47 protein-coding genes, 1 tRNA gene, 1 pseudogene and 1 riboswitch are annotated in these 50,739 nt (G+C 69.1%); of the genes and pseudogenes, 25 read left to right on the top strand and 24 right to left on the bottom strand.

What is annotated here, in order from left to right:
- The 3 genes from H613_RS30350 to H613_RS0119620 all read left to right on the top strand — a co-directional run.
- Positions 1-282 (top strand): integrase core domain-containing protein (locus H613_RS30350; RefSeq protein WP_211234726.1); only part of this gene is annotated, 282 nt, incomplete at its 5' end.
- Positions 283-429: 147 nt separating this feature from the next.
- On the top strand, positions 430-1,221 hold the full coding sequence (locus tag H613_RS0119625; protein ID WP_026925129.1) for a hypothetical protein: 792 nt from the start codon (positions 430-432) through the stop codon (positions 1,219-1,221).
- Positions 1,218-1,691, top strand: a complete 474-nt coding sequence (locus tag H613_RS0119620; RefSeq protein ID WP_026925128.1) for a hypothetical protein — start codon at positions 1,218-1,220, stop codon at positions 1,689-1,691. Before H613_RS0119625 ends, H613_RS0119620 begins: the two co-directional genes overlap by 4 nt.
- Positions 1,692-1,826: 135 nt before the next feature.
- Here the strand turns inward: H613_RS0119620 and H613_RS29520 are convergent, their stop codons facing one another.
- Positions 1,827-2,462 (bottom strand): A24 family peptidase, encoded by a 636-nt coding sequence (locus tag H613_RS29520; RefSeq protein ID WP_156926147.1) that lies wholly within the window; start codon positions 2,460-2,462, stop codon positions 1,827-1,829.
- Positions 2,463-2,593: 131 nt separating this feature from the next.
- Between H613_RS29520 and H613_RS31510 the strand changes: the two genes are divergently transcribed.
- The 4 genes from H613_RS31510 to H613_RS0119595 are packed head-to-tail and all read left to right on the top strand — an operon-like array spanning position 2,594 to position 5,905.
- Positions 2,594-3,262, top strand: a complete 669-nt coding sequence (locus tag H613_RS31510) for a hypothetical protein (protein WP_169732029.1) — start codon at positions 2,594-2,596, stop codon at positions 3,260-3,262.
- Positions 3,259-4,125 (top strand): TRM11 family SAM-dependent methyltransferase, encoded by an 867-nt coding sequence (locus tag H613_RS0119605; protein WP_026925126.1) that lies wholly within the window; start codon positions 3,259-3,261, stop codon positions 4,123-4,125. Before H613_RS31510 ends, H613_RS0119605 begins: the two co-directional genes overlap by 4 nt.
- Positions 4,122-4,529 (top strand): helix-turn-helix transcriptional regulator, encoded by a 408-nt coding sequence (locus H613_RS32230; RefSeq protein WP_245598612.1) that lies wholly within the window; start codon positions 4,122-4,124, stop codon positions 4,527-4,529. Before H613_RS0119605 ends, H613_RS32230 begins: the two co-directional genes overlap by 4 nt.
- Positions 4,526-5,905, top strand: coding sequence for a tyrosine-type recombinase/integrase (locus tag H613_RS0119595; RefSeq protein ID WP_026925124.1), 1,380 nt, complete (start codon positions 4,526-4,528; stop codon positions 5,903-5,905). The genes H613_RS32230 and H613_RS0119595 overlap by 4 nt, the downstream gene beginning before the upstream one ends.
- A 128-nt stretch (positions 5,906-6,033) precedes the next feature.
- Here the strand turns inward: H613_RS0119595 and H613_RS0119590 are convergent.
- Positions 6,034-6,107, bottom strand: a tRNA-Phe gene (locus H613_RS0119590).
- Between the two features lie 180 nt (positions 6,108-6,287).
- On the opposite strand from H613_RS0119590, the gene H613_RS0119585 reads away from it, so the two are divergent.
- Positions 6,288-7,535 carry a glycoside hydrolase family 27 protein gene (locus H613_RS0119585; protein WP_211234892.1) on the top strand — a complete coding sequence of 416 codons (1,248 nt, stop codon included), beginning with the start codon at positions 6,288-6,290 and terminating at the stop codon, positions 7,533-7,535.
- Here the strand turns inward: H613_RS0119585 and H613_RS0119580 are convergent.
- Complete coding sequence (locus H613_RS0119580; RefSeq protein WP_026925122.1) at positions 7,532-7,927, bottom strand: VOC family protein; 396 nt, start codon at positions 7,925-7,927, stop codon at positions 7,532-7,534. The two genes, H613_RS0119585 and H613_RS0119580, sit on opposite strands and share 4 nt — an antisense overlap.
- Before the next feature lie 84 nt (positions 7,928-8,011).
- Between H613_RS0119580 and H613_RS0119575 the strand changes: the two genes are divergently transcribed.
- Positions 8,012-8,767, top strand: a complete 756-nt coding sequence (locus tag H613_RS0119575; RefSeq protein WP_026925121.1) for a TetR/AcrR family transcriptional regulator — start codon at positions 8,012-8,014, stop codon at positions 8,765-8,767.
- A 120-nt stretch (positions 8,768-8,887) separates the two neighbouring features.
- On the opposite strand, the gene H613_RS0119570 is transcribed toward H613_RS0119575, so the two are convergent.
- A complete protein-coding gene (locus H613_RS0119570; RefSeq protein ID WP_026925120.1) occupies positions 8,888-10,693 on the bottom strand; it encodes a YhgE/Pip family protein in 1,806 nt (601 codons plus the stop codon).
- Positions 10,690-11,463, bottom strand: a complete 774-nt coding sequence (locus tag H613_RS31505) for an ATP-binding cassette domain-containing protein (protein ID WP_026925119.1) — start codon at positions 11,461-11,463, stop codon at positions 10,690-10,692. The genes H613_RS0119570 and H613_RS31505 overlap by 4 nt, the downstream gene beginning before the upstream one ends.
- A 146-nt stretch (positions 11,464-11,609) precedes the next feature.
- On the opposite strand from H613_RS31505, the gene H613_RS0119560 reads away from it, so the two are divergent.
- Positions 11,610-13,730, top strand: a complete 2,121-nt coding sequence (locus H613_RS0119560) for a S9 family peptidase (RefSeq protein WP_026925118.1) — start codon at positions 11,610-11,612, stop codon at positions 13,728-13,730.
- Between the two features lie 123 nt (positions 13,731-13,853).
- Here the strand turns inward: H613_RS0119560 and H613_RS0119555 are convergent, their stop codons facing one another.
- Positions 13,854-14,066 (bottom strand): hypothetical protein, encoded by a 213-nt coding sequence (locus H613_RS0119555; RefSeq protein ID WP_026925117.1) that lies wholly within the window; start codon positions 14,064-14,066, stop codon positions 13,854-13,856.
- Between the two features lie 188 nt (positions 14,067-14,254).
- Here H613_RS0119555 and fbaA point away from each other — a divergent pair, with 188 nt between their 5' ends.
- On the top strand, positions 14,255-15,277 hold the full coding sequence (fbaA, locus tag H613_RS0119550) for a class II fructose-bisphosphate aldolase (protein WP_026925116.1): 1,023 nt from the start codon (positions 14,255-14,257) through the stop codon (positions 15,275-15,277).
- 103 nt (positions 15,278-15,380) lie between these two features.
- Positions 15,381-15,944 (top strand): Uma2 family endonuclease, encoded by a 564-nt coding sequence (locus H613_RS27825; protein WP_051393587.1) that lies wholly within the window; start codon positions 15,381-15,383, stop codon positions 15,942-15,944.
- Positions 15,945-16,012: 68 nt separating this feature from the next.
- Here the strand turns inward: H613_RS27825 and H613_RS0119540 are convergent, their stop codons facing one another.
- The 5 genes from H613_RS0119540 to H613_RS0119520 all read right to left on the bottom strand — a co-directional run bounded on the left by H613_RS0119540 (position 16,013) and on the right by H613_RS0119520 (position 19,688).
- On the bottom strand, positions 16,013-16,444 hold the full coding sequence (locus H613_RS0119540; RefSeq protein WP_026925115.1) for a type II toxin-antitoxin system VapC family toxin: 432 nt from the start codon (positions 16,442-16,444) through the stop codon (positions 16,013-16,015).
- Positions 16,444-16,713: a FitA-like ribbon-helix-helix domain-containing protein gene (locus H613_RS0119535; RefSeq protein ID WP_026925114.1), complete on the bottom strand. Its 270-nt coding sequence runs from the start codon at positions 16,711-16,713 to the stop codon at positions 16,444-16,446. The genes H613_RS0119540 and H613_RS0119535 overlap by 1 nt, the downstream gene beginning before the upstream one ends.
- Before the next feature lie 34 nt (positions 16,714-16,747).
- Positions 16,748-17,017: a hypothetical protein gene (locus tag H613_RS0119530; RefSeq protein WP_026925113.1), complete on the bottom strand. Its 270-nt coding sequence runs from the start codon at positions 17,015-17,017 to the stop codon at positions 16,748-16,750.
- Between the two features lie 106 nt (positions 17,018-17,123).
- Positions 17,124-18,677: a glycoside hydrolase family 13 protein gene (locus tag H613_RS27820; protein ID WP_051393586.1), complete on the bottom strand. Its 1,554-nt coding sequence runs from the start codon at positions 18,675-18,677 to the stop codon at positions 17,124-17,126.
- A gap of 12 nt (positions 18,678-18,689) precedes the next feature.
- Positions 18,690-19,688 (bottom strand): LacI family DNA-binding transcriptional regulator, encoded by a 999-nt coding sequence (locus H613_RS0119520; RefSeq protein WP_026925112.1) that lies wholly within the window; start codon positions 19,686-19,688, stop codon positions 18,690-18,692.
- 161 nt (positions 19,689-19,849) lie between these two features.
- Here H613_RS0119520 and H613_RS0119515 point away from each other — a divergent pair, with 161 nt between their 5' ends.
- The 6 genes from H613_RS0119515 to H613_RS0119490 all read left to right on the top strand — a co-directional run bounded on the left by H613_RS0119515 (position 19,850) and on the right by H613_RS0119490 (position 25,750).
- Positions 19,850-21,091, top strand: a complete 1,242-nt coding sequence (locus H613_RS0119515; protein WP_026925111.1) for a sugar ABC transporter substrate-binding protein — start codon at positions 19,850-19,852, stop codon at positions 21,089-21,091.
- Between the two features lie 32 nt (positions 21,092-21,123).
- A complete protein-coding gene (locus tag H613_RS27815) occupies positions 21,124-22,671 on the top strand; it encodes an ABC transporter permease subunit (protein WP_035738657.1) in 1,548 nt (515 codons plus the stop codon).
- Entirely contained in the window at positions 22,668-23,579 is a 912-nt protein-coding gene (locus tag H613_RS0119505) for a sugar ABC transporter permease (protein WP_051393585.1), read from the top strand. The genes H613_RS27815 and H613_RS0119505 overlap by 4 nt, the downstream gene beginning before the upstream one ends.
- 557 nt (positions 23,580-24,136) lie before the next feature.
- Positions 24,137-24,838, top strand: coding sequence for a hypothetical protein (locus H613_RS0119500; protein WP_026925109.1), 702 nt, complete (start codon positions 24,137-24,139; stop codon positions 24,836-24,838).
- Positions 24,835-25,209, top strand: a complete 375-nt coding sequence (locus H613_RS0119495; RefSeq protein WP_026925108.1) for a hypothetical protein — start codon at positions 24,835-24,837, stop codon at positions 25,207-25,209. Before H613_RS0119500 ends, H613_RS0119495 begins: the two co-directional genes overlap by 4 nt.
- Complete coding sequence (locus tag H613_RS0119490; RefSeq protein ID WP_026925107.1) at positions 25,202-25,750, top strand: hypothetical protein; 549 nt, start codon at positions 25,202-25,204, stop codon at positions 25,748-25,750. Before H613_RS0119495 ends, H613_RS0119490 begins: the two co-directional genes overlap by 8 nt.
- A 49-nt stretch (positions 25,751-25,799) precedes the next feature.
- Here H613_RS0119490 and H613_RS0119485 read toward each other — a convergent pair whose 3' ends face one another.
- From H613_RS0119485 to H613_RS32455, 3 genes are all read right to left on the bottom strand, one after another.
- Entirely contained in the window at positions 25,800-25,988 is a 189-nt protein-coding gene (locus H613_RS0119485) for a hypothetical protein (protein WP_026925106.1), read from the bottom strand.
- Positions 25,989-26,073: 85 nt separating this feature from the next.
- Positions 26,074-26,319 carry a heavy-metal-associated domain-containing protein gene (locus H613_RS27810; protein ID WP_035738655.1) on the bottom strand — a complete coding sequence of 82 codons (246 nt, stop codon included), beginning with the start codon at positions 26,317-26,319 and terminating at the stop codon, positions 26,074-26,076.
- 19 nt (positions 26,320-26,338) lie between these two features.
- A complete protein-coding gene (locus tag H613_RS32455) occupies positions 26,339-26,665 on the bottom strand; it encodes a metal-sensitive transcriptional regulator (RefSeq protein WP_051393584.1) in 327 nt (108 codons plus the stop codon).
- A 231-nt stretch (positions 26,666-26,896) separates the two neighbouring features.
- Positions 26,897-27,064, top strand: a riboswitch (cyclic di-AMP (ydaO/yuaA leader).
- A gap of 9 nt (positions 27,065-27,073) precedes the next feature.
- Between H613_RS32455 and H613_RS29515 the strand changes: the two genes are divergently transcribed.
- On the top strand, positions 27,074-28,012 hold the full coding sequence (locus H613_RS29515) for a C40 family peptidase (RefSeq protein ID WP_026925104.1): 939 nt from the start codon (positions 27,074-27,076) through the stop codon (positions 28,010-28,012).
- Between the two features lie 215 nt (positions 28,013-28,227).
- Here H613_RS29515 and H613_RS27800 read toward each other — a convergent pair whose 3' ends face one another.
- From H613_RS27800 to H613_RS0119425, 9 genes and pseudogenes are all read right to left on the bottom strand, one after another.
- Positions 28,228-29,844 (bottom strand): beta-N-acetylhexosaminidase, encoded by a 1,617-nt coding sequence (locus H613_RS27800; protein ID WP_035738653.1) that lies wholly within the window; start codon positions 29,842-29,844, stop codon positions 28,228-28,230.
- 159 nt (positions 29,845-30,003) lie between these two features.
- Complete coding sequence (locus H613_RS27795; RefSeq protein ID WP_051393583.1) at positions 30,004-31,257, bottom strand: coiled-coil domain-containing protein; 1,254 nt, start codon at positions 31,255-31,257, stop codon at positions 30,004-30,006.
- A gap of 129 nt (positions 31,258-31,386) precedes the next feature.
- Positions 31,387-32,406, bottom strand: a complete 1,020-nt coding sequence (locus H613_RS0119455) for a hemolysin family protein (RefSeq protein ID WP_026925103.1) — start codon at positions 32,404-32,406, stop codon at positions 31,387-31,389.
- On the bottom strand, positions 32,403-33,758 hold the full coding sequence (locus H613_RS0119450; RefSeq protein ID WP_026925102.1) for a hemolysin family protein: 1,356 nt from the start codon (positions 33,756-33,758) through the stop codon (positions 32,403-32,405). The genes H613_RS0119455 and H613_RS0119450 overlap by 4 nt, the downstream gene beginning before the upstream one ends.
- Before the next feature lie 172 nt (positions 33,759-33,930).
- Positions 33,931-34,443: a heat shock protein transcriptional repressor HspR gene (locus H613_RS32450; RefSeq protein ID WP_281171208.1), complete on the bottom strand. Its 513-nt coding sequence runs from the start codon at positions 34,441-34,443 to the stop codon at positions 33,931-33,933.
- 76 nt (positions 34,444-34,519) lie between these two features.
- A complete protein-coding gene (gene dnaJ, locus H613_RS0119440; protein ID WP_026925101.1) occupies positions 34,520-35,656 on the bottom strand; it encodes a molecular chaperone DnaJ in 1,137 nt (378 codons plus the stop codon).
- 322 nt (positions 35,657-35,978) lie between these two features.
- Positions 35,979-36,554 (bottom strand): annotated as a pseudogene (gene grpE, locus H613_RS27785) (nucleotide exchange factor GrpE); the annotation flags it as partial.
- A complete protein-coding gene (dnaK, locus tag H613_RS0119430; protein WP_026925100.1) occupies positions 36,551-38,404 on the bottom strand; it encodes a molecular chaperone DnaK in 1,854 nt (617 codons plus the stop codon). The gene dnaK and the pseudogene grpE, both read right to left, overlap by 4 nt.
- Positions 38,405-39,063: 659 nt before the next feature.
- A complete protein-coding gene (locus H613_RS0119425) occupies positions 39,064-39,495 on the bottom strand; it encodes a hypothetical protein (RefSeq protein ID WP_156926145.1) in 432 nt (143 codons plus the stop codon).
- A gap of 841 nt (positions 39,496-40,336) precedes the next feature.
- Here H613_RS0119425 and H613_RS0119420 point away from each other — a divergent pair.
- The gene (locus H613_RS0119420; protein WP_026925098.1) at positions 40,337-40,828 is read left to right on the top strand and encodes a DUF1349 domain-containing protein; all 492 of its coding nucleotides are present in this window, start codon (positions 40,337-40,339) and stop codon (positions 40,826-40,828) included.
- A 175-nt stretch (positions 40,829-41,003) separates the two neighbouring features.
- Here the strand turns inward: H613_RS0119420 and H613_RS0119415 are convergent, their stop codons facing one another.
- Entirely contained in the window at positions 41,004-43,601 is a 2,598-nt protein-coding gene (locus H613_RS0119415; protein WP_026925097.1) for a glycoside hydrolase family 48 protein, read from the bottom strand.
- A gap of 513 nt (positions 43,602-44,114) precedes the next feature.
- Here H613_RS0119415 and H613_RS0119410 point away from each other — a divergent pair.
- The 5 genes from H613_RS0119410 (at position 44,115) to H613_RS0119390 (ending at position 50,104) form a co-directional block, all read left to right on the top strand.
- Entirely contained in the window at positions 44,115-45,440 is a 1,326-nt protein-coding gene (locus tag H613_RS0119410; protein WP_026925096.1) for an ABC transporter substrate-binding protein, read from the top strand.
- A 225-nt stretch (positions 45,441-45,665) separates the two neighbouring features.
- On the top strand, positions 45,666-46,613 hold the full coding sequence (locus H613_RS0119405) for a carbohydrate ABC transporter permease (protein WP_026925095.1): 948 nt from the start codon (positions 45,666-45,668) through the stop codon (positions 46,611-46,613).
- Positions 46,610-47,533 carry a carbohydrate ABC transporter permease gene (locus tag H613_RS0119400; protein WP_026925094.1) on the top strand — a complete coding sequence of 308 codons (924 nt, stop codon included), beginning with the start codon at positions 46,610-46,612 and terminating at the stop codon, positions 47,531-47,533. The genes H613_RS0119405 and H613_RS0119400 overlap by 4 nt, the downstream gene beginning before the upstream one ends.
- Positions 47,530-48,969, top strand: a complete 1,440-nt coding sequence (locus tag H613_RS0119395; RefSeq protein ID WP_051393582.1) for a GH1 family beta-glucosidase — start codon at positions 47,530-47,532, stop codon at positions 48,967-48,969. The genes H613_RS0119400 and H613_RS0119395 overlap by 4 nt, the downstream gene beginning before the upstream one ends.
- Before the next feature lie 31 nt (positions 48,970-49,000).
- Positions 49,001-50,104: a LacI family DNA-binding transcriptional regulator gene (locus H613_RS0119390; RefSeq protein WP_084546780.1), complete on the top strand. Its 1,104-nt coding sequence runs from the start codon at positions 49,001-49,003 to the stop codon at positions 50,102-50,104.
- Positions 50,105-50,739: the final 635 nt, after the last annotated feature.

The raw sequence follows: 50,739 nt of genomic DNA, 5'->3' as shown, positions 1-50,739 counted from the left end.
GGATCGAATTATATGTCGCAACGGTTCAGCGAGTATTGCGCCTCGCATGGGCTGCTGCGGTCGGTGGGGCGGACTGGTATCTGCTTCGATAACGCGATGGCAGAAAGCTTTTTCGCGGCGCTGAAGAACGAACTCGTATCCCGAGTCACATACACGACCCGTCGCGAAGCCAAGCGTGACATCATGCGATATATTGAATTGTGGTACAACACTCGGCGGCTTCACTCCGCTGTCGACTATCGACCACCAGTCGAAGTCCGGGAAGCCTACGAGCTGACCTGATAGGAAGACATCACCCCAGGAAGTTGTCAGCAACCAACTGTCCGAAAAATGCGGGGCACCTCAGCCACGCTGCGGCGCAGCCAGCACCACGTCTTCCACAACCGGCGCTGGCTGCGCTCGGCATCAACCAAACGAAAGGGAAATGCCTTGTCCAGTCAAGCAAACCCACCGCGCAGCGGCAACACGCCGCCCGTCACGCTCACCGCGCACGGCCTGGTAGTCGATGCGGCCACCACGCTCGCGGCCGTCTACGCCCGCTTCGCCATCGCTGGAGCCTTCGCACTGGCCGACCTGTTCGCCAGCGACCCCGGCGCGAACTGCTACATCGAACCGCCCGCCCCGGCCGACCCCTCACCCGAGGCGCGGGAGGCAGTCATACCGCCGCCGGGGGCGGTGCGCATCGCGAGCCTGGCGGCCAGCGGCATCGCCGCCGCCGCGACCGCGGCCGGATGCGACAGCGCCGTGCACCGGGTCTGGGCCGACCGCATCGGCGCCACCTTCGCCAGCGAGCCGCGCCTGATCGAGGCGCTCCGCATCGGTACCGGCTGGCGCTACCTCCGCATCAACCCGACACGCACCGGCACCGGCGGCCTGATCACCCGCGGCGAAGTCGTCTCGGGCAACTACCTGGTCCTCTCGGCCGGACTCGGCGACCCGCTCGTGCGGTTCGTCGCCCGCATCGAGCAGATTCCCACCAGAGACCTCCTGGCCACGACGCCCGGCTTCGCAGCCGAGACGATCACCGCCACCTGTCCGCGATGCCGGCGGCAATGGACAGCGAGCGGCGGCCGTCCCGTCTTCACACCGTCTAGCCACGACGGCATCGAATGGGGTCTGGACAGCGCGGGCGACCTCGGCCTGGTCACCAACACCGTCGCCTGCCCCGTCGAAGTATGCCCCGGCAGGGTCGGCTTCACCGCTGCAGGAGGCCAGGCATGAGCGATCTGTCGAAGCGCGCATCGATGGTCTGCGGTGTCTGCTCCCAGCCGCTGAACCGGTTCCTGCCCATGGACGCCGACGGTGCCTTCACCGGCGAAGTGGAATACCGGCACCGATCCGAGGCGGCCAACCACCAACCGGCCCCGCAGCCGGTCGCCGAGCACTTCGAAGCCGACCTGGATTGGGTGTGCGACTTCTGCAACGACCGCGAACCGGTCTGGAGCTACCGCGCGCCAGGCGTGGGGAGCATCGTGCTCGATGACGACGATGCGATCGTCCACGAAGACGACTTCGGCGAGGACTGGGCGGCGTGCCGCACCTGCGCCCACCTGATCGAGAAGGACTTGCGCCGCCGACTGCTCGACCGCGCCGTCACAGCGCTCGGCGACCCCACCGTCCGACCTAGTGTGCAAGCACTGCACACCGCGTTCTTCCTCCAGAAACGAGGGAAACGGCGCCGCCTCGGCTGACCAATCGCATCAGCGGTCGAGCTCACATCACGAGCTTGACCGCTTCCGTGACCGATCGCGTCGCTGACCACGGTGGGCCCCGAGACTTCGGGGCCCACCGCAGCAACGGTTGAACAGGCCATTCTTTTTACCTAATTAGTCCACAATGGATATTGTGAGTGCGATCCACCAGCCGATGACCAAGAAGGGACCGAACGGCACCAGGGCCCTCGCGCCCCACCGCATCCGCACCGCTATACCGACCAGTGCCGAGGCGAGCATCGCCACCACGAAACACACCACCACCGGCACCCATCCGGCCCACGCCAGTGTCAGGGCCGCCACGCCCGCGAGTGCCACATCACCGAGCCCGGCCCCCGACCCAGTCGCTAGAGATAGCACCGCGAGGAGACCCGCGACCACTGCGGCAGTGAACAGCCCAGTCCACAGGCGAGATGGGGTGAACGCGAGTCCCGCGACCGCGACCAGGGCGATGGCACCGGAGACGGCGAACGGCAACCGCCGGGCGGCGAGATCGATGACCGCCAGACCTGGGGATGCCACCGCGAACGCCCACACTCCGACCCCGATCTCCCAGGCGGCTATCAGCAGCACCGACACCGCCGCCGCGATCGCGGAGACCGCCGCCAACACCACCATCACCCGCACTCGGGCTGCCCGGCTGCTGCCGCGCCAGTCCGCCAGCGCATCGGAAGGCTCCAAGGCGAACGCCCACCGCCCGAGCGCTGCTCCGGCAACACCGCCGACCAGCCCCACTGCCAACACGACCACGGCCACAACCTAGCCCGATTCAAGCCACACAGCCGCTATTTCTTCCGCTTTATCCGGTTCTTCGGTCTCGGTTGTGCGGGTACCGACCCGCACACCCACCCGCACAACCCCGCACAAGCGGGGGTCTACGGGTGTCTGAGACCGCATGGGGGCCGCGCCGCCACACCATGAACGACTACACACCGAACCCAGATCCGTCCGGCATCGACGTGCCGCTGAGCGTCTGGCCCATCTGGAGCCAGCAGCACCTCATCGAGTGCCTCGTCAAACAGTTCACCACCGAAGGCGACCTCGTCGCCCTCCTCGGCCTGGCGGGCGTGAACGCCATCGTCGAATCAGACCGCGACGGCGTCATCGTCTGCGACCCCGAAACTGCTCTTCGCGAGGAGGAAGCACTCAGACACGTCGCCCAAAGCCGTAGCACCGCCATCATCATGGCCGTCAACGCAATGACAGCCTTCAACCGCATCGAGGCGATCCGGGAGTCGGCTCTGACCATCTGCGCACCCGCACCCGCGCGCTACATCCGAGCGTGGGAAGTAGCCGCCGCGACCGTTCGGCCCTTCGGGCTCCTGGCCGTCATCTGGAAGGGCCCCTTCCCACCGGACGCGGCCGCCTCCTGCGAAGAGGCCGGCCTGTCCTACGTCGGGCACATCGTGGCCGCCGAGGCCGGCGAGTTCGACCGCGCGGCGGCCACCGCCGAGAGCCTGGAGACGGCTTCGCATGGCCGGTCGCGTCGCGCCCACATCAACATCTCGCTGTGGGCCCGCTACCCCGAACAGTCCGGGGGTGGCCTGTGAACGCCACCGACACGATCTCGACCCTGTGGGCGGCAGGCCAACGTCTGCCGCGCCTTCAACGCGGCGAGTGCTACACGAGTGCCTCATCGGCGCACCCGGCGAAGATGTGGCCCGACATCGCCCGCCACGCCATCGCCGCCTACTCCGAACCGGGCGAGGTGGTCGTCGACCCGATGTGCGGCATCGGCACCGTCTGCGTCGAGGCCGTCCGCCTCGGCCGCCGCGCCTGGGGTCTGGACTGCGAACCCGAATGGGTCGCCACCACCGCGGCGAATCTGCACTTGACCCGTCGCCACCATCCAGGCATCGAGGCGCGGGTACGGCGCGGCGATGCCCGCCGCCTCGCCGCGAACCTGCCGCGGGCGCTGCGGGGCAACGTCGACCTGATCGTGACCAGCCCGCCCTACGGGCGAGCGACACACGGACGGGCCTACACCCACCGCGAGACCGGCGGCAAGATCGCCAAGACCGCCTACCGGTACAGCACGGGCAAGCCAGCGCCCGAACAGCTCGCCCGCGCGGGCCTTGAGCGGCTGCTGGACGGCATCGAGCAGATCCTCACCGCCTGCCATGCGGTACTCAAGCCCACCGGCCGCCTCATCGTCACCTGTCGACCGTTCAATGTGGGAGGCCGACTGCTCGACTTCCCCTCCGAGCTGGCCCTGCGAGGCGAGCGGGCCGGATTCCGCTTGGAGGAGCGCTGCGCGGCACTGCTCGCCGAATGGCGCGACGACTTCGGGCTGCGGCCGATCCACTCGTTCTTCGGCCTGCACAACACCCGCACCGCACTCGAGTCCGGCAAACCAGCGTTCCTGCGCTGCCACGAAGACGTCCTCGTCCTGACCAAGGACGGCGCACCATGAGCCCAGGCGAAGGGAAAGGTCTGGCGAACACCGATGATCGCAACCCGGAACGAGCCCGTCACGATCGTCCAAAAAAGACTTTCTGTAAGGCTCGTACCAGCAACGAGTCCGAGATAGCGTCGCCAGCAATGACCGTCCGTCCGCAGATCGCGGACGAAAGCGACCCCGGCCGAAACGATTCCAGTCAACCCGGCCAGGGCCCCGCCTCCACGAAAGGAAGCAGGTCCATCATGACAGTTGACCAGCTGTGCGACTACCTAGGCGTCGCACGCAGCACCCTGTACGACTGGCACGCCAAGGGGCGCGCTCCGCGCAGTATCAAGCTGCCCGGCGGCCAGCGCCGGTACCGCGTCACGGACGTCGAAGCGTTCCTGATCGAGCATGAAGACGGAGGTGCTGCATGAGCACCTCCTTCGATGTGAAGCTCTGGGATCCGACGAAACGGAAGGATCGGAAGAAGCGGCCGTGGCGGCTCCGCTGGTCAGTTGCGGCGGTCGAGCAGAGCGTTCAGTTCGAGACCAAGGCGGCCGCCGACAGCCGAAAGGCCGAGTTCAAGATCGCGCTCAACAGGGGAGAGCCGTTCGATATCGAAACCGGCCTTCCGGTTTCCGAGCTTCGAGAGCTCCAGCGCCAGCGGCGGACGATTTCCTGTCTGGAGCTCATGAAGCGCTTCGCCGATTCCAAATGGGAAAACGCTTCAGCACATCACCGCGCCAACATCGCCGAGGTATGCATGTGGGCGTCGATCGCCCTCCTGCCCGCAGTACCTGACAGCGTAGACGGAGTCGCGGTGCGGCGGTCGCTTCGACGCTGGGCGTTCAACTACAAGCAGCGGCATGACGCCCCTGTCGAGGCCGTCGAAGCCCTCAAGTGGGTCGAGAGCCATATCCCGTCGGCCGCTGTTTTCGAGGACGCCAGGAAGGTCGAGACCACGCTGGCTGCGATGCAGCAGAAGTTCGACGGCAAGACGCGCTCAAGCCACTGCCGCAAACGCGCCCGCACAATTCTCAGCGCAGTATGCGATTTCGCCGTCAAGGAAGGACTGCTCGACGTCAATCATGTGAAGGCGATCAAACCGGAGCGGGTGAAGACGAGCGAATCGGTCGACGTTCGCCGCGTCGCCAACCCGCAGCAGGTCGAACGGTTCCTCGGGAACGTCCGTCGGCGCAAGCCGAACGGGTGGCGATACGTCCCCTACTTCGCTGTCCAAGGATACGGAGCCCTCCGGCCCGAGGAGGCGATCGCACTGCATGCGGAGGACCTCGATCTGCCGAAGAAAGGCGGCTGGGGCAGGCTCCATCTGCATAAGTCCGCCTCGCACGTCGGCAGCGCGTGGACCGACTCTGGGGAGGTTCGCGACGATCGAGGGCTGAAGCAGCGGGATCGGGAGTTCATCCGCACGGCTCCCTGCCCACCGCAGCTCACCGCGATCCTGGCCGACTATCTGAAGGAGTCGGGGTTCAAACCCGGACCCGAGGGGCAGTTGTTCGTCCGCGCCGATGGGGAGCTCTTGGCCGAGTGCACCGTCAGACGCGTCTTCCACGATGCCCGAGGCGAGACCTTCGGCAAGAACGAGCTCAAGACACCGCTGCTGAAGCGGCCGTACGACCTGCGGCACACCTGCGTTTCCACCTGGCTCCATGCAGGGGTGCCGGTCACCCAGGTCGCCGAATGGGCCGGGCACAGCGTGGCCGTCCTGCTCAGGATCTACGCGAAGTGTCTTGACGGCCAGGACGAAGCGGTCCGGATGCGGATCGAAAAGACGCTGACGGGCGGCTGAAAAACGGGCCGCTATCTGCCCGCTGGCAGCCGGATTTCACCGGAATCCGGCGGACTCCACCGGACATGAGAAAGTCCCGTCTATCAGCGTTGCTGCTGGTAAACGGGACTTTTTGCTGCTTATTACGGTGGCCAGGGCCGGGGTCGAACCGGCGACCTTCCGCTTTTCAGGCGGACGCTCGTACCAACTGAGCTACCTGGCCAATGTTGCGAGCCGACGGTCTCGACCGTCGGCCGTAGCTACTTTACATCACGTGCACTCCGCGGATCGACACGGTATTGGGCGGGGAGTGACCTGCGTCGGCAAGCGTTTCCACACCGGCGGTGGTGGGCGTCGGGGCTCCCGAGTACCGTACAGGGACGCCATCAACGAGGAGGCTTCCGTGACCCGACTCGCTGCCACGCCCCCGATGGGCTGGAATTCCTGGGACGTGTTCGGCACCTCGGTCACCGAGGCGGAGACGCGGGCCAACGCGGAGTTCATCGCCGAGCACATGGCCGAGTACGGCTGGGAGTACGTCGTCGTCGACATCCAGTGGTACGAGCCGGGCGCGCGGAGCGGCGGCTACAACTCCGGAGCCAAGCTCTGCCTCGACGAGTACGGGCTGCCGCAGCCGGCCCCCGGGCGGTTCCCCTCGGCGGCGGGCGGCGCGGGCTTCAAGCCGCTGGCCGACTACATCCACGCCCTGGGGTTGAAGTTCGGCGTCCATATTCTGCGCGGCGTCCCCCGCCAGGCCGTCGCGGCCGACACCCCCATCAGGGGCAGCGAGTACTCCGCGGCGCAGATCCCCGACCGGGAGCGCCTCTCCTCGTGGGTCGACGACAACTGGGGCATCGACCACTCCCACCCGGGCGGGCAGGCCTACTACGACTCGCTCGTGCGGCAGTTCGCCGACTGGGGCGTGGACTACATCAAGGCCGACGACATGATCGCCCCCTACTACGCCGACGAGGTCGAGGCGTTCTGGAACGCTGTCCAGAAGAGCGGCCGCGACATCGTCCTGAGCCTCTCCCCCGGCGTGAACCTGTCGGTCGGCCACGCCGAGCACCTCAAGGCGCACGCGCACCAGTGGCGGATCTCGGCGGACCTGTGGGACCGGTGGCGCGACATCGACATGCAGTTCGACCTGCTGCGCGACTGGGCGCCGCACGCCGGGCCCGGGCACTGGCCGGACGCCGACATGCTGCCGCTGGGCCGCATGGGGCTGCGCGCGGAGGTGGGCGAGCCGCGGGACTCGCTGCTGACCCCCGACGAGCAGCGGACCATGCTGACGCTGTGGTGCGTCGCCCGCTCGCCGCTCATGGTCGGCGCCGACCTCCCGGCCTCCAGTGAGGAGACGATCGAGCTGCTCACCAACCCGGAAGTGCTCGCCGCCCAGCGCAGCGGGGCCGATTCGCGGGAGGTGTGGCGCGACGGCAAGCACGTGGCGTGGGCGTCGGTCGACGGCGCCTATGTGGCGGTGTTCAACCGCAGTGGCGAGCTGGCCGAGTTCGGCCTGCCGTGGACCGACCTGGGCGTGCCCGGGCCGCGGGCCGTGCGGGACTGCTGGGCGCGCACGGACGTGGAGGCCGGTGCCGAGCTGCGAGTCAAGCTCCCGGCCCACGGATCTGCCCTGTACCGGCTGGCCTAGCTACCGCTCTCGGGTACGGCGACCCATTGGACGAGTTGGATGACGACGCCGTTCGGATCGGTCGCCTGGAAGTAGCGCTCGCCCCACTCCTCGGTCTCGATCGGCGTGGTGATCGCCACGCCTTCGCCTTGGAGGCGTTCGTATTCGGCGTCGATGTCGTCGACGACGAAGACCACGAGCAGCCCGTCCGCGCCGCCTTTGACGCTCTCGGGCTTGAAGGTCGGCAGTCCGGTGCGCAGGTAGATGACGTTGAAGCCCGCGTCGGGGTGCGAGAGCGAGACGAAGCCGTCGGCGGACATGTCCTCGCTGAAGCCGTAGTGGCGCTCCAGGAACTCGGCCGAGGCGGCGGGGTCGGCGACGTTGAGCGAGATGGCCGATGAGGTGATCTGCATGAGCGGCTCCTTCGTTTTACCGTACGTTGTATATTGTACTAAGTACGTCGTACGGTGTACAAGTTTGTCGGCTAGGATCGTGTGGTGACTTCCGCGACAGCCGACGCGCCGAAACCGAGCCTTCTGGAACTGCTCTGGAGAGAGGCGCCCGCCTCCCCCAGGCGCGGGCCGCGCAAGGGCCTCACCGTCGACGCCGTGGTGGACGCGGCGATCGCGATCGCCGACGCCGAGGGCCTCGAAGCGGTCACCATGCGCCGCATCGCCCAGTCCCTCGGGGTCGCCCCGATGACGCTGTACACCTATGTGCCGGGGAAGGCCGAACTCATCGTGCTCATGCTCGACGCCCTGTACGCAGCTATGCCGCGCACCGAGACCACCGGGCGCCTCTGGCGCGAGCGGCTCGCCGCGGTCGCCCGCGACAACTATGCGATGTACCGGGCCCACCCGTGGGCGGCGGCGGCCTCGCAGACCAGGCCGCCGCTGGGGCCGGGCCAGTGCGCCAAATACGAGCACGAGTTGCGTTCGCTCGACGACACCGGGCTCAGCGACGTCGAGCGGGACGACGCGCTCGCCTATCTGCTGGCCTTCGTGCGGACCGCCGCCGCCGACGCGGCGCGGGCCGAGGCCGAACGCGAGACGACCGCGATGAGCGACCGCGAGTGGTGGGAGTCCAACGGACCACTGTTGGCGAAGGTCTTCGACGCCGAGCGCTACCCGACCGCGGCGCGAGTCGGCCAGGCCGCCGGGGAGGCGCACGGCGCGGCCTTCGAGCCACGGCACGCCTTCGACTTCGGCCTGGAACGCACCCTCGACGGCCTCGCGGCGCTCATCGAGCGGTGAACCGCCGCGAAAGTGTCATTATATTCTATAACTTATAATCTGACGAAGTTTTACCTTGTAGTGAGCATTTGTGTGACATATTATGTTATAGGATATATGTTATAGGCAATGGCCGGTCATTCATAGGCTCAGGGGAGGGTGGAGGCGGCCCGTTGTCCATTTGCGGCGCATTGCCACCGTCGCGGCCGCCACTGCCAGCGATGCCGCCAGGTAGAGCACCAGCACCACGAGGGCCCGCACCAGATGCTCGGTCTGGCCGCCGCTGATCGTCACCCGGAGGGCGTCCACCGCGTACGTCATCGGCAGCCACGGGTGGATCGCCTGGAAGAACGCCGGCGTCGTCTCCACCGGGTAGAGTCCCCCGGCGGCGGCCATCTGGAGCATCAGCAGCACGGCGAGCAGCAGGATCCCCATGGCGCCCAAGGCGAGCCGGAACAGGTGCGCCATGGCCGAGAACGTCAGGACCACCAGGACGCACAATCCGGCCGTCGCCGGGACCTGCCGCGGGTCGAGCCCGAGGCCGACGTCGATCACCAGGTACAGCGCCAGCGCGCTGACGACTCCCAGGGCCGCCCCCGCCAGCCAACCGCCGAGCGCGACGAGCGGCGAGCGCAGCGGCCCGGCCAGAGCGCGCGCGTTCACCGGGCGCAGCAGCAGGTAGGCGACGATCCCGAACCCCCACAGCACCGTCGCGATGACCAGCGGCGCCAGGCCGCGCCCGTAGCTCCCGGCCGGGTTGTGGGTCTCCTCGCTGATCGCCACGGGGCTGCCGTAGCTCTCGGCCTCCGCGGCCTCGTCGGCGGCGCCGTTCGCGGCGGGGACGTCCGCCCGGGCGTCGGTCAGGCCGGAGACGACGGCGTCGGCGCCGTCGTAGAGCTCGCCGAGCCCGCCCGCGAGATCGCCGGCCGTCGTCTCGGCGTCGGCGACGCCGGTGGCCACCTGCCCGGCGGCGTCGGCGACGCCCGCAGCGTCGGTCTGGAGAGTCCCGAGGTCCTCCGCGGCCGTCTCGAGTGCTTCGGCGGGCGTGGCCTGGACGGCGGCGTCGGCGCTCTGGACGTCGGTGCTGACGCTCTCGGCCAGCTGGACGTGCTCCCACAGCGTCTCGCAGGCGAAGCCGTCGGCGCCGCCGCCCCGGCACAGGGCGCTGTAGGCGCCGCTGAGCCGGGCGGCGTCGGCGACGACGTCCGCGCCGGCCGCCGATCCGGTCTGGACCTGCTCCCAGTCCTCGGCGAGGGACTCGACGGCGGGCGCCGACTCGCCGACGGCCTCGTCGAGGCCGGTGGCGACCTGCTCGGCGCCCGCCGCGGCGTCCTCGGCCGCCGCACTGAGCCCCGACAGTCCTGTATGGAGCGTGGCGGCGCCGTCGACGGCCTGGCCGAGGCCGCCGGTGAGACCGCCGAAGAGCGTCCCGGCGAAGGCGTCGTAGACGGCGCTGTCGATCTGGTGCTGGAGCTCGCGCTCCACCGTGGCGGTCATGACGCCGGCGAGGTACCCGTTCGCGTCGTCGCGCTCGAACTCGACGGCGGCCCGCACGGGCTCGCCGACGGCGAGTCCGGCGATGGCGGCGGAGAAGTTCTCGGGGATCGTGACGACCATGGAGTAGTCGCCGTCCGCAAGGCCGGCGCGGGCCTCGTCGGCGTCGGTGACGCGCCAGTCGAAGACCGGCGCCTCACGCAGCCGCTCGACCACCTGCTCGCCGCCGTTGACCTCGACGAACTCGCCGCCGCGGTCCAGCGTGGTCCCGGCGTCCTCGTTGACGAGCGCCACGGGCATCTCGTCGGTCGACCCGTACGGGTCCCAGAAGGACCAGAGGTACAGCCCGGCGCACACGGCCGGAAGGAGCACGATCGCGGCCACCACGGCGGCGCGGACGGGATGTCCGCGGTAGCGGCGCAGTTCCAGCCGGGCGAGTCTGAACGGGCTCACGGCGCGTCTCCGTTCCGGTCGCGGCCCGCGTCGAGGCGCGGCGCGCGGGCCATGGATCTGGTCCTGAGGTCGATGACGAGGTCGGCGGGCGGGTCGTGGCGGACGCACCCGGCCAGGACGAGCTGCCCGGCGTCGGCGACGGCGCGGAGGGTCTCGAGGACGCGTTCGCCGCCGGCGCCGTTGAGTCCGGCGTCGGCATCGTCGACGACGACGGCGGGCGTGCGGGAGGCCGCGGCGCAGGCGATCGCGAAGCGGATCTGCTCGAATCGCGGCAGCAGTGCGACGGTGTCGCCGGTGTCGACGCCGACGGCGAGGCGGTCGAGCCAGGCGTGGATGTTGGCGTCGGTGGCGGCCTTGCCGGAGACCGCGGTCGTCTCCTTGATGCAGTCGCCGACGGTGTGGTGCGCGTCGAACCCGATCGCGGGCGCGGCCTGGGCGACGGTGAAGCGGCGGCGGATCTCGGCGGCCCTGGTCCGGCCCTCGACGATGAGGGTGCCGCCGGAGAGGGCGAAGCGCCCGGCGAGGGCGAGCAGGAGCGCGGTGCGCCCGTCGCCGCCGTCGCCGGAGACGACGACGAGCTGGCCGAGCTCGGCGCCGAGGGAGACGTCGGCGAAGACCGGCCCGCGGCGTCCTTTCGCGGTGAGCCGGTCGGCGGCGAGGAACGGCGGGCCCGCGTGGTGGGGCCGCTCGAAGACGACGGTCCGATCGAAGGCGACGGTGGCGGCCTCGTCGGAGGACACCGGCGCCGCCCCGTCGCACTTGTCGCTCATGCCGACCATCCTCACAGTTCGGCGCGCCGCGGATGGAGGGATTCGGCGACATTCGAACCGTCGGGGCATTACCAGTGAGTAACGTGAGGCCGGGGAAGGGCGCGCGGCGCCCTGCCGCGCGGCCCGAAGGCCTTACAGTTGGACCCATGTCAGATGAGCAAGCTGTACGGCAACCGGTCGCGGCCCGCCGCGACCACCCGCGAACCCACCACGGCGACACCGTCAACGACGCCTACGCCTGGCTCAAGGACCCGGAGGATCCCGAGGTCCTCGACTACCTGCGCGCCGAGAACGCCTACACCGAGTCGCGCACCGCCCACCTCGACGGGCTGCGCAAGTCGATCTTCGGCGAGATCAAGGACCGCACCCAGGAGACCGACCTGTCGGTCCCGGTCCGCAAGCGGGGCTGGTGGTACTACGGCCGCACCGAGGAGGGCAAGCAGTACGGCATCCGGTGTCGCGTCGCGGCCGAGGGCGACACGCCGCCGAGCGTCGAACCGGGCGTGCCGGTCGAAGGCGAGCAGGTCATGATCGACGGCAACGAGCTCGCCGACGGCCACGACTTCTTCGCCCTGGGCGTCGCCGACGTCTCCCCGGACGGCAACCTCCTCGCGTTCGGCGTGAACTACACCGGCGACGAGCGGTTCACCCTCCAGTTCAAGGACCTGCGCACCGGCGAGGTCTTCGCCGACCGGATCGAGGGCGTCTTCTACGGCGGCGCCTGGTCGGCCGACGGCTCGGTGTTCTTCTACACCAAGGTCGACGACGCGTGGCGGCCCCACCAGGTGTGGCGCCACGTCCTCGGCCAAGACGAGGACGTGCTCGTCTACCAGGAGGACGACGAGCGGTTCTGGACCGGAATCGACCTGACCCGCTCCGAGCGGTACCTCATGATCGTGTCCGGCTCGAAGATCACCAGCGAGACCCGCTACCTCGACGCCGCCGACCCGACCGGCGAGTTCACCGTCTTCGGGAACGGCCGCGAGCACGGCGTGGAGATGCAGGTCGACCACCAGGGCGACCGGTTCCTCGTGCTGCACAACCGCGACGCCGAGAACTTCACGCTCGGGTGGGCGCCGGTCGACGACACGACCGCGTTCAACGAGATCCTGCCGCACGACCCGGACGTCCGGCTCGAATCGGTGGACGCCTTCGCGGGCCACGCCGTCGTCTCGACGCGCCGCGACGGGCTCTCGCAGATCGCAATCCTTGAAGGCGGAGCCGGAAAGGATCATGGGCGCAGTTTGAGTGATGAGGGGACGCTCACCGAGATCGCGTTCGACGAGCCGCTCTACTCGGTCGGCCTCGGCGACAACCCCGACTACGACTCCCGGGTCCTGCGCCTGGGCTACACGTCGATGGTCACCCCCTCCTCGGTGTACGACTACGACATCGACGCCGCGCGCCTCCACCTGCGCAAGCGCACCCCGGTGCTCGGCGGCTTCGACCCGGCCGCCTACAAGCAGTACCGCGAGTGGGCCACCGCCGCGGACGGCACCAAGGTGCCGATCTCGATCGTCGCCCGCGCCGACATCGAGCCCGACGGCACCGCGCCGTGCCTGCTGTACGGCTACGGCTCCTACGAGCACTCCATCGACCCGTACTTCTCGATCGCCCGCCTGAGCCTGCTCGACCGGGGCGTGGTCTTCGCGATCGCGCACGTCCGCGGCGGCGGCGAGATGGGCCGCCACTGGTACGAGCAGGGCAAGCTCCTGCACAAGAAGCACACGTTCACCGACTTCGTCGACGCCGCCGAGCATCTGGTGACGGCGGGCTGGGCCGCGCCGGACCGGATCGTCGCGCGCGGCGGGTCGGCGGGCGGCCTGCTCATGGGCGCCGTCGCCAACCTCGCGCCCGAGCGCTTCGCCGGCGTCCTCGCCGACGTGCCGTTCGTCGACGCGCTCAACACGATCCTCGACCCGACGATGCCGCTGACGGTCATCGAGTGGGAGGAGTGGGGCAACCCGCTGGAGTCGGCCGAGGTCTACGAGTACATGAAGTCGTATTCGCCCTACGAGAACGTCACCGCGGTGCGCTACCCGTCGATCCTGGCCGTGACCAGCCTGAACGACACGCGCGTGGGCTTCCACGAGCCCGCCAAGTGGATCGCGCGGCTGCGGCACGAGAGCCCGGAGTCCGACGTGATGCTCAAAACCGAGATGGAGGCCGGGCACGGCGGCCGCTCGGGGCGCTACGACGCGTGGGAGGAAGAGGCGTTCAACCTCGCCTGGGTGCTCGACAGGCTGGGCGCAGCCCAGATTGCGTGAAGCACAGCGGCTGGGCGCAGCCCAGACTGCCTGAGGCACAGCAGCTGGGCGCCCCAGACCGCCTGAAGCATGACGGCGGCCGGGCGCGGCCCGGGCCGCCTTATAGCAGGAGCCTCGCGCGGGTCACCCCGCGTGGGGCTCCTCGTCCTCCTCGCCCGGCACCTCGACGCCTTGCTCGGCCGCGTCGGCGGGGTTCACCTCCTCAAGGGTGGCGCCCTCCTCACCGGCGGCCACGGCCTCCGGGTCCTCCCCCTCGCCGTCGTCATCGGCCGACCCCGCCAGGTCGAACTCCGAGCCCTCGTCGAAATCGTCGACCCATTCCTGCTGATACCCCATGTCTCCACCGTAAGGCCCAGTGCGGCGCCCGGCGGGCGAACGGCCGGGTAGCCTGGTGGGTGCCTTCACATGCTCGTCGGCGATACTTCACCAGGTCGCAACGGCTCGGTGAAGTGCTCAGACAGCGGCGTCTGAATCCCAGCCCCCGGTCGGGGAGTAATCAACGACTCATCTAAGGAGCAGGCAGCATGCCTATCGCAACACCCGAGGTTTACAACGAGATGCTCGACCGGGCGAAGAAGCACTCCTTCGCCTACCCGGCCATCAACGTGACCTCGACCCAGACGCTCAACGCCGCGCTGGCCGCTTTCGCCGAGGCCGAGTCCGACGGCATCGTCCAGATCTCCACCGGCGGCGCCCAGTACGTCTCCGGCCCGACCGTCAAGAACATGGTCTCCGGCGCCGTCGCCCTCGCCGCCGCCGCGCACGAGATCGCCAAGAACTACCCGGTGAACGTCGCCCTGCACACCGACCACTGCCCGAAGGACAACCTCGACAAGTTCGTCCGCCCGCTGCTGGCGGTCTCGGAGGAGCGCGTCGCGCGCGGCGAGCACCCGCTGTTCCAGTCGCACATGTGGGACGGCTCGGCGGTGCCGCTGAAGGAGAACCTGGACATCGCCCAGGAGCTGTTGGAGCGCACCTCCAAGGCCAACATCGTCCTCGAGGTCGAGATCGGCGTCGTCGGCGGCGAGGAGGACGGCGTCGAAGCCGAGATCAACGACAAGCTGTACACGACCGTCGACGACGCGCGCGCCACCGTCGAGGCCCTCGGCTCCGGTGAGCGGGGCCGCTACATGACGGCCCTGACCTTCGGCAACGTCCACGGCGTCTACAAGCCGGGCAACGTGCACCTGCGTCCGGAGATCCTCAAGGACATCCAGGACGAGATCGGCAAGGAGCTCGGCAAGGACAAGCCGTTCGACCTGGTCTTCCACGGCGGCTCGGGTTCGACCGCGCAGGAGATCAGCGACGCGGTGGACTACGGCGTCATCAAGATGAACATCGACACCGACGCGCAGTACGCGTTCACCCGCCCGATCGTGGACCACATGTTCAAGAACTACGACGGCGTGCTCAAGGTCGAGGGCGAGGTCGGCAACAAGAAGGCCTACGACCCGCGCGCCTACGGCAAGCTCGCCGAGGCCGGCATGGCCGCCCGCGTCGTCGAGGCCTGCCAGCAGCTGCGCAGCGCCGGGAACAAGATCAAGTAGCACAGGCCGCAGCGCCTCCCGAGCCCGGACCGTTTCCCGGTCCGGGCTCGGTCGCTGTCCGGGTACCCTCGTATATGTTCCTCGGTTCCGCGAAGGAAGCCTGATGTTCGACGTCCTGCTGCCCCCACCGCCCCGCGACTCCGGCTGGGAGTCCGACGATCTGGACATGTACGACCTTCCGGATCACGTCGAACTCATTTACGGCGCACTCGAACTCATGATGAGCTCACAGCGCACCTGGCATCACGAAGTGATGTTCAGGCTGCGAATCGCTCTTGACAAGGCCGTGCCGGACGACCTTGAGGTCCACCAGGAGATGACCGTCCGCATCGATCGAAAGAGCCGGCCCGAACCGGATCTCCTGGTAGTCGCGGAGCGGCCCGGATACAACCGCAACACGAGATGGTTCCATCCCGAGGACGTCCGACTCGTGGTCGAAGTGGAGTCTCCCGAATCGGAGGAGCGGGACCGTCATCTCAAGCCGGGAATCTACGCGATGGGCGGGATCCCCTATTACCTCAGGATCTCCGAGGCCGCCGAAGGCCTGCCGGTCCTGCACCTGTACCGGCTCGAGGAAGACCAGTACCAGCTGGTGAGCGAGCAGTACGGCCGAGTCGTCATGGACGAACCGATCAAGGTCGACGCGAAGCTCGAAGGCAACTGGTAAACGTCACCGCTGTCATCGCGATGCTGAACGTGACCGGCCCGGCCGCGCAGCGGCCGGACCCTCGGCGTTCATTCTGGGGTGTGCCCACCCTTCCACGGATTGAGGAGTGGAACACCAACGCCCTCGAAGTCTTTGATGTTCCCGGTGGCAAGCGCAGCGCCGCGCGATGCGCAGATGGCGGCGATCATCGCATCGGTAGGGCTGATCGGACGACCTGCTTGCCTCCTGATTTGCCTGATTCGACCGTAATGGCCGGTTGCCCGGTTGTCGAACGGAAGGATTCGGTCTCGAAAGGCCTCGATCTCGAGCCGATCCACGGCGACCTCGAGCACCGAGCGTTTCCTGCCTTTGGGGAGTCTCTCCACACACCACTTCAGTTCCGCGAGGCACACGGCAGTGGTCAGGCCATCGAAGGTGTACCTGTTGGTCCAGGTGAGGACACCGAAATCGCCGTTCTCTCGGATCAGCTCGGAAATGACATTGGTATCGAAGACGACCATCACGACAGATCCAGCTCACGATCCGGCTCATTGCGATCGGGGAGTTCGAGATCCACTCCGCCGACCTCCGCGACATACGAGTGTATGAGGTCGCCGAGTTCCATCGACCGGCGGTTGAAATCGCCGTCGGCGGCTCGAATCAGGATCTCCCTGACCTCGGACTCCATCGATTGGCCGTGGTTGGCAGCGCGAATCCGGATAGTCTCGTAGACCTCGGGATCGATTCCGCGGATCGACATTGCCCTGGTCTCGGGATGAGTATCGGTCATTGTGTTCACCCCCTTACGGTATCGATGCTAGCAGTCAGAACCGGACATGAACACGCCGAAACAACACTTTCATCATTGTGGTGATGGCCGCTCGCATGGGGGAAGATGTCGGAGCGCCTATGTTGCCCTGCGATCCTTCGCGTTCCAACCTGAACTGCTCGATGACCTGCACGAGGTGTTCCTCGCGTTCTGCCCTGGCCTCATGCAGCGCCGTGAGGATGTCGTCGGTGGTGCTGCCGCTGCCGGTCGCAGCCGGTGCGGCGGACTCGGCGTCCCCGGCCGAGTCCGGTTCGTCGGTTGCCATGGCGCAAGCCTGAGCAAACCGTCGTCAGGTTTCGCGTCTCGACACCGGCGACACACGAATCGGGGCGGCGGACCTTCGGCCCGCCGCCCCGATTCGTTCGTGCTGCTTACTTCTTGAACCAGACCGCCGAGCCGGCTGGGAGGCGGCCTTCGGCGAGTTCGGCGCTCGACAGGAGCACCTCGCCGTCGAAGCCGTCGAGGCCCACCGGCTCGTCGCCGAAGTTCACCACGCACACCACGGCGCCGTTGTCGAACGCGAAGGCGTTGTCGCCCGGGTCGTCGAGCCAGGTCAGGCCGGTGGCCTTGTGGGCCTTGCGCAACGCGATCGCCTGGCGGTAGAACTCGAGCGTCGAGCCGCCGGTGCCGTCCTCGGCCTCCACCGACTTCTCGGCCCAGCCTTCGGGCTGCGGCAGCCAGCCCTCGGCGTCGCCGAAGCCGAGCGACGGCCCCTCGGTCCGCCACGGGATCGGCACCCGGCAGCCGTCGCGGCCGATCTGCTCGCCGTTCGTGCGGAAGAACGTCGGGTCCTCACGCACCTCGTCGGGCAGGTCGAGCACCTCGTTCAGGCCCAGCTCCTCGCCCTGGTAGACGTACACGACGCCCGGCAGCGCCAGCAAGAGCTGCGTCGCGGCCTTCGCCCGCGCCAGGCCGATCGGGCCGTCGCCGTAGCGGGTGACGTGCCGCTGCACGTCGTGGTTGGACAGCACCCACGTGCACGGGGCGCCGATGCCGGCGTTGTTGGCGATCTCGGCGTCGATGGCCTTGCGGAAGTCGACCGCGCTGAACGGGGCCAGCACGAGGTCGAAGTTGAACGCCTGGTGCAGCTCGTCGGGCCGCAGGTACAGCGCCCGGCGCTCGGCCGAGTCGGTCCAGGCCTCGGCGACGAAGATCCGGTCGCCCTCGTACTCCTCGATGACCGGCCGCCACGTGCGGTAGATCTCGTGGACGCCGTCCTGGTCGAAGAACGGGGAGCGGGTCGTGCCGATCATCTCGATCGTGCCGTCGCCGCCGGTGTCGGGGAGCCCGGCGGCCTTGACCATGCCGTGGGCGACGTCGATGCGGAAGCCGTCGACGCCGCGGTCGAGCCAGAACCTGAGGATCGACTGGAACTCGGCGTGGACCTCGGGGTTGTCCCAGTTCAGGTCCGGCTGCGAGGAGTCGAACAGGTGCAGGTACCACTGCTTGCCGTCGGGGGTCTTGGTCCAGGCCGGGCCGCCGAAGACCGACTGCCAGTTGTTCGGCGGGACCTCGGGCTTCGCGGGGTCGACGTCGCGGAAGTGGTAGCGGTCGCGTTCGCTGCTGCCCGGCCCGGAGGCCAGGGCGGCCTTGAACCACTCGTGCTCCGAGGAGGAGTGGTTGGGGACCAGGTCGACGATGAGGCGGATGCCCGCCTCGTGCGCGGCCTCCAGCATCGCGTCGAAGTCGTCGAGCGTGCCGAACCGCGGGTCGATCGCGCGGTAGTCGGCGACGTCGTAGCCCGCGTCCTTCTGCGGCGAGGCGTAGAACGGGGACAGCCAGAGCGCGTCGACGCCGAGCTTCGCCAGGTAGGGGATGCGCGAGCGGATGCCCGCGAGGTCGCCCATGCCGTCGCCGTTCGCGTCGGCGAAGGAGCGCGGATACACCTGGTAGATGACCGCCTCGCGCCACCAGTTGTCACTCATGAGTGTGTCCTCTCATCTTTGGGGTGCCGCACCGGTGGAGCCGCGTACGACGAGTTCGGGCCGGAACAGGTATTCCGACGACGGCGTGGGCTGCCCGGCGATCTCGTCGAGCAGCGCCCGGGCGGCGGCGGTGGCGATGTCGCGCACCGGCTGCCGCACGGTCGTGAGCGGGGGGTTGGTGTGGGCGATGAGGGGGGAGTCGTCGTAGCCGACGACGGAGAAGTCGCCGGGCACGGCCAGGCCGCGCTCGGCGGCGGCGCGGATGGCGCCGAGGGCCATCATGTCGGAGCCGCAGACGACGGCGGTGGCGCCGCGGTCGATGAGGCGGGAGGCGGCGGCGTGGCCGCCCTGCTCGCCGAAGAGGGTCAGCTCGATCAGCTCGGGGCCGAGGTGCTGCATGGCGGCCCGGTAGCCGCGGATCTTGCGCTGGACGGGCCAGTAGCGGTCGGGCCCGGAGACCAGGCCGATCTTCTCGTGGCCGAGCCCGGCGAGGTGCTCGACGGCGATGCGGGCGGCGACGGCGTCGTCGCAGGAGAAGGACGCGGCCTCGACGCCTTCGGGGTGGCCGGTGATGAACGCGATCGGCAGGCGCTTGTCCTTGAGCTCCTGGTAGCGCTCGGTGCTGGCGGCGGTGTCGGCGTGGAGCCCGGAGACGAAGATGATCCCGGCCACGCTTCGCTCGCGCAGCATCTCGACGAACTCGTCCTCGGAGACCCCGCCGGGCGTCTGCGTGCACAGCACCGGCGTGTAGCCCGAGCCCGCGAGGACGTTGGAGATCGTCTGCGCGTACACCGGGAATATGGGGTTCTCGAGTTCGGGCACGACGAGGCCGATGAGGCCGATGGCGTGCTTGCGAAGGGCCTGGGGCCGTTCGTAGCCGAGCACGTCGAGGGCAGTGAGGACGGATTGCCGGGTCTGAGCCCCGACGCCGGGCTTGTCGTTGAGCACCCGGGACACCGTCGCCTCGCTGACCCCGGCCTGCCTGGCGATGTCGGAGAGTCGAAGCCGCATGATGACAGCGTAGCCTATCTGAAATTTGGCAACAGTTTGATTGCAAGGGTTTCCTGTTTCTGAAACATCTTGCTAACCTTCGAGGTGTCAGGGGCAGAGCCCATGATCCCCGTCACGGTCCCGCTCGGCGGGCCGCCCTCAACGAGGAGAGGTACTCAATCATGCGTAGAAGGACCATCGGCACCGCCGCCGTCTCCATGGCGGCGCTCGGCGCGGCCGCCGCCTGCGGATCCGACGACGAGAGCGGCGAGGACGGCGACACCGGCTCCGAGCAGCAGGAGTTCTCCGGCGAACTGGTCATCTGGGCCGACGAGACCCGCACCCCGGTGCTCAAGGAGTTCGTCGCCGACTTCGAGAACCAGGTGGGCGTCAAGGTCACCGTCGAGGAGCACGTCGAGACCCTCCGCGAGGACTTCCTGACCGCCGCCGAGCAGGGCCAGGGCCCCGACGTCCTCGTCGGCGCCCACGACTGGTCCGGCCAGCTCGCCGCCGACGGCGTCATCAGCCCCATCACCTTGACCGAGGACCAGCAGGCCGCGCTCAACCCGGCCTCGATCACCGCGTTCACCGTCGACGGCAACCTCTACGCCGCCCCCTACGCCGTCGAGAACATCGGCCTGATCCGCAACACCGCCCTGGCCGCCGAGGTCCCGGCCACGTTCGAAGAGCTCGTCGCCGCCGGACAGGACGCGGGCACCGAGAACGTGGTGCTCCTGCCGGTCGGCGTGAACGGCGACGCCTACAGCGCCTACCCGCTGTTCTCGTCCATGGGCGGCTACCTCTTCGGCGCCGAGGGCACCGACCCCGGCGACGTCGGCGTCGCCTCGGCCGGCGGCATCGCGGCCTTCGAGAAGTTCGCCGAGCTCGGCGGGAGCGGCGTCCTGTCGACCTCCATCGACAGCTCCAACGCGACCCCGTTCTTCGTCGAGGGCAAGTCCGCGTTCCTCATCTCCGGCCCCTGGGCGCTCATCGACGCCCAGAACGCCGGCATCGAGTACGAGGTCACCGCCATCCCCGGCTTCGAGGGCCAGAACCCGGCCGCCCCGTTCATGGGCGTCCAGGGCTTCTACGTCTCGGCCTCGGCCAAGAACGCCCTGTTCGCCCAGGAGTTCGTCACCAACTACGTGCTGACCGAGGACCTCCAGCTCAAGCTCGCCGAGGCCGGCGGGCGCCTGCCCGCGCTGACGGCCGCCGCCGAGACCTACGCCGAGGGCAACGCCGACGTCCAGGGCTTCGCCGCCGCCGGCGAGCACGCCGTCCCGATGCCGAACATCCCGGCGATGAACGCGGTCTGGGAGCCCTTCGGCCGCGCCGAGGCCGACAGCATCGACGGCGTCACCCCCGGCGAGGAGGCCGCCACCACCGCCGGCCAGGCCATCGCCGACGCCATCGACGCCTCCTGAGCCCCCGCACCGACGAACGAAGGAACCCACTCGTGCTCGACCAGCGTTCCCAGACGGCCGGGTCGCACACCGCCGCGGGCCTGATCGCCAAGATCGCCGTGCTCGCGGTGGTGACGGCCCTGGCCGTCTGGGCGGCGTTGCCCCTCATCGACGCCCGGGCCTGGTGGGGCCTGGGCGCGGAGGCGGCCGCCGTCGCCGTCATCTTCTACACCTACCTGCAGCGCCGCCGGATCCCGCTCAAATACCTCGTGCCCGGCACCCTGCTCCTGATCGCCTTCCAGATCCTGCCGGTGGTCCTCACCATCGGCACCTCCTTCACCAACTACGGCGACGGGCACCGCGTCGGCAAGGACCAGGCGATCGAGGCGATCATCGCCGCGGGCGTCCAGCCGACCCCCGGCGGGAACACCTACCTGCTGTCGGTCGGCGAATCGGCCTCCGGCGACCTGGCGCTGCTGTTGACCGACACCGACGAGGGCACCCACTGGGCCGGCACCGAGGAGGGCCTGACCGCGCTCGACGAGGTCGAGACCGACCAGGCCGGACGCATCACCGCCGCCGAGGACTACGAGGTGTGGGGCCTCGCCGAACTCAACGAGCGGCACGCCGAGGTCGCCGAACTGGCGGTGCCCACCGGCGAGCACTCGGGCATCAAGGTCCAGGGCCTGTCGGCGTTCGAGGGCACCTCCACCCGCTCCTACGACGCCGGATGCGACTGCATCACCGACGACGAGGCCGGCATCGTCTGGCACGCCGACGACGAGACCGGCACGTTCGTCACCGAGGACGGCGACGAGGCGCTCGTGGGCTGGCGCGTCGGCATCGGCTTCGACAACTACCTGCAGGTGCTCACCGACGAGGACATCAGGGGCCCGTTCTTCGGCGTGTTCGTGTGGAACCTCGCCTTCGGCGCCGGCAGCGTCCTGCTCACCTTCGCGCTCGGGCTCGGCGCGGCCATGGCCCTCAATCGGCCCGGCATGCGGGGCACGAAGCTGTACCGGTCGGTGATGATCCTGCCCTACGCCATGCCGTCGTTCGCGATGCTGCTGGTGTGGGCGCAGATGTTCAACCGCGACTACGGGGTGATCAACGAGCTGCTCGGCATGAACGTCGACTGGTACGGCCAGACGTGGGCGGCCCGGGCGATGGTCCTCATCGCCAACACGTGGCTGGGCTTCCCCTACATGTTCCTGATCAGCCTGGGGGCGCTCCAGGCGCTGCCGGCCGACTCGCTGGAGGCGGCCAAGATCGACGGCGCGACCGGCCTGACGGCCTTCCGCAAGATCACCCTGCCGCTGCTGCTGGTGGCGCTCACCCCGCTCCTGATCTCCAGCTTCGCGTTCAACTTCAACAACTTCAACGCGATCGAACTGCTCTCGGGCGGCAACCCGATCAACGCCGGGGACACGGTCGGCGGCACCGACCTCTTGATCACCTACGCCTTCCGGCAGGCCTTCGGATCCTCCAGCGCCGACTACGGCTTCGCCTCGGCCATCAGCGTGTTCATCTTCCTCATCGTCGCCACGATCTCGGCGCTCATGTTCCGCGCCACCCGATCTCAGGAGGACGTCTACTCATGACGCGTACCGCAGAACCGCGCCGCGCCCCGGTGCGGCCGAAGCGCCGCTCGGGCCTGGCCCGCTGGGCGGGCGACACCGGCTGGCGGCACCTGATGGTCGTGCTGGTGCTGGTGTTCGCCCTGGTGCCGATCGTGTACGTCGTCTCGGCGGCGTTCAACCCGAACGGGACGCTGTCGACGACGAGCCTGCTGCCGTCGAGTTTCGGCCTCGACAACTTCGAGCGGCTGTTCACCGAGCCGAACGTCCCGTTCTGGCACTGGTTCGGCAACTCGCTCATGATCGCCGTCCCGGCGGCGTTCGTCTCGATCTTCATCTCCTCGCTGGCCGCCTACGCGTTCAGCCGGTTCCGCTTCAAGGGACGGCGGCCGATGCTGCTGTTCCTGCTGCTGATCCAGATGTTCCCGGCGTTCCTGGCCGTGGTCGCCCTGTACCTGATCTTCGGCACCATCGGCGACTTCTACCCGGTGGCCGGGCTCAACTCGAAGCTCGGGCTGATGCTGGTCTACATGGGCGGGGCGCTGGGCGTCTCGACGTGGCTGATGAAGGGCTTCTTCGACACGATCCCCAAGGAGCTCGACGAGGCGGCCACGATCGACGGGGCGAGCCACGCGCAGATCTTCTTCGGGATGATCCTGCCGCTGGCCGCGCCGATCATCGCGATCTCGGGGATCCTGGCGTTCGTGGGGACGATGAACGACTTCATCCTCGCCAGCCTGTTCCTGACCGACCGTTCGGAGATGACCCTCGCCGTCGGGCTCAAGACGCTCGTGGCCGAGCACTCCCCGGCCAGCTACTTCGGACTGTTCGCCGCCGGGACGCTCATCACCTCGGTGCTGACGGTCACGGTGTTCATGAGCCTCCAGCGCTACATCGTCTCCGGTCTGACCGGCGGCGCGGTGAAGGGGTAACGGACTACCGCTCGACACGAGGGGACCTGCCTTGCGGCAGGCAGAGGCCCGGTCGGCGGGCAGCCTCCCAGCGCCGCCGACCGGGCCTTTTCGCGCCTTCGAACCGAATCGGTCAGAGCTCGTTCTCGAAGCGGCTCGGTCCGGGTTCGGGTGGATCGGGTTCCCGACTCCAGGGCACCATCCCCGCGGGAGAGGCGGACTCGGACTCCTCGAACGGCGCGGTCGCCTCCTCCGAAGTAGATCGAGCCCGTCTCATCACAGAAGAGGAACGCGAACCGGAGAGTGAATACGTCTGCGGCCCAACATGATCAATTTTGAGGCGCGGATCACCTAGACGCGTAAGTTGACAGCGCCGCTATCCTCGGTCATCATGCAATCACCGCATTTGCGAAACGGCAACGGCGGCAGTCATTTACGAGAATCCCCTGAAAGGGTTACGTCCAGAGCACTGATCACACGACAATTCCATAAGGCAGTTTCTCAAGCCGCCGCCCGGCGGTCCGCTAATCGCCAAACTAGTACCCGCCGGGCGGCTCCAACACAGAGAGCAGGCTCTCGTGTCGTCCACGACGATACGCCATTCCGGCGTACTTGAAAACACGCAAACGGCCGCCCACTTCGCCGCCGGGCACTCCGACCACCGGCCCAGGCGCCGCGGCAGGCGCTACCCGCCCGGCTTCGGCCCCGGCGAGCCCTACTACGAACCCGATCACCTGCGCCACAAGCCCGGCGAGGACTGGCAGATCGGCGGCAAGCCCCACGCCCCGGACGACCCCGGTCCCTACGGCACGCCCGGCTGGTACCAGGACACCCGCACCGGCCGCCACCGCCGGAACGAACTGCCCGACCCGCTCCCCGGCTCGACCTTCGAGGAGGAAGCCACCGAGGAGTACCGGTTCTCGCCGATGCGCGAAGCCGCCTACGCGGCGTTCATCCGCGACTCCGAAGAACTCCACCGCGCCCACCACGAGACCGACGAACCCAGCCGCGCCCTGATCCGCCTGCGGTGGCTCCTGCGCGTGCTGATCGCGGTCCTGCATTGGCGAGCCCTGCCCTTCCCCGACCGGCCCCAGACCCGCGCCGAAGCGCGAGCGATCGCCCACTCCGACCCGGCGCCCGTCACGGCGGGCACCGCCCGCGCGGGCGGTGCCCGACCGTCGTCCGTGCCGCACGGGACCGCCTTCGCGCCGCAGGTGTTCTTCGATGCGGTGCGAACCGCGCGCCTGGAACGGCACGTGATCGGCGGTGCGGCCCGATGACACTCGCTCGCTCGGCGCCGGAGTTGATCCGCCGCGCCTACCACCGCGCTCTCGCGGCCCTGCCGCTGCGGGCGAACCCGTCCGAGGTCCCCGATCCGGCTGGGCTGACCGCGCTCGGCGCGGCCGAGATCGACGGCCGCACTCTCGTCTTCGCCACCCAAGCAGTCAGGCCCCGCATGTGGCTCGTCGCCGAAGACGACACCGGGGCGAGCACGATCGGCTACCTCACCGGCCTCGTGCTCGGCACCCCCGACCTATGGGTGACCGACCCCGGCACCTGGGACTGGATCAACACCGGCGAGACGGCCGCCCAGATCAAACACGCCGCCACCCGAATCTGGCACGACTGCGAGCGGACCTGCGATGGATGACCGCGTCGTCATCGGCCGCTTCGAGACGCGGACGCGGCCGCACCCGATCCGGATCGAGGCCGAGGCCGAGCCCGAATCCGAGTCCGGCACCGTCTGGCTGACCAGGACCGGCCCGGGCCCGAGACGACTGCTCGGATACGTGCCGGGGGCGCACGGCCCCGGCGCGCACTTCCAGTCCTACACCACCGACCTGCCCGAGGCGACCGCCGAAGAACTGCGCGAAGGCGCTGCCGGCCTGTGGTCCGAAGCCCTCGCGCGAGGCCGGGTGCGGCTGCGGCGCGCCGCGGGCCCGGTCCTGCTCGGGCTGGAGGTCCTCGAAGGACTCCGCGTGGACTTCGTCTGGGACCGCCTCGGTGCGGTGGAGCTGGAGTTCCGCGACCTCGAACCCGAACACCTCGGCACCGCCACCGGCCTGGACGGAAGTGACCACCGGTTCCTCCCGACACCACCCCACACGGCCTGGGCCACCGAACCGGGCCGACCCGAACGCCTCATCGCCGCGGCCGCCGACGCCTACCGCCGAAGACCCGAGCCGCACTGACGGCCCGAGCCGCGGCGGCGGCTCGGGTGCGCGGGACGGTTCGCGAGCCTCAGCTCCAGTGGGGCGGGCGCTCGGCGAGCAGTTCGACGTCGCGGGCCGAGAGGGCGCGCTTCGCGCTCGGGCGCCGCGCCGCGGGGATCTCGCCCCAGCCCACCTCGGACTCGTCGGTGGTCTGGTCGGGGAGCACCGCGTAGTCGTCGCCCAGTTCGACGGAACGGTCGTCATCGGAGGCAGCCATGCACCGACTGTACGCCAGGGAAGTGAACGGACCGCGGCACGAAAACGCCCGCCGGGTGTCCGGCGGGCGTCCGCGTTCGGTGCCGTTACTCGGCACTCACGGCGACGCTTGCGAGCCGTAAATTGGCAAGGCCGACCAGTTCGTAACCGGCCTCGTCGACCGCCTCGCGGACGGCGTCGGTCGCGAGCTCCTCGGCGCTGACGACGGTGACGCGGCCGGTGTCGACGGCGACGTCGACGTTCTCGACGCCGGGCAGGGACGACACCTCCTGCGTGACGGCGCCGGCGCAGTGGCCGCAGGTCATGCCCTTGACGAGGTACGTGGTCTCCATGTTCGCTCCTTTGCGGGTATCAGGTCCTGAGCAGCCTGGCGACCGCGTCAGTGGCCTCCTTGACTTTCCCTTCGGCCTCGGCCGGGTCGCCGCCGGTCTGTGCCTCGGCGACGCAGTGCGCGATGTGGCCTTCGAGGAGGTTGAGCGCCACGGCCTGCAGGCCCTTGGTGGAGGCCGAGATCTGGGTGAGGATGTCGATGCAGTACTCGTCATCGTCGATCATCCGCTGGAGCCCCCGGATCTGGCCCTCGATGCGCTTGAGGCGCCGCCCGAGCGCCGCCTTGTCGCCGTGGTACCAGTACACCGGGTCGTGGCCCGTCCCGTGCTTCGTCTCGTCTCCTGCCATGGTGTCTCCCTCCGAGTCAACAGTATATACCCCTGCGGGGTATAACGGCAACTGGTCGTCATTCCCGTGCAGCGGCCCGTAGTATTCCGTGCCATTCCAAGAGAAATTCTCCACCCGCCCTTGTCATCGCCGCCTTCTGGTTCTAACGTGAAGCCGTCGCGTCGGAAACTCGACCGCACCCCGCGGTCACCGCGCGACACCGCCGAATCGGGAGCGACCCCGGCCGCGGCGGCCTGCGGGCCGCCGATCGGCAGCGCGACCGAACCGGGGAACCAGGGCGATCGGCATCGCGCCCCACGCGAATCCGATCGGGGTGAATCCCGCCCTCGGGCGGGTAGGGCGAACCTTCTTCCCGCCCGAATCCGACAGCTAACCCGGTAGGCGGCACAAGGAAGGAGCGCATCACTGGTGCGTACCCGGCGACTGGCCGCCGCTTTCGCGGCCGCCGTGCTGCTGCCCGCCTCCGCGGCCGTCCTGACCGCGAGCGAGGCGACGGCCGAGCCGACCCCTGAAGAGGTCGAGTCCGACATCGAAGAGCGCAACGCCGAGCTCGAACTCGTCATCGAGGACTACAACGCCAAGCAGGAAGAGCTCGAGGACGCCGAAGACCTCATCGGGGAGATCGAGGCCCAGCTGCCCGAACTCCAGGCGGCCGTGGACGCGAGCAACGAGGCGGTGGCCCAGATCGCCGCCGCCGCGCACACCGGCGGCGAGTTCGCGATGGTGAACTCGATCCTGGCCGGCGACCCCGAGGACTTCACCGACCGCCTGATGATGCTGCAGAACATCAGCGACGCCGAGAACGCCCAGCTCCAGGCGCACCTCGACGAGGTCGACGAGCTCGAGACCCGCCAAGCCGAGCTGGAGGCGCTGCAGAGCGACGCCGACGCGATCCTGAACGACCTCGAAGAGCAGCAGAACGACATCGAGGACGAGATCGACGAGCTCGAAGTCCTCCTCGACCAGGTCACCCCCGACCCGCCGACGTACGACAACCCCGACTACAACGGCGACTCGGCCGTGGTCGACTTCGCGTACGCGCAGCTGGGCGAGCCCTACTCGTACGGCGCCGACGGGCCCGGCAGCTGGGACTGCTCGGGGCTGGTGCAGGGCGCCTGGGGCAACGCCGGGGTCTCCCTGTCCCACAACGTCGAGATGCAGTGGAACGAGACGGTCAGGATCTCCTACGAGCAGCTCGAACCGGGCGACATCGTCTTCTACTCCGGCCTCGGCCACGACGGCATCTACATCGGCGACGGCCAGATCATCCACGCACCCCACACCGGCGACGTGGTGAGGATCGCCGACATGGACATCATGAGCATCGCAGGATACGGCCGGCCATGAGGCCCGCCGCCACATAGAGACTCCCCGGCGTCGGCGCGGGCGCTCCCGTTGCTGACCTGCTGCTGACCCGCATGACGCAAGCGCCGCCGCCGGGGGCCACCACATCGCGGCGACCACCGCGAATCATCGCAGACCGTCCCCGGATGAACGGTGAATGACAGCGGATGCGGAGTCGACCTGCCAGACTCCGCATCCGCGCCGTGCCGTCTCGGCCGCTATTCGGCCGGGTGCTCCTCAAAGGGCCGGTCGAAGCGCCCGCGGGTGCCGGTGCCGCCCCTCTGCCACGGCCTGGGGCCTTCGAGCGGCCGGTAGGCGATGCCGAGCGCGTCCAGTCGCATCAGGTGGTCCTCCAATCGCTCGAGCACCGGGGAGGCCGCACGGGCCTCCGGGGAGGCCCACGCGACGTCGGCGAACACCGCCAGGCGCGGGAACGCCCGGTACTCGACGTCGCGGGCGAACGGCATGTACTCCGACCACAGCTGGCACTGGACGCCGAGCAGCGACTCGGGGTCGACGCCGGGCGGCACCGGCTCCCAGGCGGCGACCTTCTCCACCGGCGTGAGCCCGTGGATGCTCAGCGGCTCGTCCGCGCTCTCGCTCTGGTAGTGGTCGAAGTAGGCGTACGGTTCGGGCGAGGCGATGACCTGGTGCCCGGCGTCGGCGGCCTTCTTGACGTAGGCCTCGTTGCGCCACACGCCCACCACGGCCTCGGTCGGGGCGCCGCCGTCGAGGATCTCGTCCCAGCCGATCACCCGGCGGCCCAGCGCGGTCACCTGCTCGACGAACGCGCGCGTGAACCAGGCCTGGACGCCGCGGACCTCGGCGATGCCCTCGCGCTCCATGAGCTCGGCGGCCACCGGCGATCGCTCCCACTGCGCGGTGGGCACCTCGTCGCCGCCGATGTGGATGAACGGGGCGTCGAAGACCTCGGCGACGGCGGTGAACACGTCGCGGGCGAACGCCAGCGACGCCTCGGTGGGCTCGAGGACCTCCTCGAAGACGCCGAACGTGGTGGCGACGCCCTTGCCGTGCCCGGTGCCGAGCTCGGGGTAGGCGGCCAGGACGGCGCGGGTGTGGCCGGGCAGGTTGATCTCGGGGACGATCATGATGTGCCGCTCGCGCCCGTAGGCGACGATCTCGCGCAGGTCCTCGAGCGTGTAGTAGCCGCCGTGCGGCGTGCCGTCGAAGCCGGCCTCGGCGAGGGCGTGGCCGACGACGGTCTCGGTCCGCCAGGAGGCGGTCTCGGTGAGCTTCGGCCGGGCGGGCACTTCGACGCGCCAGCCCTGGTCGTCGGTCAGGTGCAGGTGGACGACGTTGAGCCGGTGGAGCCAGGCCCGATCGATCATGGCGAGCACGAAGTCCTTGGACTGGAAGTGCCTGGCCACGTCGACGTGGACGCTGCGCCAGCGCAGGCGCGGCGCGTCCTCGATCGCGACGCGCGGCACGACCGGGCGGGCGGCGGGGGCGGCGCGGAGGGCGCCGGCGGGCAGCAGCTGGCGGAGGGTGGCGATGCCGCGGGCGATCCCGTCGGGGTGGGCGGCGGTGAGGTCGACGCCGCCCTCTTCGATGCGGAGGCGGTAGGCCTCGGCCTCGGTCGTCAGGTCGGCCGGGCGTGGGCCTTCGAGCCGGAGGCGCACGGCGGGGCCGTCGTAGGCGGCCTGGACGCTCAGGCGCAGGCCGGTGCCCCGGGCGAGGAGGTCGGACAGGAGCCAGGCGAGGCCGGTGGTCTCGGGGTCGGGGGCGACGATGGCGCCCAGGGCGGCGAGGTCGGTCTCGCCTCCGGCGTCGGCGAGGTGCTGCGGCTGCGGGATCAGCGATATGCGGCGCTGCATGCGGGGGCTCCTGTGGTTCGGCTCGGCGGACGGCTGGGCGCCTGGGGGGTCGACTCAGCCGCCGACTTAATTAGTTCAGTTTATTTATAATATAGGTTGGCGGCGGGAGCGGCCAGTCCCCGCACGGCGGAACTGCCGCGGCCGCCCCGCCGCCTCCCGCTAGCCGACGACCGGCAGCTGCTGCGTCGAGTCCAGGTCCGAGGGCTCCCGCTGCCGGTTGATCGGCACCCGCGGCCCCGGATCGGGGGCGAACGACGCCTCGTCGTCGCCGCCGGAGACGAGGCCGAGCTGGCGGCGCAGGTCCCCCAGGTTCGACCCGGCGCTGTCGCGCTGGCGCTGCAGCGTCGCCACCTCCTCGGCGAGCGGCTGGACGCGCTCCTCGGCCCGCTCGGCGGCGCTGCGGCGGACCCGCGCCGCCTCGGCCTCCGACTCGTCCTTGACCGACCTGGCCTGGTCGACCGAGCGCTGCAGCGCGTCCTTGGCCTGCTGGTCGGCCTCCTCGCGCCGCTCGATCGCCCGGTTGCCGGCGGTGCGCGCCCGCTCCTCGGCGAGCGCGAGCCGCTCCTCGGCCTCGGCGACGATCCGCTGCGCCATGGCGATGGCCTGCTGGTGGCGGTCGGCCTCCTCCTTCTGAGCCCGCTCGCGCCGCTCGGCCTCGGTGAGCGTGAGCTCCTGGGTGCGCCGCTTGCGGTGCTCGACGGCCTCGGCGATGAGCCGCTGCGCCGCCCCCCGGTGCTCGTCGGCCTCCCTAGAGGCCAGCGCCCGCAGTTCGGTCACCTCGCGCTCGGCCGTCGCCCGCGAGACGGCGATCTCCCGCTCGGCCTGGCTGCGGACCTTCTCGGCCTCGGAGCGGGCCTGCCCCTGCATGGTCTGGACCTCGCGCTTGGCGTCGGCGCGGGCCAGATCGTGGTTGCGCCGGGCGTTCTCGCGCAGCTCGGTGGTCTCGCCGACGGCCCGGGAGCGGATCTCGGCCACGTCCTGCTCGGTGGCGGCGGTGAGCTCGGCGGCCTCGGAGCGGGCCGAGCGCATCATCGTCTCGGCCTCCGAACGCGCCTCGGTGAGCATGGCCGAGGCCTGGCGCCCCGCCTCCTGGCGCTGGACGGCGGCGTCCTGCTCGGCGGCGCGCAGGATCTTCTCCACGCGCGCGCCGAGCCCGGCCAAGGTGGGCTGCTCGGCCTCGGCGATCTGCGAGGCGCGGTCGGCGACGCGGTGCTCGAGGGCGGCGATGCGCTCCTCGGCGCGGCGCAACTGGTGCTCGGCGGTGTCCAGGGCGGTCCGGGCGTCGGCCTGCCGCCGCTCGCTGCTCTTGATGTTCTGATACAGCCGGGTGGTGAACTCGTCGACCTGATGGCGGTCGTAACCGCGCATGCTGACGGCGAATTCGGGCCCGGTCTCCTCAAAGAATTTCGACATGGTCTTCCAGAGTTGACGTAAATCACGGGAAACGGTTGATGAATCATCATCACGCCCGTAAACGGCGAAACCGGCGACGACACGCGCGGTAGGCGTGTCGTCGCCGATTTCGTCTACGTTCCTCTGGCGCTATCCGACCGTGTCGGTCTCGTCCTCGAACTCGCCCATGATCTCCTCGAGCAGGTCCTCCATCGCGACCAGGCCGCTCACCTGCCGGTCCGGGCCGGTCACCAGCGCCAGCTGGGCCCGCTGGCGCCGCATGAGCGTCACCGCCCCCGACACCGTCGTGTCGGCCGCGACCAGGAGCGGCGCCGCCGCCAAGTCCGCCACCGGCTCCTCGGGCCCGGCCTGGACGGCCTCGCGGACGTGCACGAGTCCCACCGGACGGCCCTCGGCGTCGACGACGACCAGGCGCGAGCGCCCCGTCTCGCGCGAGCGCGCCTCGGCGTCGACCGCGCTCGCCTCCGAGCCGATCGTGACCACTTCGGACCACGGGACGGCGACCTCGCCGACCGCCCGCCGCTGCACCTCGATGGCGTGCGCCAGGATCAGGTGCTCGGGCTCGCGCAGCAGCCCCGCCTCGACCGAGGACCGCAGCAGGTAGCGCAGCTCCTCGGGCGAGTGCGCCTGCGCCTTCTCATCGGCCGGCTCCACCCGGAACATCCGCAGCATCAGGTTCGCGCCGTGGTTGAGGCCCAAGAGGATCGGCTTGGTGACGGCGACGTACCCGGTGAACGGCCAGATCAGCGCCATCGCCGAGGTTTCGGGGTGGCTGATCGCCCACGACTTGGGCATCATCTCCCCGACGACCATGTGCAGGAACACCACCACCAGGAGCGCGACGGTGAACCCGATCGGGTGCGCGGCCGCCTCGAGGCCGACCGCCTCCAGCGGCACCTCGATGACGTGCGCCAGCGCCGGCTCGGCGAGCGCGCCGAGGCCGACGGTGCAGGCCGTGATGCCCAGCTGCGCACCGGCGAGCATGAGCGAGAGGTTCTTCGTCCCGCGCAGCGCCGCCTGGGCGGCCTTCGAGCCGTCCTGCTCCAGCCGGTGCTGGCGCGAGGCGACGAGCGAGAACTCCGCGGCCACGAAGAACGCGTTGGCGACCAACAGGACCACCGAGATCAGCAGTGCCGGACCGGTGCTCATCGGGCCTCCCCGGGCTCGCGGACCGGCTGCGGCTGCAGCTCGATCGCCTGCGGCACGTGCCGCGTGCTGGAGACGACGACCATGCGCACGCCCCGCGGCGTCCCGTCGGTCTCGGCGCCGTCCACCTCGACCGCGTCGCCGGGGTGCGCCACGCGCCCCAGCTCGGCCATGACCAGGCCGGCGATCGTCTCGTAGTGCTCGCCTTCGGGCAGCGCGATACCGGTGGCGTCGGCGACCTCGTCGATGCGCCAGCGCCCCGGGATGAGCCAGGCGCCGCCGGCCAGGGAGACCGGGACGGCCTCGAACCGGTCCTGCTCGTCGCGGATCTCCCCGACGAGCTCCTCGGCGATGTCCTCGAGAGTGACGATCCCGGCGAAGCCGCCGAACTCGTCGACCACGCACGCCAGCTGCCGGTGCTCCGAGCGCATCCGCTCCAGCAGCGTCGGCAGCGGCAGCGAGGCGGGCACCAGGAGCGCGTCGTCGGCGATCCGGCCGACCGGGACGGTGGCCCGCTCGCCGCGCGGCACCTCGATGAGCTGGCCGATGCCGATCACGCCGCGGATGTCGTCGACGTCGTCGCCGACGACCGGGAAGCGCGAGTGGCCCCCGGCGAGCGCCTCGACCGCGTCGGCGACGCTGGCCCCGGCCGACAGGGTGTGGACGTTGACGCGCGGGGTCATGGCCTGCTCGGCGACGATCTCGGAGAAGTCCAGGCCCCGGTCGAGCAGGTCCGACAGGTTCTGGTCGAGCGCGCCCTCGTCGCGGGAGACGTCGATGATGCGGTGCAGGTCTTCGGGGGTGGCCGAGTGCTCGAGTTCCTCGACCGCGTGGATGCCGAGCAGCTTGAGCAGCTTGATCGAGGCGGTGTCGAAGAAGCGGATGAGCGGCCCGCACACGGTCATGTAGACGTGCGTGGGGGCGGCCAGCGCGAGCGCGAGCGCCTCGGTGCGGGCGATCGCGAGGTTCTTGGGACCGAGCTCGCCGAGGATCATCTGGACGATGTTGGCGACGACGATCGCGAGCGTGACGCCGAGCGCGATCGAGACGGCGGCCGGGACCCCGGCGAGGCCGAACGCGTCGGCCAGGCCCTGGCCGAGGTACGGCTCGGCGAAGAAGCCGACGAACAGGGCGGTGACGGTGATGCCGAGCTGGGCGCCCGAGAGGGCGAAGGACAGGCGCGAGCAGATCTGGCGCGCCCGCTTGGCGCGAGCGGCGCGGCGGCCCTCGCTGTTGGCGGCGATGTCCTCCAGGCGGGAGCGGTCGACCGCGGTGTAGGCGAACTCGAGGGCCACGAAGAAGCCCGTGGCGGCCGTGACGACCAGGATGATGACAAGGCCGAGCGCGATCAGCACCGGCTTCGCCCCCCAGGGAGCCCCAGAGAATGGGGCTCGGTATCAGCGGAGGGCGATGCGGCCTTCCGTCGTCTTCGTTTCCGTTTCTCTCTGGACATGCGAAGATCCTAGCCGCATCCGGCCCGCGCGCACAGTGCCATCGTCCCCCGGATCGGCGGCGCGGACGAGGCGGTCACTGCCGCTTGCCCTGCCACAGCACGATGTCGGTGCCGCGGCGCTGGAACGGGCCGGCCATGGCGCGCAGCTCGGCGAGCTGGGCACGGGAGGCGCGCAGCTCCTCGACGACGGCGGCGAGCTCGGCGCGCATGGCCGCCACCTCGCGTTCGAGGTCCATGATGCGCTTGACGCCGGCGAGGTTGACGCCCTCGTCCTGGCTGAGCCGCTGGATCTCGCGCAGCTGCGCGACGTCGCGGGCGGAGTAGCGGCGGCCGCCGCCGGGCGTGCGGGCGGGCTCGACCAGGCCGAGCCGGTCGTACTGGCGCAGCGTCTGCGGGTGCATGCCGGCCAGTTCGGCGGCGGCCGAGATGGCGAAGATCTTGGCGTCGAAATCGAAGTCGGCGTCGTCCGCGGCAGCGCCGCGCTGGAGGAACGTGACATCGACCACGGTTCGCATCCGCGTCTCGCGCCGCTCGTCCCTGCCGGCCGGGCGCCGGTCGCCGCTCCCTGCGTTCTCGGAGGCGGTCACGGTTCACTCCCATCGGGTGGTTCGAGGCACCGGGCCGCGCGCGCCCGGGCGGCGCGCGCGGTCTCTCGGTGCAACGTCATTGGCCTGTCAGCTGTTCCAGTTTCGAGCGGTCGACCGGCGGGGCCGCGGCGGCGTACTTCTCGAGCGCTTCCCTGGCCTCGGGCGAGAGCTCCGCGGGCACCTCGACGTCGACGGTGACCAGCAGGTCGCCCTTGCCGGGCACGCCGCGGCCGCCCAGACGCAGGACCCGCCCGGTGGGCGTGCCCGCGGGCACCTTGACCGTGACCGGTCCGTCGAGTGTGGGCACTTTGATGCGGGCGCCGGTGGCGGCCTCGGGGAACGAGACCGGCAATCGCAGGGTGACGTTGTCGCCGTCGCGGGCGAACAGCGGGTGGGCCCGCACGCCGACGCTCACGAGCAGGTCCCCGGCGGGGCCGCCGCGCTCGCCGGGCGCGCCGCGTCCGGCGAGGCGGACGGTCTGGCCGTCGGCGACGCCGGCGGGCACGCGGATGGTGATGACGCGCTCCTTGGTGACCGCGCCGGTGCCGCCGCAGTCGGGGCACGGGTCGGTGACGACGGTGCCGGTGCCCTCGCAGTCGGGGCACGGCTGCGCGAAGCTGAACGCGCCCTGGTTCTCGGTGATCAGCCCGGACCCGTTGCAGCGCAGGCACCGCGACGGGCTCGTGCCGGGCTCCGCGCCGGTGCCGCGGCACGTCTCACATTCCCCCGGGGCGTGCATCCGCAGCTCGGTGGTGGTGCCCTTGACCGCGTCGGCGAAGTCGAGCGTGACGTGGGTGCGCAGGTCATTGCCCTTGGTCGCCCCGCGCCGCCGCGCCTGGCCGCCCGAGCCGCGGCCGAACAGGTCACCGAACAGGTCGCCGAAGCCGCCGGTGGCGCCACCACCGCCGCCGAACAGGTCGTCGAAGTTGACGTTCGGCCCGCCGCCGGAGCCGCTGAAGCCGCCGAACCCGCCGCGGCCGGACTTCATCAACTGGATCTGGTCGTATTCGGAGCGCTGCTTGTCGTCGTGGAGCACCGAGTAGGCCTCGGAGACGCCCTTGAAGCGCTCCTCGGCGTCGGGGGCCCGGTTGTGGTCGGGGTGCAGTTCGCGGGCGAGCTTGCGGTACGCCCGCTCGATGTCCTTCTTGGAGGCGTCCTGCGGCACGCCGAGCTCGGCGTAGAAGTCCTTCTCCATCCACTCCTGCGATGCCACCGGACGCCTCCTTCAATATTCGATCGTCGGTTCTTCCGTGCGCGGGTCAGGAATCCCGCTCGCCCTCGCCGTCCTTCTCGGACTCGGCGCCGTCCTCGGCGCCCGCTCCGCCGTCGGACTCGGCGACCTCCGGGTCGTCGGCGCCCTCGGCGGGGGCCTCGGTGGACTCGGTCCTGCGGCCGGGCTCGGCGGAGGCCTCCGGGTCATCGGCGCCCTCGGCCGGATTCTCGGTGGACTCCGTCCTGCCCTCGGACTCGCGGGACGCGGCGCCGTCGGCCTCCGGCCGCTCGGCGGGCGTCGGCTCCTCGAGCGGTTCGTCGAGCGGCTCGGCGACGGCCACCAGCGCCGGGCGCAGCAGCTTGTCACCGAGCCGGTAGCCGCGCCGCATCACGTCGATGCAGGTCGGCCCGTCGACGTCGCCCATCTGCATGTGGGCGACCGCCTCGTGGAACGTCGGGTCGAACGCGTCGCCCTTCTCCCCGAACGGCTCCAGGCCCTGCTTGGCCAGCGTGTTGACGAGCTGCTCGGCGACCGAGCCGAACGGCCCGGTGAGGTCGCCGTGGTCGCGGGCGCGGTCGAGGTCGTCCAGGATCGGCAGCAGGCTCGAGAGCACCGCCCCGGTCGCCAGCTCCCCGGCCCGGGACTTGTCGCGCTCGACGCGCTTGCGGTAGTTCTGGAACTCCGCGTTGAGGCGCTGGAGGTCCCTCGTGCGCTCCTCCAGCGTCGCCTGGAGGACCGAGACGGTGTCCTCGGCGGCCTGGCCGTCGTCGGAGGCCTCGGCGAGGATGTCGTCGACCGTCAGCTCCTCGCCGCTTGCATCGGTGTCGTCGCCGCCGTCCGGGGCGGCCTCTTCGGCTTCCCCGGACTCGTCGGCTTTGCGCTTGTCCTCGTCGCTCACTTCTGGTCCTTGTCGTCGTCGACGATCTCGGCGTCGACGACGTCGTCGGCACCACCGGCGGCCCCCGCGTCGGTTCCGGGCGCGCCGCCCGCCGTCTGCTGCTGCTGCTCAGCTTGCGCCGCCGCGTACATGGCCGCGCCGGCCTCCTGGCTGACCTTCGACAGCTCCTCGGTGGCCCCCTTGATGGCCTCGATGTCGGACCCGGCCAGCGCGGACTTGAGCGTGGCGGTGGCCTCGTTGATCCGGCCCTTGGTGTCCTCGGGGATCTTGTCGCCGGACTCGGCCAGCAGCTTCTCGGTCTGGTAGACCAGGCCCTCGCCGGTGTTGCGGGTCTCGGCCTCCTCCTTGCGCTGCCGGTCCTCCTCGGCGTGCTCCTGGGCCTCGGACATCATCCGCTCGATGTCGTCCTTGCCCAGGCTCGAGCCGCCGGTGATCGTCATCGACTGGGCCTTGCCGGTGGCGGTGTCCTTCGCGGAGACGTTGACGATGCCGTTCGCGTCGATGTCGAAGGTGACCTCGATCTGCGGCATGCCGCGCGGGGCCGGCGGCAGGCCCGTCAGCTCGAAGGTGCCGAGCTTCTTGTTGTAGGCCGCGATCTCGCGCTCGCCCTGGAAGACCTGGATGAGCACGGACGGCTGGTTGTCGTCGGCCGTGGTGAAGACCTCCGAGCGCTTGGTCGGGATCGTCGTGTTGCGCTCGATGAGCTTGGTGAAGATCCCGCCCTTGGTCTCGATGCCGAGGCTCAGCGGCGTGACGTCGAGGAGCAGCACGTCCTTGACCTCGCCCTTGAGCACGCCTGCCTGGAGCGTGGCGCCGATGGCGACGACCTCGTCGGGGTTGACGCCCTTGTGGGCGTCGCGGCCGATGAGGCGCTTGACCAGGTCGGAGACGGCGGGCATGCGGGTCGAGCCGCCCACGAGGATGACGTGGTCGATCTCGGAGACGTTGATCCCGGCGTCCTTGACGGCCTGCTCGAACGGCTTCTTGCAGCGGTCGAGGAGGTCGGAGGTCATCTGCTCGAACTCGGCGCGGCTGAGGCTGACGTCCAGGTGCAGCGGGCCGTCGGGGCCGGCGGTGATGTAGGGCAGGTTGATCGAGGTGTTCGTGGCGCTGGACAGCTCGATCTTGGCCTTCTCGGCGGCCTCCTTGAGGCGCTGCATGGCCATCTTGTCCTTGGACAGGTCCACGCCGTACTGGCCGTTGAAGGTCTTGACCAGGTGCTGGATGATGCGGTCGTCCCAGTCGTCGCCGCCGAGGTGGTTGTCACCGCTGGTGGCCTTGACCTGGATGACGCCGTCGGCGATCTCGAGCAGCGAGACGTCGAAGGTGCCGCCGCCGAGGTCGAAGACGAGGATGGTCTGCTCTTCCTCGCCCTTGTCGAGGCCGTAGGCCAGGGCGGCCGAGGTCGGCTCGTTGATGATGCGCAGGACGTTGAGCCCGGCGATCTCGCCCGCCTCCTTGGTGGCGGTGCGCTGGGCGTCGGAGAAGTAGGCCGGGACGGTGACGACCGCGTCGGTGACGTTCTCCCCCAGGTAGGCCTCGGCGTCGCGCTTGAGCTTCATGAGGATGCGCGCGCTGATCTCCTGGGCGGTGTAGGACTTGCCGTCGATGTCGACCGACCAGTCGGTGCCCATGTGGCGCTTGACCGAGCGGATGGTCCGGTCGGGGTTGGTGACGGCTTGGCGCTTGGCCACTTCGCCGACCAGGACTTCGCCGTTCTTGGCGAACGCGACGATGGACGGGGTGGTCCTGGCTCCTTCAGCGTTGGTGATGACCGTGGCCTCCCCGCCCTCAAGGACGCTGACCACGGAGTTCGTGGTGCCGAGGTCGATGCCGACCGCACGTGCCATGTTGATCTCCCGGAATAGTGGAACAGATGTCTAGGTGCCTCAGTCGGCCGGGCGGGACCCGGATCCAAGTTGAGTCAGATAGACTCATGTTCACTCCGAGGGCACATTCCGTCAAGGCGATCGCGGCGATTGTGATGAAACACACGAAAGTTGAGTCGACGAGACTCAACTTTCGAACACGGGCGAGGGGCGCTGTTCTTGAGTGCCGCGGAGGCACACTGCCCGCACACGCGCGATGCGGCCCTCGATGCGAACGGGCACCAGGTGATCTCGGGCGTACCGCCCCCACAAGCGCGATGCGACCGGCCACAATCATCTCCGAAAAAAGGCCGCCGCTCCGCGGGGCGATGCGGCCGCGATCCGAAGCACCGGCCGACCGGACACGGCGCCGCATTACCAAGCCGAGCGCAACCGCCCGTCACGTCGGCCTGAAGTCCTCCGTTGCACACGATGCCCGCCGGGCGACCGCAGCAGCCGACCGCACCGGCAGGTCGGACCGTCCACCGCTCACCGCGCGGCATCAAGCCTAAGCGCGAAGAGCACCGAACGCCTTCGATCCACCCAGCGCCGACTACATCGCATCCGAAGCGCACCACGAAAACCACCGCACGGCAGGCCGGAACCGTCCGCCGCCCACCATGCACCGCCCGGGATCGGGCCTAAGCGTGATCGGCCGCCCCCCGGTGGGCGGCCAGTTGAGCGGATTCGCAGCACTGGCTGATGAGGTCGTCGGCTATCTGCCAGGCATCACAGGGCCATGCCTGTTTACAAGAGGTGCAGTCGACGCCGAGCAGCTGCTCGGGGAGGTGCTCGCGCCACATGGTGGCGGCGAGTTCCCAACCGGTGATCTCCGCGATGCCGGGCGGGGCGTCGATCGGCGGTGGATCCTCAATGGAGAAGAAACCGCCCGGCGGCTCGCGGCGGGAGCGCCGACCGCGGCCCGCGGCGTTGTCGCCGATCACCCCGTCGACGGCGGTGTGGCGCGAGGAGCGGCGAGCCGGGGCGCTGCGGTCCTGGCGCGGAAGCCCGCGCCCGACCCCAGAGGACTGGGAGGTCAGCGACACCGGTCTCACTGAATGCTGCATGCTCACGCTCTCTCCTGATCCGCCATCGCTTCCATATCCTTCGCACTCCTACACCTCGCTTAACGGTCGAGGCGCCGCAGAGGACACGGGCATGAGCCGGATTCGACACTCGAGATCGCATGGGCACGCCACACACATGTGCGACCAGTGGGCCATCCCGGATCACGGGCGACAACGGCGACCGATCGCCGAAGGAGGTTATCCACAGGCCCGAAGCACACCCGTAACCTCTATCCGAAACACCCGACACAACTCCCACCAGCGAAAACACTGCAGGTGCCGGAAGTTGTCCACAGGCGAAAAAAGAGTCCTTGAAAGTCTTGACTTCGCGTGACAGGGTCCATGCAAAAACGAAGTAGACAGCTAGTCAGCCCTATAGACGTTCCTCTGGCAGGCCAGCGGTGTAGTGGGATCCGCGGACACCGCATAAAAGATCGCGCGGGGTAGCTCCCCGCGCGGCGCCTGCCGATCACCACCGCGCGGTGGCGGGTGGCGTGCGATCGGGCCCGATCGCACGCCACCCAAGAAACAGTCCCTTTGGGAAACCGCCCCGTGAGCGAGTCATTGTCAATGCGGCACAAGCACGTTACGATGCACGTGCATTACGATCGTGCAAAGGAAGCAACTTCACCGCTTCCGAGAAACGCTTTCCGAAAAGCGTAACCGACACCGCACTGAATGCATGGGAACGCTTTCGAACTGGTATTTCACGCAGATGTCGGATGCGAAGTCTCGATTAACTTTGCGTTACATAGACCGTTTTGTCCGAATGTGTCCTCTTCGCGTATGGCATGATTGGTTCATGCAATCTCCTTCAGAAGAAGTACAATGGACTGTTGATGGTGGATTGATCAATCCCTACTTCGAAATCAAGTCCACCTTCCTCCGCCGCGCCGGGGATGAGCACCAGCGCGACCACGCCTACATTTACGGCCTCAAAATGGAAGGAGACGGAGAGGTCGCCATGCGGTTCCGGCCCGAGCACCGGCACCAGCACTCCGAGGCCTCCCTCACCATCCGGGTCGACGAGACCAATTGGGTCAAGACCAGCGCCGAATACCTTGGCGGCCAACACCTCGTCAGCACCGTCACCACCCGCGACCACACCGACTGGTCGCTCTCCCCGGTCGACTCCGTATCCGACGAGATCTGGCTGCGACTCATCCGCAGCGGCGGCACCGTGACCGTGGCGCACGCCGACGACGGGGTGGACTACACGACGATCGCCTCGACCTACCTCCCCGGCGGCGTCTCGGCCATGGCAGGCATCGCGAGCGCCCGCCCGGTGAGCGAGGGTTTCTGGGACGCCGCACAGGACCTGGACATCGAGGTCCGCTGACCGAAGGGCCGGCGCTCAGGGCGATGGCGCGCTGAGCATAGAGGTCGGGCCCGGCGACGCAGCCGGGCCCGACCTGTGTGCTCAGCCAGACCGGTCCGCAACGGGACGGGCGCGCACCCGTTCGGGTGCGCGCCCGCGCCTCACTCACGGACCCGATCGGGCCCTGTCGTCACTCCTATTCGAAGAGAAGGGCGTAGGTCTGGAGCGCCGTGGCGATCTCGACCTCGTGCCAGTAGCGGTGGTAGCTGAACTCCGGGGCGTCGCCGGTGCAGCCGCTGTCGATGTACGCCTGCACCTGGTCCCAGCCCTCGAAGTCCTTCATGAAGGACCGGATGCCGATGAAGGTCGAGCCCGGCTCGATCACGTCACCGTTCGGCATGGTGCCGGACCAGCCGCTCGGGACGTAGACCTCGTCGGTGAAGCGGCAGTAGTCGGCCCGCTCCTCGACCCGGGTGATGCCGACGCCGTCGTTGAACGACCACAGCGCGTCCAGCAGGTCCGAGACGGTCTGCTGCAGCTCGGTGTCGTTCGTGGCCGCGGCGTAGTACGCCAGGATCTTGGCGGTCGCACCCGCGACGCCCGGGTCCTGCGACTGGGTCGCGACGCTCACCGACAGCCCGTTGCCGGGCTCGCCCGACCACTCGAGGTCGCCGGGGAGGCTGTAGTCGGTGCTGGTGATCGTGCTGTTGTCCAGCACCCAGTCGACCCAGTCGTCCAGCAGGGCCCCGGCGCGCTCGTCACCGGTGTAGTAGTACAGCTGCGCGACGCGGTCCATGCCCCACGCCTGGAAGCCGAACCAGCGGTTCGACGGCGGGTCGTGCCAGACCGGCTGCCAGTCGTAGGCCATGCCGTTGAACTCGGCGCTGGAGGTCGGCTGGCCGTAGTGGCCGCCCCAGTTGTTGGTCGCACCGCCCGCGATGGCGCCCTCGGGCGACTGCAGCCACTCGAGGAACTCGAGCTGGGTGTCCAGGCTGGTCGACCAGTCGGAGCCGGCGGTCGGCGATTCCGGCGTCAGCGAGCCGTCCTCACTGAGCGCGTAGGCCGCCATGACGTTCTGGTAGCCCTGGTGAACACCCGAGCCGCCGATCCGGTAGGACCAGTCGCCGTTGATGCCCATGCCCCACGAGTAGTACCAGCTGATCAGGTAGTGGAACGAGTCCTTGCCGGTCGCACCCGGGCAGCTGGAGGCGTCGGTGCAGTCGCCGATCTGCTTGAAGTACTTGTCGGCGAAGGAGTACCGCAGGTAGTCGCCCATCTTGGAGGCCTTCTCCAGCGAGCTGTCGACGGCACCGGCCTGGCCCTGCTCCTCGGCCCACTGCTGCGCCAGCCACGAGGCCTGGATGGCCCGGGCGTCCGCGTCGGGGGCGTCGGTGTACTTCTCCTGCTGGGCGTACTGGTCGTCCCCGATGAACAGGTCGAGGAAGCCGTTCGGGCCGCCGAAGTCGAAGGTCTCGCACGTCGGCTGCGTGATGGTCTCCCAGGTGGATTCCTGCTCACCGCGCTGGAACGTGTTGATCCCCGACGGCTCGGTGGTGCCGTCGCCGCACTCGCCGAAGCCGTAGGCGTTGTCCAGATCCCAGATCCAGTGCATGCCGTAGATCTGGTTCGTCCCGTAGGTCGACTTCAGCTCGTTCGCGAGCGGGTCCTGGCCGACCGGGACGCTCGAGTCCAGGTCCGTCGGGTAGTTGCTCGGGTCGGGCTGCTCCGGGGCATACGTTGCCGGGGAGTTCGGGTCGTAGTTGCTCGGGTTCATGTCCGGGATCGTGTACTCGTCGATCCGGTCCCAGGCGTCGTTGAACGGCTGCCAGTCACCGGTGACCTGCCCGTAGGCGGCTTCGAGCCAGATCTGGTAGCTCAGCGCCTCGGAGGTGGTCTGGTGGCCGTAGTCCGGCGCCTCGACGATGAGCTCCTCGACCGAGTGGTACGGCAGGCCCGTCGCCTGGTGCAGGTACGGGGAGTCCGATCCGGTGAGCTGGTCGTACAGCTCCAGGAAGCGCTCCTCGTTCTGGGTGACCTCTCCGGTGTCCATGGCGGAGACGGTGACCTCGACCGGGTCGAAGCCGGCGGCGGCGACGGTGAAGGTCGCCGTGCCCTCGGCGTCGTCGGCCGCGGCGATGGTCACCTGCTGGGCGTCGTCCCAGTTGCTCGGGCCGAAGTTCAGCGAGGCGCCGGAGTCGACCGAGAAGGCGTCCGAGCCGCTGCTCTGAGTGGTCGTCACCGCGACATCGCTGTCGAGTTCGCCGGTGAAGGCGACGTCGAAGTCGACGGTGGCGCCGGGCTGGACCACCAGGTTGGCCTGCGAGACGTCGAGCGTGGGCTCGGCGGGGGTGATGTCGCCCTCGCAGGACTGGCCGTTGACGCTGAATCCGGTGGGCTGCGCGGCGTTGCCGGCGCCGATGAAGCCGAAGACCTCTCGGGTCTGGCCGGAGGCGATCGAGCCGTTCCAGCCGACGTCGGAACCGGTGAAGTGGCTGCCCGAGGTGTTCCAGTCGACGTTCCAGGCCGAGGACACCGAGGTGCCGGAGGGGAAGTCCCACTCGACGGTCCAGCCGTTGAACGCGTCGGTGCCGGCGGTGATGTCGACGGCCGCCTGGAAGCCGCTGCCCCAGTCGTTGGCGACGCGGTAGTCGACAGTGCAGTACTCGTTGGCGAACGCCTGGGGCGCCGCGATCGCGCCGAGGGCGCCGACCAGGGCGACCGGCAGGCCGATCGCGGCGCCGCGGCGCCATCGGCGGCGTCGCCGAGGCGGCGGCGTCGGGGTTTCGAGTTCCATTATGGTTACTCCTGAGAGCTGGTCTGAATGTCCGGTTCTGGTGGGAGCGCTTGTGTCGTCCCAGGGCCGTCATATGACGCGTGTGGAACGAAACGGACCTTCGGAAGGAAGCGCTCCCAAGCCATCGTCGCAAGACTCGGACCTGTATGTCAATACATTGACATCTCTAAATTTATTTTGGGCGCATTGTCCCGTGCCGCCGAGAAGCGCCGATTTCCCTGGTAGAGAGCGTGTCATCAACCAGTTACAGCGAGACATCTGAGAACGTCGATATCTTCGCACACGGCGACGAAGTAACAAAAGAGTAACTCCTCCCACAGCCGGGCTTGCGTCATGCGTCACGCTCCCGTAAGCTTCTGGTATCGCTCCCAAAGCGATGACATCCTCCATCACCCGGCCGGGCGCCAGCGCCCGTCCCTCGACCCCCGTGGTCGACCCCTTTCCAGACCGACGACTGCGACAACCCCTCCCACAACACGGCGCCCCTCGGCGCCCGGAAGGAAACCAGCAACGATGCATCTCCTCAACAAGCACCGCGGGAAGGCGGCCCTGGCGGCGATCGCCGCGGGCACCCTCGCGCTGAGCGCCTGCGGCGGCGACGACAGTGGTGACGACGGCACCACCGAAGACGGCAAGATCCAGCTCACCGTCCAGATGTTCGGCAAACTCGGCTACGTCGAAGCCGGCCTCGAAGAGAAGTACGAGGCCGACCACCCGAACATCGACGTGGTCCTCGAAGGCGACGGAATCAACTTCAACGACGACTTCCTCCCCGCCATGGAGGCGGCCCTCCAGGCCGGCTCCGGCGCCGGCGACGTCATGGGCATGGACGAGCAGGGCATGGCCCAGATGCTGGCCAACGAGGACTATTGGGCCGACCTCGCCGAATACGGCTACGACTCCCGCGCCGAGGAATACCCGGCGTGGAAGTGGGACCTCGGCCACACCCCCGGCGGCAAGCTCGCCGGCTTCGGCACCGACGTCGGCGGCATGGGCATGTGCTACCGCTCCGACCTCTTCGCCGAGGCGGGGCTGCCGACCAACCGTGACGAACTCGCCACGGCCTGGGCCGACTGGGACGGCTTCAAGACCGTCGCCCAGACCTTCGTCGACTCCGGCGTGGACGCCGACTTCCTCGACAGCCCCACGCAGCTGCAGAACATGCTGCTGGGCCAGGTCGCCGGACAGGGCGACGGCCAGATGTACGTCGACGCCGAAGGCAACCTGACGCTCGACTCCGAGGCCGTCCAGACCTCGGTCAACACCATCGTCGAGCTCAACGAGATGGGCGCGATCGGCAACTTCGTCTCCTGGAGCGAAGAGTGGATCGCCGCGCAGGCCGAGGGCGGCTTCGCCGTCATGCCGTGCCCCGCGTGGATGCTCGGCGTCGTCGAGGGCAACGCCGGTCCGGACAACGCCGGCAACTGGGACTTCGCCGCCGCACCGGGCGTCTCCGGCAACTGGGGCGGCTCGTGGCTGCTCGTCCCGGCCCAGAGCGCGCACCCTGAAGAGGCCGCCGAGCTGGCCGCGTGGCTGACCGCCCCCGAGCAGCAGGTCGCCGTCTTCGAGGCCGTCGGGCCGTTCCCGTCGACCTTCGAGGGCGCCGAGATGGTCGCCGACTACACCAACCCGTACTTCAACGACGCGCCGGTCGGCGAGATCATCGCCGCCTCGGTGGCCGACTTCCCGTCCCTGGAGTACACCGAGCTGCACCCGGCCGTCAAGGGCGCCGTGGAAGGGGCCCTCAACGGCCTCGTCGACGGCACTTACACCTCCGACAACATCTGGGACGCCATCCAGTCCGACTCCGAAGACGCGGTGGCGCTCGGCGGAATGTAACCCGAAGGCGCCCGTCACCCGGTGACGGCGCCAGTCGCCGCAGGGAGCGGTGATCCCCCAGGCACCGCTCCCCACCTCTTCGGCGACCAACGCTCCGGCCCGCCGACCCGCTTCCCAGCGACGGCACTCCCCCCGCGAGGAAGCGGTCGGCGGCACCGGCGCCGTGTCGGCCCGCCGCGCCCCAACCCGCGGCGGGCCGACTCCTTCGGACCGATGAGAGGAACCATGACCACCGCAGTCGACACGGCTCGAACGCACCGGCGCCGGACCTTCCGCAACCGGCTCCACCAGTTCGACCTCAAAGGCGTCCCCTATCTCTTCGTAGCCCCCTTCTTCCTGCTGTTCGCAGTGTTCGGGCTCTTCCCGATGGGCTACACCGTCTACGCCTCGCTCCACGAATGGAGCACCCGCAAACCCGACCAGACCTTCGTCGGCCTGGACAACTACAAATTCCTGCTGTTCGAGTACGAACGCTTCCCCTGGTCGATCGTCAACACGCTCGGCATGTTCGTCCTCGCCACCATCCCGCAGCTCATCGTGGCCCTCCTGGTCGCCAACGCGCTGAACAAGCGCCTGCGGGCCCAGCTGACCTGGCGCATGCTCGTGCTCGCCCCGATCGTCACCTCCGTGGTGGCCGTCGGCGTCGTCTTCGCCCGCATCTGGGGCCAGGAGTACGGCATGATCAACGGCTTCCTCGGCCTGTTCGGGGTCGACAACATCAACTGGCAGGCCGAGCGGTGGAGTTCCTGGACCGCCATCGCCTCCATGGTCGACTGGCGGTGGATGGGCTACAACGCCCTGATCTTCCTGGCCGCCATGCAGACCATCCCCAAGCAGCTCTACGAGGCCGCCGCGATCGACGGCGCCAACTCCCGGCAGCAGTTCTGGAATATCACCGTCCCCCAGCTCAAGCCCGTCATCATCTTCACCACGTTCATCTCCACGGTCGGCGGGATGATGCTCTTCGTCGAGCCGATGATGTTCAGCTCGGGAAGCTTCGACGGCGGCAGCAACGGCCAGTTCCAGACCACCTCGATGGTCCTGATCGACCTGCTTCGCACCTACGGCAACTACGGCATGTCCGCCGCGGCCGGATGGCTCCTGTTCATCGTGATCGTGCTGCTGGCCGGCTTGAACTTCCTCGTCGTCAACCGCATCCAGGGGAACAAATGAGCACCGTCCTCAAACCGCCCGCGCCCGCCGCCGCACCGACGGCGCCCCCGAGCAGGAAGCGCCCGAAGCGCCGCGGCGAGTCCGGCGCGCACGTGCTCGAGCCGACGGCGCTGACCCGCATCGGCCTCATCGCCGTCGTCGTGCTGTCGATCTTCCCGCTGTACTGGATGATCGTCATCGCCTCGCGAACCACCTCGGCCGCCTCCAAGTTCCCCCCGGTGCTCATCCCCGGTGGCAACCTGGGCCAGAACATCGAACGGGCCCTGACCGACCCGCAGGCGAACCTGCTGCTGGGCCTGCAGAACTCCTTCATCATCACCGGCACCGTCACCCTCGCGGTCGTGCTCATCTCGACCCTCGCCGGATTCGCCTTCGCCAAGCTCCGCTTCAAGGGCTCCAAGCTGCTCATGTTCGGCGTCATGGCGACGATGATGGTTCCGCTGCAGCACCTGGGCCTGGTCCCGCTCTACCTCATGATGGTCAAGCTCGACTGGCTCGACACCTACCAGGCCGCGATCCTGCCGTTCCTGGTCAACGGCTTCGGGATCTTCCTGATGCGGCAGTACACCCTCCAGTCGGTCCCCGACGAGATCATCGAGGCCGCCCGCATCGACGGCGCCACGACCTTCAAGATCTGGTGGCGCATCGTCCTGCCGGCGCTGCGTCCGGGCATGGTCGTGCTCGGCCTGCTCACCTTCATGCTCAACTGGAACGAGTTCCTGTGGCCGTTCCTGGTCCTGAGCAGTGAGACCCCGACGATCCAGCTGGCGATCCGCCAGATCTCCGTCGGCCTGTACTCCACGGACCTTTCGATGGTCTTCACCGGCACCCTGATCTCGATCATTCCCATCACGATCCTGTTCCTCATCTTCGGACGGCAGATCGTCAGCGGCATCATGGAAGGTTCCACCAAACAATGACCATCGACATCGACACCACGACGGAGGGCGACGGCATACTCGCCGCCCGGTTCCCAGCGGGCTTTTCCTGGGGCGCGGCCACTTCCTCCTACCAGGTCGAAGGCTCGACCACCGCGGACGGGCGCGGACGGTCCATCTGGGACACGTTCGTCGCGGAGCCGGGACGGGTCGTCGACGGGTCCAACGGCGACAAGGCCATCGACTCCTACAACAACATCGAGGGCGACGTGGGCCTCGTCGGCGAGCTGGGCCTCAACAGCTACCGGTTCTCGCTGTCGTGGCCCCGAATCTGCCCCGACGGCGACTCCCGCGTCAACCGCGCCGGGCTGGACTACTACTCGTCGCTGGTCGACGCGCTGCTCGATGCGGGCGTGACGCCGTGGGTGACGCTCTACCACTGGGACCTGCCGCAGGCGCTGGAGAACGCCGGCGGCTGGCCCAAGCGGGACACCGCCGAGCGGTTCGGGGAATTCGCGCAGCTGGCGCACGCGGCCCTCGGCGACCGCGTCAAGCACTGGATCACGGTGAACGAGCCGTGGTGCGCAGCGTTCCTGGGCTACGCCTCGGGCGAGCACGCGCCGGGGCGCCGGGAGCCGGCCGCGTCGATCGCGGCGGCGCACCACCTGATGGTGGGGCACGGGCTGGCCGCGCGGGCGATCAAGGAGGCCGACGCGGACGCGACGGTGAGCATCGGGCTGAACTTCTACCCGGTGTACGCCGCCTCGGACGCGCCGGCGGACGTGGACGCGGCGCGGCGGGTCGACGGGGTGCAGAACCGGTGGTTCACCGACGCGGCGCTCAAGGGCTCCTACCCCGAGGATGTCGTGGAGGACTTCGCGGCGGTGACGGACTTCTCGTTCATCGAGGTCGGCGACATGGAGCTGATCAACGCGCCGATGGACTGCCTGTCGGTGAACTTCTACAGCCAGTTCACGGTCACCGGCGCCGAGGGCGGGGCCTCGTCGGCGTCGGCGGCGCCGACGGGCGCGGGCTCGGCGTGGCCGGCGAACGAGCACGTCGGTTTCATCACCACGGGGCTGCCGCAAACGGACATGGGATGGGAGATCGCACCGCAGGGGCTTACTGAAACGTTGAAACGCCTCCATGCGAACTACCCTGGGGTGACACTGGCGGTCACTGAGAACGGCGCGGCCTTCCCCGACAAGCTCGTCGAGGGCCAGGTGCCCGACTCCGAGCGGCTCGACTACATCCGCGACCACCTCGGCGCCTGCGCCGACGCGGTCGAGGCGGGCGTGCCGCTGGTGGGCTATTTCGCATGGTCGCTGGCCGACAACTTCGAGTGGGCCTGGGGATATACCAAACGGTTCGGACTGGTTTATGTTGATTTCGAAACCGGACAACGGGTCGTGAAGGACTCGGGCAAGTGGTACGGCGACCTGGTGCGGCAGGCTCGTTCGAACGGTGAGGCAAAATAAAATCACGCAACGGAGCCCGAGGTGATGCACGATGACCGAGACCCGATCTGACGGACCCAGCACTGGTTCGCCGCAGCCCGCACGGCAGTCCCCGAACGGCCGGACCACCAGGCGCGCGCGCGGCGCGGGGCGACCCACGCTCGACACCGTCGCGCGCCACGCGGGGGTCGGTCGGGGGACGGTCTCGCGCGTCATCAACGGCTCCCCCAAGGTCGCCGAGGACACCCGGGCGGCGGTGCTGGCCGCGATCAAGGAGCTCGGGTACGTCCCCAACCAGGCGGCGCGGACGCTGGTGACGCAGCGGACCGACACGGTGGCGCTGGTCGTGACCGAGTCGCAGGAGTGGCTGTGGAGCGAGCCGTTCTTCGCGGGGGTGCTGCGCGGGATCACCGAGCAGCTCGCCGAGGAGAACATGCGGCTGATGCTCACGTTCGCGCCGCGCGACGGCGACCGCAGCCGCCTGGAGTCCTACCTGATGGGCGGCCACGTCGACGGGGTCATGATGGTCTCCAGCCACGGCGGCGACCCGCTGCCGGAGCGGCTGGAGGACGCCGGGATCCCGATCGTGCTGTGCGGTACGCCGGTGGGGTTCCGCCCGCTGGCGTACGTGGACTGCGACAACCGATCGGGGGCGCGCCAGGCCGTGGAGTACCTGGCCGAGCGGGGCCACAGCCGGATCGGCATCGTGGCGGGGCCGCAGGACATGGCCGTGGGCGTCGACCGCCTCAACGGCTACCGTGACGGGCTGCGGGGACACCGGCTGCCGGTCGAGGAGCGGCTCGTGGCGGTGGCGAGCGGTTTCGACGAGGCCAGCGGCATCAAGGCCGCGAGGCAGCTGTTCGATGACGCCGGGGAGCTGGACGCGGTGCTCGCGGCCTCGGACCCGCTGGCGATCGCGGCACTGCGCGTGGCGCGGGAGCGCGGCTTCTCGGTGCCGGGGGATCTGGCGCTGATCGGCTTCGACGACTCGCCGCTGGCGGAGGTCTCGGAGCCGCCGTTGACGACGGTGCACCAGCCGACCGAGACGATGGGCCGCGAGATGGCGCGCCTGCTGTGCGGGCGCGTGCGTGGCGAGGAGGCGGGACCGTTGGTGACGATCCTGGGCACCAGGATCGTGGTGCGGGAGTCCGCTTAGCGCTGGCGGTGTGAGCGATGCCGGTGTAGGGCGTTGGTCCGGTGTTGTCCTTTTTTGGGATGAGAGACCGGATCGCCTCGTTGCTGGTTGAGCGGTGGTGAGTGCCGTATTTACGGCAGGGTGTAGTTCGGTGCGCCTGGGGAGCCCGGCAATGGCCCTTCGTTCGCGGGCGGGGTCCCTCGTGTGCGTGGTTGCGGTGCGCTGCGGCAGCGACAAAGACGGGAGTGATCGTTTCGGTCCCTCTTCGGCGGTGGGGTACCTTTCGGTGCGGCTTCAAGCGGGCGGCGACAAAGACGGGACCTCTTCCCCTGGCCCCTCTCCGGCACCGAGGTTCACCTGTTCCTTGTGGAGTGATTGTGTGTGGCGGCCTGTTGCCTTGGGAGGGTTGGGGTTCGGGTCTGAAACATGAAACCTTTCGCATCCTTCGGGTGATGACGAACCGGCCCCCACCTGGGATCATTGGTGTATAGCACGAACCGCCGGAAACGGCAGGCTCGTACGGATCACCAAGGGAGGTGTGACATGGCCACAGCGAGGAAGCCCAGCCGCCAGGAGCGGACCGAGCGCTCGGCGGCCATCCACACCGAGCTTGACGAGTCGGCGGCCCTGATCAATCAGGTACACGCCAGCGTGCT

Origin of the sequence: Glycomyces arizonensis DSM 44726, from assembly GCF_000482705.1 — a bacterium.
Taxonomy (GTDB): domain Bacteria; phylum Actinomycetota; class Actinomycetes; order Mycobacteriales; family Micromonosporaceae; genus Glycomyces; species Glycomyces arizonensis.
Note: the sequence above shows the minus strand (reverse complement) of the source record. Positions and strands in the feature narration are given on the sequence as shown.

Bases quoted from the DNA above. Each gene is read 5' to 3' on its own strand.
- H613_RS0119410 (WP_026925096.1), top strand. From the start codon at position 44,115: ATGCATCTCCTCAACAAGCACCGCGGGAAGGCGGCCCTGGCGGCGATC.
- H613_RS0119560 (WP_026925118.1), top strand. From the start codon at position 11,610: ATGTCAGATGAGCAAGCTGTACGGCAACCGGTCGCGGCCCGCCGCGAC.
- H613_RS0119620 (WP_026925128.1), top strand. From the start codon at position 1,218: ATGAGCGATCTGTCGAAGCGCGCATCGATGGTCTGCGGTGTCTGCTCC.
- H613_RS0119580 (WP_026925122.1), bottom strand. From the start codon at position 7,927: ATGCAGATCACCTCATCGGCCATCTCGCTCAACGTCGCCGACCCCGCC.
- H613_RS0119535 (WP_026925114.1), bottom strand. From the start codon at position 16,713: ATGACCGATACTCATCCCGAGACCAGGGCAATGTCGATCCGCGGAATC.
- H613_RS0119490 (WP_026925107.1), top strand. From the start codon at position 25,202: ATGGATGACCGCGTCGTCATCGGCCGCTTCGAGACGCGGACGCGGCCG.
- H613_RS0119455 (WP_026925103.1), bottom strand. From the start codon at position 32,406: ATGAGCACCGGTCCGGCACTGCTGATCTCGGTGGTCCTGTTGGTCGCC.
- fbaA (WP_026925116.1), top strand. From the start codon at position 14,255: ATGCCTATCGCAACACCCGAGGTTTACAACGAGATGCTCGACCGGGCG.
- H613_RS27820 (WP_051393586.1), bottom strand. From the start codon at position 18,677: ATGAGTGACAACTGGTGGCGCGAGGCGGTCATCTACCAGGTGTATCCG.
- H613_RS27825 (WP_051393587.1), top strand. From the start codon at position 15,381: ATGTTCGACGTCCTGCTGCCCCCACCGCCCCGCGACTCCGGCTGGGAG.
- H613_RS0119530 (WP_026925113.1), bottom strand. From the start codon at position 17,017: ATGGCAACCGACGAACCGGACTCGGCCGGGGACGCCGAGTCCGCCGCA.
- H613_RS32230 (WP_245598612.1), top strand. From the start codon at position 4,122: ATGAGCCCAGGCGAAGGGAAAGGTCTGGCGAACACCGATGATCGCAAC.
- H613_RS0119555 (WP_026925117.1), bottom strand. From the start codon at position 14,066: ATGGGGTATCAGCAGGAATGGGTCGACGATTTCGACGAGGGCTCGGAG.
- H613_RS31505 (WP_026925119.1), bottom strand. From the start codon at position 11,463: ATGAGCGACAAGTGCGACGGGGCGGCGCCGGTGTCCTCCGACGAGGCC.
- H613_RS27800 (WP_035738653.1), bottom strand. From the start codon at position 29,844: ATGCAGCGCCGCATATCGCTGATCCCGCAGCCGCAGCACCTCGCCGAC.
- H613_RS0119400 (WP_026925094.1), top strand. From the start codon at position 46,610: ATGAGCACCGTCCTCAAACCGCCCGCGCCCGCCGCCGCACCGACGGCG.
- dnaK (WP_026925100.1), bottom strand. From the start codon at position 38,404: ATGGCACGTGCGGTCGGCATCGACCTCGGCACCACGAACTCCGTGGTC.
- H613_RS0119520 (WP_026925112.1), bottom strand. From the start codon at position 19,688: ATGCGGCTTCGACTCTCCGACATCGCCAGGCAGGCCGGGGTCAGCGAG.
- H613_RS0119540 (WP_026925115.1), bottom strand. From the start codon at position 16,444: ATGGTCGTCTTCGATACCAATGTCATTTCCGAGCTGATCCGAGAGAAC.
- H613_RS27795 (WP_051393583.1), bottom strand. From the start codon at position 31,257: ATGTCGAAATTCTTTGAGGAGACCGGGCCCGAATTCGCCGTCAGCATG.
- H613_RS0119505 (WP_051393585.1), top strand. From the start codon at position 22,668: ATGACGCGTACCGCAGAACCGCGCCGCGCCCCGGTGCGGCCGAAGCGC.
- H613_RS0119390 (WP_084546780.1), top strand. From the start codon at position 49,001: ATGACCGAGACCCGATCTGACGGACCCAGCACTGGTTCGCCGCAGCCC.
- H613_RS0119495 (WP_026925108.1), top strand. From the start codon at position 24,835: ATGACACTCGCTCGCTCGGCGCCGGAGTTGATCCGCCGCGCCTACCAC.
- H613_RS0119395 (WP_051393582.1), top strand. From the start codon at position 47,530: ATGACCATCGACATCGACACCACGACGGAGGGCGACGGCATACTCGCC.
- H613_RS27810 (WP_035738655.1), bottom strand. From the start codon at position 26,319: ATGGAGACCACGTACCTCGTCAAGGGCATGACCTGCGGCCACTGCGCC.
- H613_RS32455 (WP_051393584.1), bottom strand. From the start codon at position 26,665: ATGGCAGGAGACGAGACGAAGCACGGGACGGGCCACGACCCGGTGTAC.
- H613_RS0119595 (WP_026925124.1), top strand. From the start codon at position 4,526: ATGAGCACCTCCTTCGATGTGAAGCTCTGGGATCCGACGAAACGGAAG.
- H613_RS0119515 (WP_026925111.1), top strand. From the start codon at position 19,850: ATGCGTAGAAGGACCATCGGCACCGCCGCCGTCTCCATGGCGGCGCTC.
- H613_RS0119415 (WP_026925097.1), bottom strand. From the start codon at position 43,601: ATGGAACTCGAAACCCCGACGCCGCCGCCTCGGCGACGCCGCCGATGG.
- H613_RS0119405 (WP_026925095.1), top strand. From the start codon at position 45,666: ATGACCACCGCAGTCGACACGGCTCGAACGCACCGGCGCCGGACCTTC.
- H613_RS0119485 (WP_026925106.1), bottom strand. From the start codon at position 25,988: ATGGCTGCCTCCGATGACGACCGTTCCGTCGAACTGGGCGACGACTAC.